This is a genomic window from Streptomyces reniochalinae (genome assembly GCF_003323735.1).
Classification (GTDB): domain Bacteria; phylum Actinomycetota; class Actinomycetes; order Streptomycetales; family Streptomycetaceae; genus Streptomyces; species Streptomyces reniochalinae.
This window is the reverse complement of record NZ_QOIM01000025.1, coordinates 1-55,230: the sequence shown is the minus strand read 5'-3', so window position 1 is coordinate 55,230 and position 55,230 is coordinate 1. Positions and strand designations below refer to the sequence as shown.

General features: G+C 71.4%; 54 protein-coding genes and 1 pseudogene (1 of these 55 only partly in view). 18 read left to right on the top strand and 37 right to left on the bottom strand.

From position 1 onward, the window contains the following. On the bottom strand, positions 1 to 406 hold the start of the coding sequence (locus DQ392_RS35770) for an HtaA domain-containing protein (protein ID WP_114014613.1). The gene continues 1,328 nt to the left of window position 1, outside the view; only the first 406 of its 1,734 coding nucleotides appear in the window; its start codon is at positions 404 to 406; its stop codon lies off the left edge, out of view. Positions 407 to 498: 92 nt separating this feature from the next. After that, positions 499 to 2,016 (bottom strand): HtaA domain-containing protein, encoded by a 1,518-nt coding sequence (locus DQ392_RS06925; protein WP_114014612.1) that lies wholly within the window; start codon positions 2,014 to 2,016, stop codon positions 499 to 501. Between the two features lie 294 nt (positions 2,017 to 2,310). Between DQ392_RS06925 and DQ392_RS06920 the strand changes: the two genes are divergently transcribed. The 5 genes from DQ392_RS06920 to DQ392_RS06900 all read left to right on the top strand — a co-directional run bounded on the left by DQ392_RS06920 (position 2,311) and on the right by DQ392_RS06900 (position 8,821). After that, positions 2,311 to 3,387: a heme/hemin ABC transporter substrate-binding protein gene (locus DQ392_RS06920; RefSeq protein WP_245981230.1), complete on the top strand. Its 1,077-nt coding sequence runs from the start codon at positions 2,311 to 2,313 to the stop codon at positions 3,385 to 3,387. Then, positions 3,384 to 4,502, top strand: a complete 1,119-nt coding sequence (locus tag DQ392_RS06915) for a FecCD family ABC transporter permease (RefSeq protein WP_114014610.1) — start codon at positions 3,384 to 3,386, stop codon at positions 4,500 to 4,502. The genes DQ392_RS06920 and DQ392_RS06915 overlap by 4 nt, the downstream gene beginning before the upstream one ends. Before the next feature lie 123 nt (positions 4,503 to 4,625). Then, positions 4,626 to 5,474, top strand: a complete 849-nt coding sequence (locus tag DQ392_RS06910; RefSeq protein WP_114014609.1) for a heme ABC transporter ATP-binding protein — start codon at positions 4,626 to 4,628, stop codon at positions 5,472 to 5,474. A 455-nt stretch (positions 5,475 to 5,929) separates the two neighbouring features. Beyond that, positions 5,930 to 6,448, top strand: a complete 519-nt coding sequence (locus tag DQ392_RS06905; RefSeq protein ID WP_114014608.1) for an SRPBCC family protein — start codon at positions 5,930 to 5,932, stop codon at positions 6,446 to 6,448. Between the two features lie 39 nt (positions 6,449 to 6,487). Next, complete coding sequence (locus tag DQ392_RS06900; RefSeq protein WP_114014607.1) at positions 6,488 to 8,821, top strand: FdhF/YdeP family oxidoreductase; 2,334 nt, start codon at positions 6,488 to 6,490, stop codon at positions 8,819 to 8,821. 129 nt (positions 8,822 to 8,950) lie between these two features. Here the strand turns inward: DQ392_RS06900 and DQ392_RS06895 are convergent, their stop codons facing one another. Genes DQ392_RS06895 through DQ392_RS06885 form a run of 3 tightly spaced genes read right to left on the bottom strand, consistent with a single transcriptional unit; the run spans position 8,951 to position 11,341 of the window. After that, on the bottom strand, positions 8,951 to 9,865 hold the full coding sequence (locus DQ392_RS06895; RefSeq protein WP_114014606.1) for a ferredoxin family protein: 915 nt from the start codon (positions 9,863 to 9,865) through the stop codon (positions 8,951 to 8,953). A 10-nt stretch (positions 9,866 to 9,875) separates the two neighbouring features. Beyond that, positions 9,876 to 11,069, bottom strand: a complete 1,194-nt coding sequence (locus tag DQ392_RS06890) for a cupin domain-containing protein (protein ID WP_114014605.1) — start codon at positions 11,067 to 11,069, stop codon at positions 9,876 to 9,878. An 11-nt stretch (positions 11,070 to 11,080) separates the two neighbouring features. Beyond that, positions 11,081 to 11,341 (bottom strand): BatC protein, encoded by a 261-nt coding sequence (locus DQ392_RS06885; RefSeq protein WP_114014604.1) that lies wholly within the window; start codon positions 11,339 to 11,341, stop codon positions 11,081 to 11,083. Between the two features lie 464 nt (positions 11,342 to 11,805). On the opposite strand from DQ392_RS06885, the gene DQ392_RS06880 reads away from it, so the two are divergent. The 4 genes and pseudogenes from DQ392_RS06880 (at position 11,806) to DQ392_RS06865 (ending at position 13,922) form a co-directional block, all read left to right on the top strand. Beyond that, entirely contained in the window at positions 11,806 to 12,090 is a 285-nt protein-coding gene (locus DQ392_RS06880; protein WP_114014603.1) for an MGMT family protein, read from the top strand. A 186-nt stretch (positions 12,091 to 12,276) separates the two neighbouring features. Next, positions 12,277 to 12,447 carry a 50S ribosomal protein L32 gene (gene rpmF / locus DQ392_RS06875; protein ID WP_114014602.1) on the top strand — a complete coding sequence of 57 codons (171 nt, stop codon included), beginning with the start codon at positions 12,277 to 12,279 and terminating at the stop codon, positions 12,445 to 12,447. Positions 12,448 to 12,452: 5 nt separating this feature from the next. After that, positions 12,453 to 12,973: pseudogene (locus DQ392_RS35765) on the top strand (CobW C-terminal domain-containing protein). Between the two features lie 121 nt (positions 12,974 to 13,094). Then, positions 13,095 to 13,922 (top strand): class I SAM-dependent methyltransferase, encoded by an 828-nt coding sequence (locus DQ392_RS06865; RefSeq protein ID WP_114014601.1) that lies wholly within the window; start codon positions 13,095 to 13,097, stop codon positions 13,920 to 13,922. A gap of 35 nt (positions 13,923 to 13,957) precedes the next feature. Here DQ392_RS06865 and DQ392_RS06860 read toward each other — a convergent pair whose 3' ends face one another. From DQ392_RS06860 to DQ392_RS06795, 14 genes are all read right to left on the bottom strand, one after another. Beyond that, positions 13,958 to 15,154 carry a GTP-binding protein gene (locus DQ392_RS06860; protein ID WP_245981229.1) on the bottom strand — a complete coding sequence of 399 codons (1,197 nt, stop codon included), beginning with the start codon at positions 15,152 to 15,154 and terminating at the stop codon, positions 13,958 to 13,960. An 11-nt stretch (positions 15,155 to 15,165) separates the two neighbouring features. Further along, complete coding sequence (locus DQ392_RS06855) at positions 15,166 to 15,549, bottom strand: hypothetical protein (protein ID WP_114014600.1); 384 nt, start codon at positions 15,547 to 15,549, stop codon at positions 15,166 to 15,168. Between the two features lie 94 nt (positions 15,550 to 15,643). Beyond that, a complete protein-coding gene (gene rpsR, locus DQ392_RS06850) occupies positions 15,644 to 15,883 on the bottom strand; it encodes a 30S ribosomal protein S18 (RefSeq protein ID WP_114014599.1) in 240 nt (79 codons plus the stop codon). 97 nt (positions 15,884 to 15,980) lie between these two features. Beyond that, entirely contained in the window at positions 15,981 to 17,135 is a 1,155-nt protein-coding gene (locus DQ392_RS06845) for a CobW family GTP-binding protein (protein ID WP_114014598.1), read from the bottom strand. Next, positions 17,135 to 17,389 carry a type B 50S ribosomal protein L31 gene (locus DQ392_RS06840; RefSeq protein ID WP_114014597.1) on the bottom strand — a complete coding sequence of 85 codons (255 nt, stop codon included), beginning with the start codon at positions 17,387 to 17,389 and terminating at the stop codon, positions 17,135 to 17,137. Before DQ392_RS06840 ends, DQ392_RS06845 begins: the two co-directional genes overlap by 1 nt. A 23-nt stretch (positions 17,390 to 17,412) precedes the next feature. After that, positions 17,413 to 17,577: a 50S ribosomal protein L33 gene (gene rpmG, locus DQ392_RS06835; RefSeq protein WP_114014596.1), complete on the bottom strand. Its 165-nt coding sequence runs from the start codon at positions 17,575 to 17,577 to the stop codon at positions 17,413 to 17,415. A 193-nt stretch (positions 17,578 to 17,770) separates the two neighbouring features. Further along, positions 17,771 to 18,175 carry a Fur family transcriptional regulator gene (locus tag DQ392_RS06830; protein WP_114014595.1) on the bottom strand — a complete coding sequence of 135 codons (405 nt, stop codon included), beginning with the start codon at positions 18,173 to 18,175 and terminating at the stop codon, positions 17,771 to 17,773. A 180-nt stretch (positions 18,176 to 18,355) separates the two neighbouring features. Further along, entirely contained in the window at positions 18,356 to 18,661 is a 306-nt protein-coding gene (rpsN, locus tag DQ392_RS06825; protein WP_114014594.1) for a 30S ribosomal protein S14, read from the bottom strand. Next, a complete protein-coding gene (gene rpmB, locus DQ392_RS06820) occupies positions 18,661 to 18,897 on the bottom strand; it encodes a 50S ribosomal protein L28 (RefSeq protein WP_114014593.1) in 237 nt (78 codons plus the stop codon). The genes rpsN and rpmB overlap by 1 nt, the downstream gene beginning before the upstream one ends. Positions 18,898 to 19,474: 577 nt before the next feature. Continuing rightward, the gene (locus DQ392_RS06815) at positions 19,475 to 19,918 is read right to left on the bottom strand and encodes a nuclear transport factor 2 family protein (RefSeq protein ID WP_114014592.1); all 444 of its coding nucleotides are present in this window, start codon (positions 19,916 to 19,918) and stop codon (positions 19,475 to 19,477) included. Positions 19,919 to 20,303: 385 nt separating this feature from the next. Next, the gene (locus tag DQ392_RS06810) at positions 20,304 to 21,323 is read right to left on the bottom strand and encodes an iron-siderophore ABC transporter substrate-binding protein (RefSeq protein ID WP_114014591.1); all 1,020 of its coding nucleotides are present in this window, start codon (positions 21,321 to 21,323) and stop codon (positions 20,304 to 20,306) included. Positions 21,324 to 21,334: 11 nt separating this feature from the next. Then, positions 21,335 to 22,153: an ABC transporter ATP-binding protein gene (locus DQ392_RS06805; protein ID WP_114014590.1), complete on the bottom strand. Its 819-nt coding sequence runs from the start codon at positions 22,151 to 22,153 to the stop codon at positions 21,335 to 21,337. 115 nt (positions 22,154 to 22,268) lie between these two features. Next, positions 22,269 to 23,384, bottom strand: coding sequence for a FecCD family ABC transporter permease (locus DQ392_RS06800; protein WP_114014589.1), 1,116 nt, complete (start codon positions 23,382 to 23,384; stop codon positions 22,269 to 22,271). A gap of 14 nt (positions 23,385 to 23,398) precedes the next feature. Then, on the bottom strand, positions 23,399 to 24,424 hold the full coding sequence (locus DQ392_RS06795; protein ID WP_181856322.1) for a FecCD family ABC transporter permease: 1,026 nt from the start codon (positions 24,422 to 24,424) through the stop codon (positions 23,399 to 23,401). Between the two features lie 416 nt (positions 24,425 to 24,840). Between DQ392_RS06795 and DQ392_RS06790 the strand changes: the two genes are divergently transcribed. Together DQ392_RS06790 and DQ392_RS06780 are read left to right on the top strand one after the other, a co-directional pair. Beyond that, positions 24,841 to 26,358 carry an MFS transporter gene (locus DQ392_RS06790; RefSeq protein ID WP_114014588.1) on the top strand — a complete coding sequence of 506 codons (1,518 nt, stop codon included), beginning with the start codon at positions 24,841 to 24,843 and terminating at the stop codon, positions 26,356 to 26,358. Positions 26,359 to 26,918: 560 nt separating this feature from the next. Next, the gene (locus DQ392_RS06780) at positions 26,919 to 27,401 is read left to right on the top strand and encodes a DedA family protein (RefSeq protein ID WP_114014586.1); all 483 of its coding nucleotides are present in this window, start codon (positions 26,919 to 26,921) and stop codon (positions 27,399 to 27,401) included. A gap of 127 nt (positions 27,402 to 27,528) precedes the next feature. Here DQ392_RS06780 and aztD read toward each other — a convergent pair whose 3' ends face one another. The 4 genes from aztD to aztB form a co-directional block, all read right to left on the bottom strand. Further along, positions 27,529 to 28,719: a zinc metallochaperone AztD gene (aztD, locus tag DQ392_RS06775; RefSeq protein ID WP_114014585.1), complete on the bottom strand. Its 1,191-nt coding sequence runs from the start codon at positions 28,717 to 28,719 to the stop codon at positions 27,529 to 27,531. Positions 28,720 to 28,784: 65 nt separating this feature from the next. Then, positions 28,785 to 29,735 carry a zinc ABC transporter substrate-binding protein AztC gene (gene aztC, locus DQ392_RS06770; protein ID WP_181856313.1) on the bottom strand — a complete coding sequence of 317 codons (951 nt, stop codon included), beginning with the start codon at positions 29,733 to 29,735 and terminating at the stop codon, positions 28,785 to 28,787. Then, positions 29,732 to 30,964: a hypothetical protein gene (locus DQ392_RS06765; protein WP_114014584.1), complete on the bottom strand. Its 1,233-nt coding sequence runs from the start codon at positions 30,962 to 30,964 to the stop codon at positions 29,732 to 29,734. Before DQ392_RS06765 ends, aztC begins: the two co-directional genes overlap by 4 nt. A 20-nt stretch (positions 30,965 to 30,984) precedes the next feature. Beyond that, a complete protein-coding gene (gene aztB / locus DQ392_RS06760; RefSeq protein ID WP_114014583.1) occupies positions 30,985 to 31,839 on the bottom strand; it encodes a zinc ABC transporter permease AztB in 855 nt (284 codons plus the stop codon). 59 nt (positions 31,840 to 31,898) lie between these two features. Here aztB and aztA point away from each other — a divergent pair, with 59 nt between their 5' ends. Further along, positions 31,899 to 32,594 (top strand): zinc ABC transporter ATP-binding protein AztA, encoded by a 696-nt coding sequence (gene aztA, locus DQ392_RS06755; protein ID WP_114014582.1) that lies wholly within the window; start codon positions 31,899 to 31,901, stop codon positions 32,592 to 32,594. Between the two features lie 92 nt (positions 32,595 to 32,686). Here aztA and DQ392_RS06750 read toward each other — a convergent pair whose 3' ends face one another. The 8 genes from DQ392_RS06750 to DQ392_RS06715 form a co-directional block, all read right to left on the bottom strand. Further along, complete coding sequence (locus DQ392_RS06750; protein WP_114014581.1) at positions 32,687 to 34,231, bottom strand: amidohydrolase; 1,545 nt, start codon at positions 34,229 to 34,231, stop codon at positions 32,687 to 32,689. Next, complete coding sequence (locus tag DQ392_RS06745) at positions 34,228 to 34,905, bottom strand: FMN-binding negative transcriptional regulator (protein ID WP_114014580.1); 678 nt, start codon at positions 34,903 to 34,905, stop codon at positions 34,228 to 34,230. The genes DQ392_RS06750 and DQ392_RS06745 overlap by 4 nt, the downstream gene beginning before the upstream one ends. A gap of 116 nt (positions 34,906 to 35,021) precedes the next feature. Then, entirely contained in the window at positions 35,022 to 36,089 is a 1,068-nt protein-coding gene (locus DQ392_RS06740; protein ID WP_220182595.1) for an ABC transporter ATP-binding protein, read from the bottom strand. Then, positions 36,082 to 37,188 (bottom strand): ABC transporter ATP-binding protein, encoded by a 1,107-nt coding sequence (locus DQ392_RS06735; protein ID WP_245981228.1) that lies wholly within the window; start codon positions 37,186 to 37,188, stop codon positions 36,082 to 36,084. The genes DQ392_RS06740 and DQ392_RS06735 overlap by 8 nt, the downstream gene beginning before the upstream one ends. A 2-nt stretch (positions 37,189 to 37,190) precedes the next feature. Continuing rightward, on the bottom strand, positions 37,191 to 38,159 hold the full coding sequence (locus tag DQ392_RS06730) for an ABC transporter permease (protein ID WP_114014579.1): 969 nt from the start codon (positions 38,157 to 38,159) through the stop codon (positions 37,191 to 37,193). Then, complete coding sequence (locus DQ392_RS06725; RefSeq protein WP_027736111.1) at positions 38,152 to 39,078, bottom strand: ABC transporter permease; 927 nt, start codon at positions 39,076 to 39,078, stop codon at positions 38,152 to 38,154. The genes DQ392_RS06730 and DQ392_RS06725 overlap by 8 nt, the downstream gene beginning before the upstream one ends. Beyond that, positions 39,075 to 40,535 (bottom strand): M14 family zinc carboxypeptidase, encoded by a 1,461-nt coding sequence (locus DQ392_RS06720; protein WP_181856312.1) that lies wholly within the window; start codon positions 40,533 to 40,535, stop codon positions 39,075 to 39,077. The genes DQ392_RS06725 and DQ392_RS06720 overlap by 4 nt, the downstream gene beginning before the upstream one ends. Positions 40,536 to 40,614: 79 nt before the next feature. Then, the gene (locus DQ392_RS06715) at positions 40,615 to 42,213 is read right to left on the bottom strand and encodes a peptide ABC transporter substrate-binding protein (protein WP_114014577.1); all 1,599 of its coding nucleotides are present in this window, start codon (positions 42,211 to 42,213) and stop codon (positions 40,615 to 40,617) included. A gap of 183 nt (positions 42,214 to 42,396) precedes the next feature. Between DQ392_RS06715 and DQ392_RS06710 the strand changes: the two genes are divergently transcribed. Then, a complete protein-coding gene (locus DQ392_RS06710; RefSeq protein ID WP_114014576.1) occupies positions 42,397 to 43,338 on the top strand; it encodes a transposase in 942 nt (313 codons plus the stop codon). 72 nt (positions 43,339 to 43,410) lie between these two features. Here DQ392_RS06710 and DQ392_RS06705 read toward each other — a convergent pair whose 3' ends face one another. Together DQ392_RS06705 and otnK are read right to left on the bottom strand one after the other, a co-directional pair. Continuing rightward, complete coding sequence (locus DQ392_RS06705; protein ID WP_114014575.1) at positions 43,411 to 44,055, bottom strand: class II aldolase/adducin family protein; 645 nt, start codon at positions 44,053 to 44,055, stop codon at positions 43,411 to 43,413. Beyond that, complete coding sequence (otnK, locus tag DQ392_RS06700; protein ID WP_114014574.1) at positions 44,052 to 45,350, bottom strand: 3-oxo-tetronate kinase; 1,299 nt, start codon at positions 45,348 to 45,350, stop codon at positions 44,052 to 44,054. Before otnK ends, DQ392_RS06705 begins: the two co-directional genes overlap by 4 nt. A 188-nt stretch (positions 45,351 to 45,538) precedes the next feature. Here otnK and DQ392_RS06695 point away from each other — a divergent pair, with 188 nt between their 5' ends. The 3 genes from DQ392_RS06695 (at position 45,539) to DQ392_RS06685 (ending at position 49,250) form a co-directional block, all read left to right on the top strand. Further along, a complete protein-coding gene (locus tag DQ392_RS06695) occupies positions 45,539 to 46,930 on the top strand; it encodes a homoserine dehydrogenase (protein ID WP_114014573.1) in 1,392 nt (463 codons plus the stop codon). After that, complete coding sequence (locus DQ392_RS06690; RefSeq protein WP_114014572.1) at positions 46,927 to 48,282, top strand: GntT/GntP/DsdX family permease; 1,356 nt, start codon at positions 46,927 to 46,929, stop codon at positions 48,280 to 48,282. The genes DQ392_RS06695 and DQ392_RS06690 overlap by 4 nt, the downstream gene beginning before the upstream one ends. A 164-nt stretch (positions 48,283 to 48,446) precedes the next feature. Beyond that, a complete protein-coding gene (locus tag DQ392_RS06685; protein ID WP_114014571.1) occupies positions 48,447 to 49,250 on the top strand; it encodes a DeoR/GlpR family DNA-binding transcription regulator in 804 nt (267 codons plus the stop codon). A gap of 38 nt (positions 49,251 to 49,288) precedes the next feature. Here the strand turns inward: DQ392_RS06685 and DQ392_RS06680 are convergent, their stop codons facing one another. Then, positions 49,289 to 49,678 (bottom strand): dihydrofolate reductase family protein, encoded by a 390-nt coding sequence (locus tag DQ392_RS06680; protein WP_245981227.1) that lies wholly within the window; start codon positions 49,676 to 49,678, stop codon positions 49,289 to 49,291. Here DQ392_RS06680 and DQ392_RS36145 point away from each other — a divergent pair. Then, a complete protein-coding gene (locus DQ392_RS36145; protein WP_114014744.1) occupies positions 49,614 to 49,823 on the top strand; it encodes a LuxR C-terminal-related transcriptional regulator in 210 nt (69 codons plus the stop codon). The two genes, DQ392_RS06680 and DQ392_RS36145, sit on opposite strands and share 65 nt — an antisense overlap. Before the next feature lie 169 nt (positions 49,824 to 49,992). On the opposite strand, the gene DQ392_RS06670 is transcribed toward DQ392_RS36145, so the two are convergent. The 3 genes from DQ392_RS06670 to DQ392_RS06660 all read right to left on the bottom strand — a co-directional run bounded on the left by DQ392_RS06670 (position 49,993) and on the right by DQ392_RS06660 (position 54,100). Then, positions 49,993 to 52,101 (bottom strand): SpoIIE family protein phosphatase, encoded by a 2,109-nt coding sequence (locus DQ392_RS06670; RefSeq protein WP_114014570.1) that lies wholly within the window; start codon positions 52,099 to 52,101, stop codon positions 49,993 to 49,995. 251 nt (positions 52,102 to 52,352) lie between these two features. Beyond that, entirely contained in the window at positions 52,353 to 52,724 is a 372-nt protein-coding gene (locus DQ392_RS06665) for a DUF2255 family protein (protein ID WP_114014569.1), read from the bottom strand. A 587-nt stretch (positions 52,725 to 53,311) separates the two neighbouring features. Then, positions 53,312 to 54,100 (bottom strand): alpha/beta fold hydrolase, encoded by a 789-nt coding sequence (locus DQ392_RS06660; RefSeq protein ID WP_114014568.1) that lies wholly within the window; start codon positions 54,098 to 54,100, stop codon positions 53,312 to 53,314. Between the two features lie 126 nt (positions 54,101 to 54,226). Here DQ392_RS06660 and DQ392_RS06655 point away from each other — a divergent pair, with 126 nt between their 5' ends. After that, positions 54,227 to 55,087, top strand: coding sequence for a helix-turn-helix transcriptional regulator (locus DQ392_RS06655; protein WP_220182594.1), 861 nt, complete (start codon positions 54,227 to 54,229; stop codon positions 55,085 to 55,087). Positions 55,088 to 55,230 lie beyond the last annotated feature (143 nt).

Here is a 55,230-nt window from a genome sequence, read left to right as displayed (position 1 = left end):
GCGCGCCGTGATGCCCGTACAGGTGGATGCTGCCATGGAAGGCGGAGGTCACGGCGTGGGAGTCCACGTCGTAGGTCCCGGAGCCGTCCGTGAGGCGGAACGTGCCGTCGGCGTTGGTGCGCGCACCGTCGGCGACGGTGATCTTTCCGTTGGCTATCGGGCCGGTGAGGTAGTCGCGGAACGACTTCTTGATGCCCCAGTCGAGAGCGCCGTCCTTGAGCGGTACGGAGGCGGTGGCGGCCGCGGGCACACCGGCGCGGGCCGGGGCCTGTGCCGCGAGAGCGGGGAGTGCCCAGGCGGTGACGCCCAGGACGGTCGCCGTGGCCGCGGCCAGCGCGAGGGCGCCGCCGCGAGTCCGGAGTCGTCGCGGGTATCCGGCGGTGTCGGTCCGGGCGTTGTCGGTCATGGGTGCTGTCTCCTGAAGAGGGGTGGGCGGAGGGGAGCGTGTCGTGGGGGAGCGGAGGGCGACAGGGTGTGGGCCGGGGCCGGCCGGGACGGTCAGCCGTCGGTGGACGGCCGGGCGCGGGCCCTTCGCCGTCTGAGAGCGAGGTACACGACCCCCGCCGCGACGAGCGCAGCGGCTGACGCGCCGCCCGCGATCAGTGACGTGGGCGCGGGCGTCGGGGAAGAGGCCGTCTCGGCGGTCCGCCTGTCCTTCCCCTCCTCGCGGCCCGTGCTGCCGTGGGCGGCGTCGACGTCACTGCCCAGATCGGGCAGTGCCGGAAGGCGCGCCTTCTCGTCGAGTGCCACGGCGAGGGAAACCGGGTCCATGCGGGTGCCCTTGGTGTACATGCCGTCGAAGGCGTCGGCTCCCTGCGCCGTGAGTGCGGCCGGTGCCTCGGTGAGTTCCACCAGTCCGCCCTTCGGCTTCAAGGCGGCTTTCCCGGCGGCGAAACCGACGAGTTCCCGGTTCTTCTTCGTGCTGCCCTCGCCCCGGGTCACATCGGCGCTGAGAGTGCCCTTGCCGTCCCTGACCCGGACTCGGACGTGGTCGAGTGTGAGGTTGAGATGTTTGCCGGTGAAGCGGACGGCACCGTCGAAGGCGGCGTCGAGCGAGCCCTCTTCCCGGTGGAAGTCGCCCCGGCCCGCAGGGAACCGGAAAACGGCGCCGCCATCCCGCGCCCCGTCGGACAGCTTCCAGCGCCCCTTGGTGAGGGAGCCGGTGACGTACTCGCGGAAGGTGCGTCGAACGCCCCAGTCCACGGCCGCGTCGGAGAACCGCACGGATGTCTTCCGCGCGTCCTTCTCGTCGTCGCGCTCCTGGGTTCCGCCGTCGCTCCCGCGTCCGTCGCGCCGGCTCTTTCCGTCGGTCCGCGACACGAGATCGGTGGAGAGGGTGACGGGGTCGAGGGGCGTGCCCGCCTTGTAGTAGCCGGCGAAGGCACTGGCGCCCTGTGCGCTCAGTTTCGCCGGGACGTCGGTGAGGGTGAGCGGGCTCTTGCCGCCCCGCATGGAGACGTTGCCGAGGTCGAGCGAGGCCAGCGGGACGCCGGTGGAGGCGGTGACCTTTCCGGTGCTCCTGGCCTTGCTGCGGATGTCCGCGTACAGCGTGGCCTCGCCCTCGGCGGTGATGCGGACGGCGGGTCCGCTGATGGTCAGGTCGAGTTGGCTGCCGCCGCCGGGCTCGCGGTGGCCGGTGAAGCGCACCGCGCCGGAGAAGGAGGCGTCGAAGGTGCCGCTGGCCGGGTCGTAACCGCCCTGTGCGGAGTGGAAGCGGAACCGGCTCCGGCCGGTGGTGGCGGCGCCCTCGGACAGTGACCAACTTCCCTGGGCGATGGGGCCGGTGACGTAGCTTTGGAACGACGCCTTGATGCCCCAGTCCAGCCGGCCGCCCGAGACGGCCTTCCCGTCCGTCGTCTTCGGTGCCGCCCGCGGCGTGGTCTCGCGAGCCGCCTTGCTGAGGCCGGGGCCCGCTGCCGCGGCGGCCGGTGCGGTGAGGCTCGCCGCGGTCAGCGCGGCGGCCAGCAGGACGGGTGTGTGACGCACTCCGGCACGGAACCGGGTTCGCGAACGCATCGGTACGACTCCAGGGGCGGCCGGAGGAATCGGGGCAGCGCGCAGCGCCCGATGCCCGGGCAAGCGCCCGGGACTAGCGATTAAGGTAAGGCTAACCTAAGCTACCGTCGGCGCTTCCGGAAGCCCCTGGAGCCGCGGTCGTCCGCACGCCACCGCGCACCTCACGCGCCGCCCGGAAACCCAGGACCGGTGCACTGCCGGACGCGGGCACCGGTTGCGGAGTGCCGGGACGGCGCACCCGAACGGCGCGTGTCTGGCGGCGGGTTGGCCCACGACGAGGGAAAGGCGAGGAACGTGCATCGACGACTCCGAGCGCGGGGCGTGCTCACCGTGACGGCCACCTCTCTCGCGCTGGTGCTCGCGCTCACCGGCTGCGGCGGCGAGGCGGGAGGGGAGGGCACAGGTCACGGCAAGCACGGTGCGGTGGGCTCCCCCCGCGCCGACCGCCTCGAACCGCTCTCGGGCCCGGCTCCGGTTCCCCGGCTGCCCGTGCGGGTGGACTCCGCCGACGGGCGCACCGTGACCGTCGGCAGCGCCGAGCGGATCGTGCCGCTCACCGGCTCCCTCTCCGAGATCGTCCACACGCTCGGACTCGGCAAGCAAGTGGTGGCCAGGGACATCACCGCGACCTTCGCCCAGGCCGAGCACCTGCCCGTCGTCACCCGCGCGCACGACGTGTCGGCGGAAAGCGTCCTGTCCCTCGAACCGACCGTGGTGCTCGCCGAAACCACCACGGGGCCGGCGGAAGCCGTCGACCAGATACGCGAGGCGGGCGTGCCGCTCGTCGTCCTCCGCCCCGCACGGCAGCTGGACGACGTGGACACCCGCATCACCGACGTCGCCCGCGCCCTCGGCGTGCGCCCTGCGGGAGACCGACTGCAAAAGCGCACAAACGACCGCATCGAGGCGGTACGGGACGGCATACCCGGCACCTCCCCGGCCTCCGGCAAGGGCGGCGGGCGCCGTGAGCAGCGCGCCGACCGGCCACGTGTCGCCTTCCTCTACCTGCGCGGCTCCGCGAGCGTCTACCTGCTGGGCGGTGCGCGCTCCGGCGCCTCCTCACTCATCGAGGCAGCCGGCGGCGTCGACGCGGGCAAGGAGTCCGGGCTGCGGAAGGACTTCACGGCGATCACCAGCGAAGCCCTCGCCAAGGCGGCGCCCGACGTCATCCTGGTGATGACCAAGGGGCTGGAGTCCGTGGGCGGGGTGGACGGCCTGCTGAAGATCCCCGGCGTCGCCGAGACACCCGCAGGAGCGGACCGCCGTGTCGCCGCCGTCGACGACGGCGTCCTGCTCAACTACGGCCCCAGGACCGACCAGGTGCTGCGGTACCTGGCAGACCGAATCCACGCGAAGGGCGGGGCCGGATGAGGGTTCAGGCCGGCGGCCGCGAACCCGTGCGGGCTACAGGGACGGAGCCGCCTTCCGCGGCGGCGGCCCACAAGACGGCACCGGCCCGGCGTGCCGTGGCCCTCGCGCTGACCGCCGCGCTCGCCGCCGCCCTGGTGGCGCTGGCGCTGCTCTCCGCGGGCATCGGCGCGTACGACATCCCCGTCGGCGACGTGCTCGGCTCGCTGCTGCACCGGGCCGGGCTCGGCGGCCGGCAGCTGGACCGCGTCGCCGAGAGCGTGCTGTGGAACGTTCGGCTGCCCCGGGTGGTCCTCGCCGTGCTCGCCGGGGCCGCGTTGGGGTGCGCCGGCGCCCTGATGCAAGGGGTCTTCGGCAATCCGCTGGCCGAACCCGGCGTCATCGGCATCTCCTCGGGAGCCGCCGTCGGTGCGGTCTCCTCGATCGCGCTGGGGCTGTCGTTCCTGGGCAACTGGACCGTGACCGCCTGCGCGTTCGTCGCGGGACTGGCGACGGTGCTGCTGGTGTACGTGCTGGCCAGGGCCGGCGGCCGTACGGAGGTCGTCACCCTGATCCTCACCGGGATCGCGGTCAACGCGTTCGCGGGCGCACTCATCGGCCTGTGCGTGTTCTTCGCCGACAACGCCCAGATCAGCCAGATCACCTTCTGGCAACTCGGCTCCCTCGCCCAGGCGACCTGGCCCAAGGTGGCGGCCGTGCTGCCCTGTGCCCTCGCCGGGCTGCTCGTCGCCCCGGTCTACGCCCCTCGCCTGGACCTGCTGGCACTGGGCGAGCGGCCGGCCCGGCACCTGGGCGTGGACGTCGAACGGCTGCGCCTCGTCCTGATCCTGCTCGTCGCGCTGCTGACGGCCGCCGCGGTGGCGGTCGCCGGGATCATCACCTTCGTCGGCCTGGTCGTACCCCACCTGCTGCGGATGGCCGCCGGTCCCGGGCACCGCTTCCTCGTGCCCGGCAGCGCACTGGGCGGCGCCGTCGTCCTGGTCGGCGCCGACCTGGCGGCTCGCACCGTGGCCCAGCCCGCCGAGCTGCCCCTCGGCGTGCTGACCGCGCTGCTCGGCAGCCCGTTCTTCTTCTGGCTGCTGCGCAGGACCCGGCGACGCCAGGGCGGGTGGGCCTGAACCGGGGCACGCGCCGCCTCCCGTCGGCTGCCCCTTCCCACGTCAGCCTTCCCACCCGGCCACACCGGCCCCTTCACGCCCCGCCGCGCACGTCGCCCCCACGCCCTGGACCGGAGGAAGCCCATGCCCAGACCGGCACTGCCCCGCCGACGCCGTCAGGACCTGACCCGGTCGCGCCCCGCCACCGGTGAGGTCTTCGCCGAGGCGCGCGCAGCCGAAGTGCGGCTGGGCGGCCGGCAGGTGCTCGAAGGAGTGGACCTGAGCCTCAGGGCAGGCGAAGTCCTCGCACTCGTCGGCCCCAACGGAGCGGGCAAATCCACCCTGCTGGCCGCGCTCGCCGGGGACACCCCGCTGACGAGTGGGTCCCTGTGCCTCGCCGGACGCCCCGTGGGCCAGTGGACGCCGCGTGAGCTGGCTGTCCGCCGCGCCGTCCTGCCGCAGGCCGCCACCTTGGCCTTCCCGTTCACCGCCGAGGAGGTCGTGCGCATGGGCCGCGCCCCATGGGCGGGCACCTTCGAGGAGGACGAGGACGACGAGGCGGTCGGGGCAGCCATGGCCGATACGCAGGTCGGCGGATTCGCGGCCCGCCCGTTCTCTGACCTCTCCGGAGGCGAACGCGCCCGTGTCGCCCTCGCGCGGGTACTCGCGCAGCGCGCCCCGCTCACGCTGTTGGACGAGCCGACGGCCGCTTTGGACCTCCGGCACCAGGAACTGGTCCTGGCACTGTGCCGTAGCCGGGCCGCGCGCGCAGACGCTGTCGCGATCGTGCTGCACGACCTGAATCTGGCAGCCGCCTACGCGCACCGGGTCGCCCTCCTCGACGCCGGGCACCTGGTCACCACCGGGCCGCCCGCCACCGTGCTGACCCCGGAGATGCTCACCCGGGTCTACCGGCACCCGGTCGAGGTACATCCGCACCCCGCCACGGCTGCGCCACTGGTACTTCCGGTACGCGCGCCCGGGGCCGACTGACACACGCCAGTGCCTCAGGACCTTCTCCGCCCGGCCGGTGGAGTCCGGCCCGCAGGGGCAACGGGAACGGGAAACGGTACAGCTCTCGCAAGCTGCGGGCGACAGAGCGGCGGCCGCCCGTCACACTCCCGCCGCGCGTTACGCCTCCGAGGACGGGACCCGGCGTGGGGCGGCTGCGCCGAGGAGGCCGCCGGCCGCTCGGTGGCGCGAGACGGCAGTGAGCCGCTGGAGGGAAGATCGGGGCCCGAGGGCGGGGAGGCTACACAGACCCGCCCACACCGACTTAGGCTGGCTGCGCGTCCGGACAGGGCTGTGCCTCCAGGACAAGGACGCGCGGTGGACGCCGGCGACGCAGCGTGCCGGCGGCCGTCCGGGCCGGTTCCACGAACAACCGGTGGCGGCCGCCCGGACGCGCACCGACACTGGCGAGAGCGGCAGTCGAGGATGGGCGAGCCATGAGCGCCATTGAAGAGACACTGGAAGTCGGAGTCCCGGTCAGTACGGCCTACAACCAGTGGACCCAGTTCAAAAGCTTTCCCCGGTTCATGTCCGCGGTGACGAAGGTCGAGCAGGTCAGACCCGCCGTCACCCGCTGGAGCATCGGGTACGGTCCGGTGCGCGGCGAGTTCGCGGCGGAGATCTGGGAGCAGCGGCCCGACTCCTGTCTGGCCTGGAGAAGCCTGGGAGGGCGCCCCGCCCACGGGGGAGAGGTCTCCTTCGACTCCGCGCCCTCGGACCGGACCGTCGTCACCGTGCGCATGACGATCACCACGCCGGGACTCGCCGGCCTCCTGACGGACGTGTCCGGGGTCGTGCACCGCGTGGTCCGTCGAGAACTCGGCAACTTCAAGGAATTCATCGAGGGCCTCGGGCAGGAAGTCGGTGCGTGGCGGGGCAGCATCCACAACGGACACGTGCAGCCGGTGGAACCGGAACCTCCCCGCAGCCACGTCCCCTGCTGGCCGGTCGGCTGAAGCGTGACGTAGCCCCAGAGGGAATGAGAGGCACACCTGATGCGAAGGCCGCCGAAGGAAGAGCCGCAGGAGGAGCTGACCACCTCCGCGCCCGAGGACTGGGCGACCGGGGTGCCTGCGGTGGCACACGCGCTGGAGTACTCCCTTGAGCAGACCACGGTCCCGCGGGTCGCCACGACGCTGCTGACGATGAACCAGGTGGACGGCATCGACTGCCCGGGCTGCGCCTGGGCCGACCCTTCTCCCGGTCACCGGCACAGGAACGAGTACTGCGAGAACGGCGCCAAGCACATCAACGACGAGGCGACCTCGCGGCGCATCACGGCCGACTTCTTCCGCTCCCACCCCGTCTCCGACCTGGCACAGCGGTCCGACCTGTGGCTGAACCAGCAGGGCAGGCTCACCGAGCCGATGGTCAAGCGGGCAGGTTCGGATCACTACGAACCGATCAGCTGGCACGAGGCTTTCGGGCTGATGGCCTCGGAGCTGACCTCCCTGGACTCGCCGGACGAGGCGGTCTTCTACACCTCGGGCCGGGCCAGCAACGAGGCCGCGTTCGTCCTGCAACTCCTCGCCCGGGTTTTCGGGACCAACAATCTGCCCGATTGCAGCAACATGTGCCACGAATCCAGCGGTTTCGCCCTGCACGAGACGCTGGGCACCGGCAAGGGCACCGTTTCCCTGCACGACATCCACCACGCGGATCTGATCTTCTTGGTGGGGCAGAACCCGGGGACCAACCACCCCAGGCAGCTGTCCGCACTCGAGCAGGCCAAGCTCAATGGCGCCCGCGTCATCGCGGTGAACACCCTGCCCGAAGCCGGGCTGCTGCGCTTCAAGAACCCGCAGAAGCCCCGCGGGGTCGTCGGACGCGGCGTGGAGATCGCCGATCAGTTCCTCCATATCCGCAGCGGGGGCGACCTCGCGCTCTTCCAGGGCCTGAACCGCATGCTGCTGGAGGAGGAGGACGCCCGGCCGGGGACCGTACTCGACCACGACTTCATCCGCTCCCACACCAGCGGCTTCGAGGAGTTCTCCCGGCACGCCCGCACCATCGCCTGGGAGGACGTCCTCACCGCCACAGGACTCACCCGCCAGGAGATCGAGACGACCCGGGACGAGGTACTGCGCAGCAAACGCGTCGTCGTCTGCTGGGCCATGGGCATCACGCAGCAGAAACACGGCGTCCCCACCATCAGGGAGATCGTGAACTTCCTGCTGCTGCGCGGCAATCTCGGCCGGGCCGGCACCGGAGCGTCCCCCGTGCGCGGGCACAGCAACGTGCAGGGTGACCGCACCATGGGCGTGTGGGAGCAGATGCCGGACTCCTTCCTCGACGCGCTGCGGCAGGAGTTCGGCTTCGAACCGCCCCGAGCCCACGGTCTGGACTCCGTGAGGGCGATCAGGGCCATGCGCGAGGGCGGTATCAAGTTCTTCCTCTCGCTCGCGGGCAACTTCGTCACGGCCGCTCCGGACAGCACGGTCACCGAGGAGGCCATGCGGCGCTGTCGCCTCACCGCGCACATCTCCACCAAGCTCAACAGGTCTCACGCGATCTGCGGCGAGACCGCGCTGATCCTGCCCACCCTGGGCCGCACCGAACGGGACATCCAGACCAGCGGCGAGCAGTTCGTCACTGTCGAGAACTCGATGAGCGAGGTGCACACCTCCTACGGACGGCTGAAGCCGGCCTCCAAGCTCCTCCTCAGCGAGGTCGCCATCCTGTGCCGGCTCGCGCGCCGCGCCCTCGACGGCAAGGCCGACATTCCGTGGAACCGCTTCGAGGAGGACTACGGGGCGATCCGCCACCGGATCTCCCACATCATTCCGGGGTTCCACGACTTCAACCGGCGCGTGGCCCGCCCCGGCGGCATCAGGCTGCCGAACCCGGTGAACGAGGGGGTCTTCGCCACAGCCACCGGCAAGGCCCACTTCACCCGCAACGCCTGGCAGATGTCCCGCGCCCCCGAGGGACACCTGGTGCTCCAGACCCTGCGCTCCCACGACCAGTGGAACACCATCCCCTACACGCGAAACGACCGCTACCGGGGCATCCAGGGAAGCCGCAGAGTGGTGCTGGTCAACCCCCAGGACATCGCCGAACTCGACCTCGCCGACGGGCAGGCCGTGGACCTGGTGAGCGTGTGGTCCGACGACGTGGAGCGCCGGGCCGGCGGCTTCGTGGTGGTCCCCTACCCGACGACACGCGGCTGCGCCGCCGCGTACTACCCCGAGACCCAGGTCCTGGTGCCGCTGGACAGCGTGGCCGACATCAGCAACCAGCCGACGTCCAAGGGCATCGTCGTCCGGCTGGAGCCCGTGGAAGCGAAGACGGGGAGCGCACACGCGGCAGAGGACGGAGCCGTGCGGTGACGCGGGCAGGTGGAGCACCTGCCGGGCGCACACGGCCCCGGCGTCCGGACCGTCCCGCAAGAGCGCACCGCGGCCTCTTGGCGCAGGCACGAGCCTGACAGGACCGGACGGCCGGGGTGAGGTCTTCGATCAGGTGTCATCGCCGTCCGCGGCGGCACCGACCGAAGTGATCTCATAGACGGTGGCCGCACGCCTGACTGCCCCGCGACAGGTCAACCGGTGGGGCGGTGTGCGGTAGGCGTGCACCCCGACGTCGGTGACGGGCGGACGGGGCGGGCGGCCGACGATCCGGATCCGCCAGCGGTCGGCGTCACGGAACGTTGCGGTGACGGCGTAGTCGTGCCGGCCGGCCGGACCGAAGCGAGTGAGCAGCGCCGCCACGGCGGCCTGCTGGGGCGGGAGAAGATCCGTGTACCCGCGCAGGTGCTCCGCGTGGATACGGCCGGCCAGGTGTTCTTCGACCACGCGGAGGCAGGAGTCGGCGTCGAGGTCACCGTAGTAGACGCCGTCGGGCGCGACCACGAGGTTGGCGGCGAACCTGTCGCCGCCCACGTGCGAGCACTCCCACACCAGGTTCGGCCAGCGCTCGTGCAGGGCTCGTGCCACGGGGCGCCCCCGGACCGCGCAGCAGGTGTCATGCCGACCGTGCGTGCAGACCAGCACGACCGGCGGGCAGCCGAGCTCTCCGGGTGCGTCGAGGGCGTCCGCGATCCCCGCCAAGTCCTCGTCACGCCGCCAGGTCCCCCACTGCTGGCGGTAGTCTCCCGCGCTGTCGTAACGCAGTACGGCCCAGCGGTTGACGCCCTCGGTCCGGCGCCGCCCGTGCCGTCTGATCAGGAGCACTCGTGCCCGCGCCGCCTGGGCCGAGGAGTACACGAGCGCTTTGGTGCCAGGATCGAGACCGAGACCGTCGAAGCCGTTGACGGGCCAGCCGCCCCGGTACTCGACGAGGATCCACACGAGGCCGTGCGGTGCCGTGCCGGCCATCGGGTCGCCGCGTCTGCGAGCGGCCTCAGCGCAGAAGAACCGGTCTTCGGCAGGCATCGCGGCGACGTCACTGTCCGGCGGGTACCAGTACGCCCGCGCGCAGGAGTCTCTCGGCGAGAGCGAGGCCGAGATCGCCGGCCGTGCGGACGTCACCGGCGAGCAGCCGGGACACAGCTCGCAGATCGCTTCGGGGCAAGTCGAGCCAGCCCACGCGAGTGGTGAGGCGTGAGCCCACCAGCCGCGCTTCCAGGGCACCCCGCAGCCGCACAGCTGAGGTGGGCAGGAGGCCGTCGACGGCGGCGAGTTGAGCCAGTGGGCCCAGCGGCGCCGGGCGCCCCTGGGACCGCCGTGCGCGGCAGAAGGACGGGGTGGGATCGGCCTCTGCCACGGCATCGAGGAGGCGCTCTCGGACAAAGCCGATGTCGCCGGCCGGCGGCTCCGCTCCCAGGGGGAGGGACGTACGCATCCGGGGATCCTCGCGCAACAGCGCCAGCGCCGCCTGGGCCAGATGTTCCGCCAGCGCGTACCGCGTCCAGCAGTGGATGCCGAACGTCAGGTGGATGGAGACCTCGCCCTGCGCCCGTGCGGCGTGCAGCCAGCCCCGCGGGAGGTAGAGAGTATCCCCGGGGCCGAGGACGGTGTCGATGTACGCCTTCCCCTTCGCGGCTTCGGTGACGGCTGAGCGGTGATCCGTCCAGGGCTGGTCCCGCAGGGGGTCGGGGTGAACAGGCTCGTGGACGAGCCAGCGCTTGGTGCCCTCGATCTGGACGATGAAGACGTCGTGCACGTCGTAGTGGGCGTCGAAACCGCGGCTCTGCGGTGGTGTGACGTAGGCGTTGGCCTGTACCGGATGTCCCAGCTCCGCACTGAGTCCGGAGCTGAAGTCCGCTACCGGCTCCCACGTGCGTTGCAGGGCTTGGAGGACGAGTGTGGCGCCGTCGGCGAACGCGCGCCACACAGCGGTGTCGTCGAGCTGGTCGGAGATGGTGGCGCCGACGCCGCCCGGCGCGGTGAAGGACGACTCGGGGAGTGTGGAGCCGTCCTTGGCGACGCGCAGAAAGGGGGTGCGCAGCCCGCGACGCGAGATCAGCTCGTCCACGGCGTCGGCGGAGAACAGGTCGGAGAAGTCGCTCGCGCCGCGCGTGAGCAGCGCGGTCCGGGCCCAGACGTCGCGGGCGAACTCCTCCCTACTGCGACAGGCCAGGCGCTTCTCCAGGACCCCGGCGCCTGCTGCGGTGCCGGGGTCCCGAAGCTCGGCCATGGGCGGTGTGGTCAAGAGCGGTTGCCGGATTCGCCGGCGCCGTCGTCGGCTCCGCCGTCGTGGACGCCGGGTGTGCCTGCTGCTCCGCCGTCTGCGGGGCCTTCGGCGCCGTCGTCGGCTCCGCCGTCGTGGACGCCGGGTGTGCCTGCTGCTCCGCCGTCTGCGGGGCCTTCGGCGCCGTCGTCCGCTCCGCCGTCGTGGACGCCCGGTGTGCCTCCCGCTTCGGAGTCCGCGGGGCCTTCTTGCTGGCGGTTCTTCCTGGGGTCGGTCATGCGCTCTCCTGAGGATCGAACGACTGGATCGGACCCCGCATCGGCGGCTCAGCGTCTGATGGGGGGCGAACCCTCGCAAGCAGTATCAAGGGCACCGTATCGCCGCTTAACGGAAGTATCGATTCGAACCGGGACAACGGAGAGGGCAAGTGGACATCGTCGCGCCGGCGGGCGCACCGTGGTGTCGCCGAGTGGGCGTGGGGCGATCCGGCGCATTCCGGGGCCGAGCGGGCGCAACAGATCGCCTGAGGTCCTGCCACGAGCCTCGGGGATGAACGGGCGCACGGCGCGTGGCGAGAGAATCCCTGATTGCGCCGATGAGGTGACCAGCGAGGGGTTCGCGGAGAGGTGGGATGCATGTCCGGTCCGGCTGGACGTGAACGGTCGGCGAGCGCGTGTAGTGACGCGGTGCCGTGGGGGCTCAGGGCGGGGCCTGACCCCCGCATGATCGTGTTGATGCTGCCGTGAGCGTGATGGACGAGGTTTTGGAAGCGGTCCTCGCCATCCCCGTGGGCCGCGTCGCCTCCTACGGCGACATAGCGCGGAAAATCGGGGCCGGGCCGCGGCAGGTGGGACGCGCCATGGCGCTGTTCGACGAGGGCCTGCCCTGGTGGCGTGTCGTCTACGCGGACGGGACGCCGGCTTCCTGTCACGGCGGGAGCGCACCGCGCCTGCTCGCCGAGGAGGGCACGCCGATGTGTGGTGCGCGAGTGGACATGCGCCGTGCCCGGCACCAGTGGGCGCCTTGACATGTCCCGGACGCTGCTTCGGCCCGCTCGTGGCCGGCGCGCTCGGTGATCAGGAGCCAGGGCGGCGAGCGGGGAGTGGGGTCACGGCGCGCGCCCCCGTCGCCGCTGGGGTCCGGTGCGACGGCTTTTGAAAACGAAACCCATGTGCGTGTAGCCTTGGCGCGAACCAACCCGAGGAGGACCGCGATGGCCGTGCCCAAGCGGAAGATGTCCCGGAGCAACACGCGGCACCGCCGTTCCCGATGGAGGGCCCAGGCACCCCGGTTGGTGCCGGTCACCATCGAGGGCAGGACCCACAGGGTGCCCAGGCGACTCGCTCGTGCCTACGAGCGCGGGCTGCTGGCCCCCGAGGACTGAGGCCGGTGACACTGGCGGACCGGCTGCCCGTGACGGTGCTCTCCGGCTTTCTGGGCGCCGGCAAAACCACGCTGCTGAACCACGTCCTCGCCAACGAGGGCTGCGGGTCGCCGTGATCGTCAACGACATGAGCGAGGTCAACATCGACGCGGCCCTCGTGCGTGGCGCAGAAGCGGCCCTCTCCCGCACCGAGGAGCGGCTGGACAGCGGGAGGTTCGGGCACGTCCTGCGCTCCAAGGGGTTCTTCCGGCTGGCCAGCCGGCCCTCGGTGACGGGCATGTAGTCCCAGGCCGGTGCGGTGGCCAGGTTCGAGCCCTCCAGGACGGGGGAGGCCGGTACGGACGGCCAGGAGCTGGTCTTCATCGGAGTGGGTTTGTGAAGCGGGGAGTTGCGGTCGGCGCTGGCGGAGTGCCTCTTGCGTGACGGCGAGGAGGCGCCCGCCGAGGACCCGTTCCCCGACTGGGACCTGGGAGGCACGGACGCCGTGTGTGAGCATGAGCATCCGGAACCTCTCACCGTCCCCTGAGCACCGGAGCTCGCAGAGCGCCGGCTCGGGCGACGAGCGGGGCCAGGAGCCGCCCGAGCCGGTACACCTCCCGCTGCCATCGGGAGCCACCCTTCTCCGGCCCCGGAATCGGAGACCTGCCATGTCCAGGCACACCGTGCGCCCCGGAACGGTCCAGGAGACCCTTCTCATCCCCCTGTACGGACGGGCGGTGGAGACGCGCAAGGACCAACCGGCGCTCCGCGACCCCCGCGCTGAGGAACTCGTCGCCGCGATCGACTACGACTTCGCCCGCTTCGACGGCCTGCCCAGCCTGCTCGGCTCCGTCCTGCGGACCTGCCTGTTCGATCACTGGGCCCGTACGTTCCTCGAAGAACACCCTGACGGCACGGTGGTGGAGCTGGGCGCCGGCCTCAACACCCGCTTCGAACGCGTGGACAATGGGCGGGCCCGGTGGGTGGACCTCGACCTTCCCGATGTCGCCGCGCTGCGGCGCGAGTTCTTCCCCGACACCGACCGGCGGCACCTGGTGGCCGCCTCGGTCACCGACCGTACGTGGGCCGGTGCGGTCGCCGACTTCGGCCAGGGCGCCTACCTGTTCTGTGCCGAGGCCGTCCTGCCGTACCTGGACGAGCACGAGGTACGCGCGGTGCACGATCTGATCGCCGAGAGGTTCCCCGGCTCCCGCCTCGCCCTGGACACAGCGAGCCCCCACGTCGTCGCCACCCAGGACACACACGACGCGTTGAGCAAGGTCACCGCACGGATGCGATGGGCCTGCCCTGACCCCCGTCAGCTCGCGGACTGGACCGCCGGGGCCGAACTGCTGGCCTCACACACGCTGACGACGCTGCCCGGCCCGGTACACGACGCGCTCCCGGCACCGTATCGGGCGACCATCCGCGAACTCGCCCAGCAGCGCCTGCCCGGCGTCGAGGAGTACTCGCTGAACTTGTTGCAGCTGCCCTGACCTGGCTCGCGTACACCCGCGCCGGAGCTTCGCGTTCACTGCGGACCTGCGCTGAAGAATGGGTCGTGGACCGCGCTCCAGCCCTCCGGGCCCCGCGACAGCTCCTCGTCGCTGAGCAGCGTCGCGTCCAGGGTCTCGCTCAGACGCGAGGTCTCGAGATCGACGCCGGTGAAGGTGATCTCGTTCCGGCGCTCGCCGTAGTAGGGATCCCAGAACCAGGAGGCGAGCGTACGCCGTTGCGGGGTGGCCGCCTGCCAGGCGGCCCCGGTTGCCGAGTCCTCGAGCCAGTGCCCGGCCTCCCGCAGCTCCAGGTGGGCCCCGGCCGACCGCCACGTGATGACGGAAGCGGGCCGGTTCGACAGCCACAGATGCCCGTGGCCCCGCACGACGCCGGGCAGCACGTCGCCGAGCGCGTCGGCCAGCCGCTCGGGATGTACGGGACGTCGGGCACGCCACAGCACCGATGTGACGCCTCCACCCGTCACGGACGGCGTGTGCGGCACGCCCACGGGATCCAGCCGGGCGAGCCAGTCGTGCAGCCCGCCGCGGACACCGGGCCCGAAGAGGGCGGAAGGCAGCCCGGAGACGGCCTCTCCGGCGGCAGTTGAGGGGAGGGTCAAGCAGACCGCCGTCTGGTTGAGGTGGCGGAGCAGGGTGGCGACTCCGGCCGCGAGCGTGCCGCGGGTGCCTGGTGGCACGGCCAGCACGAGCACGTTCGCCGCCTCCACCTGGCGGGCGGCAGCTTCCGCGCGGGTCATGGGCAGTCCGCGGTCCCAGCCGGACCACTTCCGTACGGCGGTGTGGACGCACCCGACGTCTGGCAGCAGCACGGTCGGTTCGATTCCCGCCAGCACGGGCCCCGGTGCGTAGTGGTCGCCCAGGGCGCCGTTGCCCGGGCTCTCGCGCCACAGCTCGGTGAGGAAGGGCAGCGCGTCCAGCTCGTCCGACAGGGCCAGGACGACATGCGGGTGCCGGGAGGCACGCGCGAGGGACAGCAGGTCCTGTCGGACGATCACCGCGGGTGCGCCTGTCGCGCCCCGGCCGGTGGCCTCGGAGAGGCGGGGATCGGTTCCCGTCCAGAAGCGCTGGACGACGGGGTGGCCTTCCCCGTCGCCGTGGAGTGAGACGGAAAGAACGACGGAGTCGGGCGTGGTGTGCAGTACGCGGTCGACCAACTCGCCCCGCGTTTGCGGCGTGTTGCCCGTCACCACGCTCAACAGAGTCTTGGACACGTGCTCTCCGCTCAGTTCAGGTGGGCCGTACGCAGCGGGGAGCGCCGCGCCGGCAGACGCGCGGGCGGCGTTCCGTCGTCCGGCATGCCGGCCTGGAGCCACAGGGACACCGCCTCGGCGTCGTCCATGGTCAGGATCGGCCCGAGCCGGAGGGGCGGACCACTGGGCTCCCGGCGCCTCGTGCAGGGCTGCACGACGGCGAAGAGCCCCGCTGCCGGGCGGCGGCACGTCGAGAGGAGTCCCAGACACCCGCTGGTGACCATGACCCCGTGCGGGCAGCCACGTACGGCCACACGCAGGCGTTCCAGGGGCCGGGCCGCGGACGCCGGCGCGCAGGCGGTACAGACGACCAGGGTGAAGGGGCGGGTCGTGCGGTCCGAAGCTCCCTGGCGCATGCTCCTCCTCGCTTTGCCGACGTGTCCCCGCTTCGTCCGCCGGCCCGCTGGGGCGGGGCCGGCCGAAACGCGGCGGGACGATGGACGAGGCCGGTCAGCGACTCGCGTACGGGAGCAGTGCCATGTCGCGCGCGTTCTTGATCGCGCGGGCGAGCCGGCGCTGCTGCTGGGCGGTGACGCGGGTGACGCGGCGACTGCGGATCTTGCCGCGGTCGGAGAGGAAACGGCGCAGCAGATCGGTGTCCTTGTAGTCGATGTAAGTGATTCCGGCGGCCTCCAGCGGGTTGGGCTTCGGCTTCCGGGACTTGCGGGGGTCCTGGACGCGGCGTGCCATCGTTGGGTTCTCCTTCGCGTGTGGCCCCTGTGCGGGCAGGGCGCGCGATTGTTGGGGGCAGGGGGCAGGGGGCAGGGGGCAGGGGGCAGGGGGCAGGTCAAGCGACCGGGTCGAGCAGCGCGTCGAAGTCGGCGGGGAGGCGGCGCCAGGCGTCTCGTCCGGCGGCGTACTCGGCGTCGGTCAGCAGGCAGGAGTCGAGCAGTTCCACGAGGTTTTCCCTGTCAAGCCCTGGAGAGGTGAAGACGAGGTGCTGGCAGCGGTCCCCGTGTTGCGGGTGCCAGTCCACAGCGGCGGCGGCCCGGCGGGCGGGAGGCACCATCTCCCATGCGGCATCCGGCAGTGAGGCGAGCCACGGGCCGACGTTGTCGACGCACAGGGCACCTCCGGCCGCCTCCCACGCGAGCAGGTTGTCGGGACGGTCGGCCAGCCAGAAGCGCCCCTGGCTGCGAGCCGCGGCGCACGTCAGGTCCTCCAGCGCCGCGTACAGCCGTCCCGGGTGGAAGGGGCGGCGCTGCCGCCACACCACAGTGACCACACCGGCCTCGTCGGCCTCCTGCGGCAACCGCGCGCACGAGGGATGCCGCGCCTCGGCGGCGGCGCCCACGTCGAAGCCGGCGAAGGCGACGCGGGTGAGTTCGGCCGAGGGGCAGGGCAACCGGGCGGCGGTGGGGTGGAGTTGGGCCAGCAGTGCCCGGTCCTCGTCGTCGGCCTCGTCGCTCGCGGCGAGCGCGAGGACATGCGGGTACTCCACCTGCCGTGCAAAGGTGTCGGCCACGGTGCGCTGATCGGCCGCCGTGAGCCCGAGACCGGCGTCGACGAGGTCATCCCCGTTGGCCAGGCAGGGCAGGACGAGCGCCGGGTCGACCGCCGTGACGACGTTGGCGAGCCGCAGGCTGTCCCCGGCGTGCGCGGCGATCGTCTCGGCCATCGCCTGCGGCTCGACCGAGTCCCACAGTTCGACGACGGCCAGTGTGTGCAGCCCGCCGTCGGCCAACCGCTGGAGCTCGGGGACGAGATCCTCGCGCAGGGCGCAGCAGGCGCAGTCGTTCACCAGCGGCGTGTCACCCCGCGACACCAGGCCGGTGGCGTCGTACACCAGGCGGAGGACCTCGCCCTCACCCGACCGTGACAGGTCGTGGTGCAGGGCGATGCTGCCGGGCACGGATCGCAGGAGATGTGCGACGGTCTCGGTGCGGGCTTCTTGGTGCATGCCGGCGACGAGGACGACGGGGAGAGGGGTGGGGGCCGGCATCAGCGGGCTCCGCGCCGGCCGTAGCGCCGCTCGAACCGTTCCACGCGCCCAGCGGTGTCCAGCACCTTGGCCGTGCCGGTGTAGAAGGGGTGGCTCTCGGCGGAGATCTCCACGTCGACGACCGGGTAGGTGTTGCCGTCCTCCCACAGGACGGTGCTGTCGCTGGACCGGGTGGAGCGGGTGAGGAACGCGTGGCCGGCGGCCTTGTCGCGGAAGACGACCGGGCGGTACGGGGGGTGGATACCAGGCTTCACGGGGTGTCCTTCGATGAGTTTCGTCAGCGTTCTTCGCGGAAGTCGACGTGCCGCCGTGCGACGGGGTCGTACTTGCGCAGAGTCATGCGGTCGGGGTTGTTCCGCCGGTTCTTGCGGGTGACGTAGGTGTAGCCGGTGCCCGCTGTGGAGCGGAGCTTGACGACCGGACGGAGTTCGTTGCGCGCCATGCCGCCACTATATTGGTAATGGTTTCCATTTCCAATACGGGGTCTCCGCTCCCGGCGCTCACCCGGCCGCCCGCAGCGGTGGCCGTGTCCAGGGGGCTCCGTCCTGACGGCGCGGCCGGCAGGGCGCGAGGGCGGCGGGTGGGGGCGTGAGGTGAGGCGGCCCGCCGTGCGGCGGTTGCCGCTCACAGGTCTCCTACCGGCGGCATTCCTTGCACCGCCCGCTCAGCTCCAGCGTGTGGTCGATGTCGAAGAAGTCGACCTGCTCGGTGAGTCGGCGTACCCATTCCTCGACCACGTCGGCGTTGACCGGCTCGCTGCGCCCGCAGCGCCGGCACAGCACGTAGTGCCGGTGTCCGGCTGCCGAGCGTGTGCGGTACAGGCGCTCACCTGTCGCCTCGTCACGCACCATGTCCACGTGTCCTGACCGTTCGAGGCCGCGCAAGGAGCGGTAGACGGTGGAGAGGCCGACCACCGTGCCCCTGCTGATGAGCCGTTTGTGCAGCTCCTGGGCCGAGACGAATTCGTCGCGGTCAGCGAGTTCGCGTTGGACGACGGAGCGCTGGCGGGTGCGGCGGGGCCCCGGGGAGGCAGTGCTCATGAGGTGGGTGCTCTTACCTGTAGGGATGGGGCAGGGGGGCGCGGCGGGATTCCGGTGGCCGCCTGCCTGCGCCCGGCCCGGGAGTGCTGCACCGGCGACCGGGGCGGCGCACTCACGCGTGAGTGGGTGTGGCGGCGCGGGGAGGCTCCGCGTGCATGTCCGCCACACCCACGGCTCGTGCTACCAGCTGGACTTGGTCACGCCGGGCAGGAATCCGGCGTGCGCCTGCTGGCGCATCCTCACGCGGGAGAGGCCGAAAGCGCGAAGGTGTCCGCGCGGCCTGCCGTCGACAGCGTCGCGGTTGCGCACGCGGGTTGCGCTGGCATCGCGGGGCTGGCGCTCCAACTCACGTCGCGCGGCCTGCCTTTCGGCCTCCGGCGTGTCGGGTCGGCGGATCACCTCCTTGAGGTGTGCCCGCCGTTCCGCGTACCGGGCCACGATCTCGCGGCGCTTCTCGTTCTTGGCGATCTTGCTCTGCTTGGCCATCAGACCTTTTCTCCTCGTGCGCGGATCCTGGTGACGGCCTTCTCGATGCCGAGGGTGTCGACTGTCTTGATGCCCCTGGTGCTGAGGGTGAGGCGGACGTACCTGCTCTCGCTCGGCAGCCAGTAGCGCTTGGACTGGATGTTGGGGTCGAACCGGCGCTTGGTGCGGCGGTGCGAGTGGGAGACGTTGTTGCCGAATGCGGGCCTGCGCCCGGTCAGCTGGCAGTGGGCGGACATGGGCGCACCCCCTTGATGAACATGGTAACCATTTTTGAATGGTAGCGGGTGCGACGGCTGACGCGCGACCCGAGGAGAGAAGGGGTGGGCGAGCCGTGACGGCCGTCCGCCGAACCGCCAGGTCTCGTCATGCTGGGGAAATGCCAGTCGGGTCCGGTTCCACGATTGGTGCGCCCACCATCTGGTGCTCGGCCTGGCCTGGCCCGAGACGCCGGAACGCGAAGCGACCGGGCCCGACGGCCAGGCCGCCACTGTCACCGAGCACGTCCTGCCCCTCCGCTGGAAGCCGGAATGTCCACAACCCTGTGGCGACGGCCGCGCAACAATCCTGGCCAGGAGCGCCCACGACGGGGGGTGCCTCTCTGTCTTTCGTCAAGCGGCGCGCGGCGTTTCGGGTTCGTAGAAGGTGCTGTCGCGGAGCATCGCGACAGCACACCGGTGCGGTGGCGGACCAGGCGAAGAAGGCTCGGGTGTGGGTCTTTCCGAAGACCGCGCTACGCCACCCGCTCGGCGAGCGGACCATCTCCGCGAGGGCGTGCCCCGGCGCCAGCCAGGTCGCAACTCGGGGGGTCGGGACTCAGGAAGGGGTGCACGCCTCGGCGATCGATACGCTGTTCTCGTAGAGGTGATGCCGGGTGATCCGGCCCTCCTCGACGGTGAGGCGCAGCGCGAAGGGGCCCTCGAAGGACTTCCCCGTCGCGCGCACGGTCCCCGAGAGGTACCCCGTCAAGACGGCGTCGGTGCCGTCGACGAGGAACGTGTCGACGGAGGCCCGTGCATCCTCGGTCACCGTGTGCTCGGCTAGCTCCCTGAACTGGGCGGCGCACTCGGCTCCGGTGGAGCGCGGCCGGATCCACGGGACGGCGGGGTTCTCGGCGAGCAGCCAGTCGACGTCGTCCGCGAAGAGCGCGACGAGCCGCTCGACGTCCCCGGCCATCCGGGCGGCGAGGAACTCCTCGACGACGTGGCGGGTGGTGTCGGTGACGGAACTCGCGGTGAAGTCAGCGGACTTGACGGGCATGGTTGCTCCTCGCGCCTTGGGTGCCGGAACCCTCGTCGGGATCTCGTTGACGAGTACCACGCTGCCGCAGCAGGGGAGCCTGGTCGATTACGTCAGAGGTCATGGCCGGTGCGCCAGGCGTCGGGCCGCTGCGGCAGAAGAAGGCGTTCAGGGAGCCTCCGGGCACCACCGCCCCGGGGCGAGGGCGAGGGCGTGGCACAGGCGGGGGAGCGCGTCGGGCAGAGTGCGGTCACGGGCCGCGCCGCGTTGGCCGCCAGATACGCGAAGCGCCTACTTACTGGACCACGCCCCCGTGCCGGTGACCGAGGGAGCCCTCTGCGGCCTCGCGGGAGAAGAGCCGCACCATGGCCCCCTCGTGCCTCGGGGGCCCGGTGCGGCGTGGCGATCAGTCGGAGAGCGGCTCGGGGTGCTTGAGCTTCTGGGAGAAGAGGGGAGTGACCGTCTTCAGCGCGTCCTGCACGGAGAGGACCGAGTCGGTGGCGAACGCCTGGCTCACCCGCGGATCGTCCAGCATGACGGAGCGGCCTGCCTTGACGGAGGGCACCTGCCGGTACAGCTTGTCGCCGGTGATCTTCTTGGCGGAGATGCCGATGGGTGCCATGACGGTCAGGTCGGCGTCGAGCAGACGCAGGTTCTCGCGGGAGACGGTGACGGAGAATCCGCTGCCGGCCTTGGCGTCGACCTTGGGATTGTTCTTGAAGCCGAGGCGTTCGACGAAGTCGGTGCGGCCCGTCCCGTGGACGTAGGCGCCGTAGCCCGCGCTGGTACGGGAGCCGAGCGTGATCGTCTTGCCCCTGAACTCGGGGTACTTGGCCGCCGTCGCCTTGAACTGCTTGTTCACCCGGGAGATCAGCCGGTCGCCCTTGGACTTCTCACCGAGCGCTGCGGCGACCATCTTGGTCTGCTGCTCCCAGGAGGTCATGTACTGGTCGCCGCCCTTGGGCACACCGACGGTCGGGGCTATCTTGCGCAGCGTGTCGTAGCGCTTCTTGTCGCCGCTGGACTTGGTGTCAAGGATCAGATCGGGCTTGAGGGCGGCGACCTTCTCGTACTCGGGCTCCAGCGTGCCGATCTTCTTCGGTTTCTTGCTGTAACGGCCCTTGGCCCAGGGGCCGACCCCGTTGCCGCCGAAGGCCAGCCAGTCGCTCTGGCCGACGGGCTCGACACCGAGAGCCAGCGCGGTCTCGGCGTCGCCCCAGCCGAGGGCGACCACGCGCTGCGGCTTCTCGGGGACGGTGATCTCACCGAACTTGGTGGCGACCTTCCCCTTGGCGGAGGAATCGCCCTCTGCGCCGCCGTCGGAGGACGAGCAACCGGTGAGGAGAAGCGCGAGCGCCGCGGGCAGCGCCACGAGGGCTGCCCGGGAACGGCGGACGGGACGGCGTGCGGGATGACGGTACGACATGATGGCGGGGCCTAACTGCTCGTGCCGCTGCGGGCGGCTCTGTGCTTGCCGATCGGAACGATCAGCGGGGTGTGGGAAGCGGGGTCGGGGATCACGAGGCACTCCATGCCGAAGACCTCCGTGATCAGGTCCTCGGTGACGATGTCGGCCGGCGCGCCCTCCGCGACGACGCGGCCTGCCTTCATCGCGATCAGGTGGTCCGCGTACCGGGCGGCCAGGTTGAGGTCGTGCAGCACGGCGACGACTGTCGCGCCGCGCTCCCGGTTGAGGTCGGTGAGCAGATCGAGCACATCCAGCTGGTGGCTCACGTCCAGGAACGTGGTCGGCTCGTCCAGCAGCAGGATGTCGGTACGTTGCGCGAGCGCCATGGCGATCCACACCCGCTGACGCTGCCCGCCGGAGAGCGCCTCGACCGGCCGGCCGGCCAGCTCCAGTACGTCGGTGGCGGACAGCGCGTCCGCGACCGCGACGTCGTCCTCGCTCGTCCAGTGGCGGAACCAGCCCTGATGCGGGTACCGGCCGCGGCCCACCAGGTCGCTCACGGTGATGCCCTCCGGGGCCACGGGGTTCTGCGGCAGCAGACCGAGCGTGGCGGCGACCTCCTTGGTCGGCATGGAGTGGACGCTTTTGCCGTTCAGCAGCACCTGGCCCGAGCGCGGGGTCAGGAGCCTGGCCATCGAACGCAGCAGGGTGGACTTCCCGCAGGCGTTCGGTCCGACGATCATCGTGATCGCGCCCGGCGGTATCTCCACACTCAGTCCGTGGACGATGTCCCGGCCGTCGTAGCCGAGTCGGACCTGCTCCGTGCGTAGGGAGTGCTCGGCGCTCATGGCAGCCGCCTTCCGTGCGTCGTTGGATGCGCGTCGCGCCGCCGCCCTTGCGCGAAGGCACGGGTGCGGCAACCGTGCGGGCGAGTGTCTGCGCTGTCCGGCGTGGCCGTGCCGTTCATCCGCCCCGGCCCTCACGGTTGGCCCGCGCCAGCAGCCACAGCAGATACGGGCCGCCGATGAGGCTGGTGACCACGCCGACGGGGAACTGGCTCGACCACAGCAGATGCTGCGCGGTGAAGTCGGCCACCAGCACCAGCACCCCGCCGACCAGGGCCGAGGGCAGGAGCGCCGCGCCGTGCCCCGGGGCGAGACGACGGGCCAGCGGGGCGCTGACGAACGCCACGAAGGCGACGGGCCCGGCGGCGGCGGTCGCCACACCGGCCAGTGCGGCCGCGCAGGCCAACAGCCCGAACCGGGCCGGCTCGACGCGGACGCCGACACTCGTGGCGGTCTCGTCGCCCAACTGGAGCGCGCCCATCGGCCGGGCCAGCGCCCAGGTGAGCGGGAGCAGCGCGGTCAGCCCCACCAGGCAGGGCCACATCTGGCCCAGGGAACTTCCGTTGAGACTCCCGGTCAGCCAGACCAGCGCGTTCTGCGCCTCGGTGACCTTGGAACTGGTCAGGACGAAGGAGATGACGCTCAGCAGCGCGGCGCCGACACCGATGCCGACGAGGACGAAGCGGTAACCGGAAGTGCCCTTGGTCCTGCCCAGCGCGTAGATGAGAGCGGCGGTCGCCATCGACCCCACCAGCGCGGCGGCCGAGAGCCCCAGCCCGCTGACGCCGAAGAGGACCGAGGCGACCACACCGGCCGCGCCGGCACCGTGGCTGATGCCGATCACGTCAGGGCTGGCCAGCGGATTGCGCAGCAGCGCCTGGAAGAGCGCTCCGGACAGACCGAAGCCGACCCCGACCAGGAGGCCGGTCACAGCGCGGGGCAGGCGCAGTTCGACGACGATGAAGTGCGAGCCCGCGTCCCCTCCTCCGGCGAGTGCGGCGAGGACGTCCGCGAGCGGTACGACGATGTCCCCGTAGGCCAGCGCGAGACAGAACGCGGCGCTCAGGGTGAGGAGCAGGACGGCGCTGACCACGGCGCCGCGCCGCCGCTGAGCGCTCCGGACGGAGGCGACCTTCCGCACGGCGTCGTCCCGCCCGGCTGCCGTCCCGGGTATGTGTGCGGACGCGGATCCCTCCGGCGGCCGGGGGAGGGCTCCGTGGCCCGTGGCGTTCATCTGGTGTCTGCTCCTCACAGTCCGGCCACGTCGCGGCGGCGGACCAGGACGACGAACGGCACGGCCCCGACCAGGGCGGTCAGGACGCCCACCTGCACCTCGCCGGGCCGTGCGACCAGACGTCCCACGATGTCCGAAGCGAGTACGAGCAGGGGCGCGAGTACGGCGCTGTACAGGAGGGTCCAGCGGTAGTCGGGCCCGGTCACCAGCCGCGCCGCGTGCGGCACGACGAGCCCGACGAAGGCGAGGGGCCCGGCGACGACGGTGGCGGCTCCGCACAGCAGCACCACGACGCCGCCGCACAGCAGCCGGGCGTGGCCCACGCGCTGGCCCAGCGAACGGGCCAGGTCGTCACCGAGCGAGAGGACGTTGAGCAGGGGGCCGAGGCAGAGCGCGAGCAGGGCACCGACGGCGATGAACGGCGATGCCTGCCACAGTACGGCCGGCTCCCGTTCGGCCAGGGAGCCCACTTGCCAGAACCGGTACTGGTCGAAGGTCCGGCTGTCGGTGAGCAGCTGCGCCGTCGTGACGGCCAGCAGCAACGCGCTGGTGGCCGCGCCCGCGAGCGCCAGTTTGACGGGCGTGGCGCCCTCACGGCCGAGCGAGCCCACTCCGTAGACCAGCATGGTGGCCAGCAGCGCGCCGAGGAATCCGAACCAGATGTACTGCTCGGAGGCGGTCAGCCCCAGGACCCCGATGGCGAAGACGACGGCGGCCGAGGCGCCGGAGTTGAGGCCGAGCAGACCCGGATCGGCCAGCGGGTTGCGGGTCAGGCCCTGGATGAGCGTGCCGGCGAGTCCGAGCGCGACCCCGGCCAGCAGCCCGGCAGCGGTGCGGGGGACGCGTACCTCCCGGATCAGGAGCTGTGCCTTGTCCGCCGGGTCAGCGTCGAACACGGTCCGCCAGGCATCGCCGGCGCCGGCCGGCCCCGACCCCACCGCGAGGCTCAGCCACGCCACGGTGGCCAGCACGGCGACAAGTGCCAGAAGGCCGGCGGTCAGCACCGTGCCGGTCTGCCGGGAGGGTCTGCCGGTGCCGATCCTCGCCGTGTCTTCAGGGGCGGCGTCTGCGGGCGAGTCTTCCGGGACGGCGTCTGCGGGGGCCGTGCGCGACTCGTGTCTCGCACCACCGCTGGTGGCCACCACAGGCCCTCCCTTTCGTGTTGCTCCGCGCAAGCCCGGCTACGGCTGCCGGGTGGCCCGGCGTCGCGAGGCGCGCGGTCCGGGGTGTCTCACGGGCGCCGCAAGCCGCTGCCATGGCCGGGGCACACCGGCGCCCTGCAAGTTAGGTGACCCTAACATCGCCGAGGTGAGGTGACCCTAACACCCGACTCGTTGAACTTTGCACCACGTGCCGCCGCAGGAACCGCGGATTGCCCGCCACTCGGCGCCCGCTGAGCCGGAGGGGCACCGGCGTGCGCGTGCGAGACGAGGTGATCCGTGCTGTTGTGAGACGTATGTCCGAGTACCGGGTGCAGACGAGCGGCGACGCGGCACGCCGCGTCGCCGACCCGCACCGGTGGTGGGCGCTTCTCGTCATCGGGCTCGCGCAGCTCATGGTCGTACTCGACGCGACGATCGTGAACGTCGCACTGCCCTCCGCGCAGCGGGCGCTGGGCATGTCCGACAACAACCGCCAGTGGGTCATCACCGCCTACACGCTGGCCTTCGGCGGGCTCCTGCTGCTCGGCGGGCGCGTGGCGGACCTGGTGGGGCGCAAACGCACCTTCCTCTTCGGCCTGATCGGCTTCGCCGTCGCCTCCGGAATCGGCGGCGCCGCGGGCAGCTCCGCGATGCTCTTCGGCGCCCGCGCCCTCCAGGGTGCCTTCGCCGCGCTGCTCGCGCCGTCCGCGCTCTCCCTGCTGTCGACGACGTTCACCGACCCCAAGGAGCGGAGCAAGGCGTTCGGTGTGTACGGCGCCATCGCGGGGGCGGGAGCGGCCATCGGACTGCTGATGGGCGGAGTGCTGACCGAGTACCTGGACTGGCGCTGGTGCCTGTACGTCAACGTGCTGTTCGCGGGGCTCGCGGTCCTGGGAGCACTCACGCTGCTCCACGACCGGCCGGGGCACGAGGAGGCGCGGCTCGACATCCCCGGAGTCGTCCTGGGCTGCGGAGGCCTGATCGCCCTCGTCTACGGCGTGAGCGAGGCCGAACCGCGCGGCTGGGAGGACGCGATGGTCCTCGGACTGCTGTGCGGCAGCGCGCTGCTTCTGACGCTGTTCGTCCTGTGGCAGCGCCGCGCCCGCAACCCGCTGCTGCCGCTGCACATCGTCAAGGACCGCAACCGCGCGGGCAGCTTCCTCACGATGGGGCTCGCCACCCTCGGCATGTTCGGGGTGTTCCTCTTCCTGACGTACTACATGCAGGGCATCCTGGGGTACTCACCGCTGCGCACCGGGCTGGCCTATCTGCCGATCAGCGGAGCGATCATCCTCGGCTCCACGCAGGTCTCGGCGCGTCTGCTGCCCCACGTACCGCCGAGGCTGTTGATGGCGCCCGGCATGCTGCTGGCAGCGGCGGGCATGGCAGTGCTCACCCAGCTGAAGACCGACTCCTCGTACGTGAGCCACCTGCTGCCCGCGGAGTTGCTGTTCGGCTTCGGCCTCGGCTGCGCCTTCATGCCGGTCATCTCGACGGCCACCCAGGGCGTGGCCGCCCACGACTCGGGGGTCACCTCGGCCACCGTCAACACCGCGCAGCAGGTGGGCGGGTCCATCGGCACCGCGCTGCTGAACACCGTGGCGACCAGCATCACCCACACATACGTGCACGACCACCTGCGCAACCCGAGGATGCGGCGGACGGTGGTGCGCGAAGGGGTGGTGCACGGTTTCACCGCCGCGACGTGGGTGGCGATGGCCGTGATGCTGCTCGGCGCGGTGCTGGCCGCGGTCCTCGTCACCGCAAAGCCCATCAAGCCCGAGCCGACAGGCGCCGGCGCCCCCGCGCCCGGAGCGGGCGGCGGCGGGTGACGAGCGCCTCGCTGCCCTCCGGCGACCGACCCGCGCAGCTGAGCCGCCTCCCGGCGGCGGGACGACCCGCGCAGTCGTCCCGGTGGCCGGGCGACCCCGCGGGCCTGCTCGGGCAGCAGTCCGTCAGCCGTGCCGCGCCGGGCGCCCACCCCGGGCCGGTCTCCCCGTCGGGCGACGGGCGCACGGTGCGGCGGGCAGGTCGGCCGGCAGCCCGCGTGCTCTCCATGGCGGGCGGTCCCCTGACCATGGCGCGCCGCCGGGGTATCTGAGCTGCGCAACGTGGTGGCCCGGCGTGACGCGCGCTCGGTTAGTCTGGCCGTGCCGGGCCGTTTCGGTGGGACACCGAGCCCGGAGGTCCCCGGGGTGACGGCACGCCGCGCCGGGACCGGGGAGCGGTGCCGCCCCGGTGCGAACGCAGGGACGACAGCGTGCGGCAGAGCGCAGGTGAGACATGGAGGCCGGACTCGTGACCCTCGCGGGGCCGCCGGGACGGGAATCGCGGAAGCGGGCGGCGGTGGCGGGGGAAGCGGACCACGGCCCGGCATCGAGGGCGAGGCGTCGTGGATAAGATCGCGCTCACGGCCGCCGGTCTCTATGCCATCGTGCTGTTGCGGGCCGGCGGTACGTTCGCCGCCGGATGGCTCGCCGCCGCCGGCACCAGGCGCAGCAGGTTCGCCGAGCGGATGTCCTCGGCCAGGTTTCGGCGCGTCGAACGGGCGGTCCAGCGGTGGGGCGCGCCGGTGGTGGCCGTCTCGTTCCTGACCGTGGGATTCCAGACCGCTGCCAACTTCCTCGCGGGAAGCATGCGCATGCCCTTGCCGCGCTATCTTCCCGCGCTCTTCATCGGCGGAGCGGGCTGGGCGCTGCTGTACGCGACCGTTGGACTCGGCGCGCTCGAGGTGTTGACGAGGCTGTTCGCCGAGCGGACGGCGTTCGGTGTGGCCGCGGTCGCCGCCCTTCTTCTCGCCGTCTGCGGCGTGGTGGGGTTCCGGCGCAGACGAGCTTCTTTGGAGCCCCGCGAGACGGCGGCGGAAGACTCGTGACCAGAGGGTTGCGGCCGTGGCGACCGAGCGGTGCGCTGATCCCCCGGCCCTCACCGTGGGGGCCGGGGGACCGCTTCCGCGCCGGGTGGGCGGGGAGCCGCCGCGAGACGGCGCCGGGGGCTGCCTGTCAGTGTGTCGCGGTCACTCCCGCGATCTCGTTCGGCTTCTTGGGGAACGTTCCGGTCGCCTTCTTCTTCCCGGACGCGAGGTCCACCGCGTAGATCTTCTTCTTCTCCGGGTCGGTGACGAACGCCGTCCCGCCGCGGACGAAGATCTCGGGGCGCGCCTGCTGCCAGTCCATGGGCTCGCTCCACCTCCCCAGAACCGGGATGGACCTGGTCACCTTGGCGGCCTCGGGGTCGATGACATGGATTTTCCCGTCCGTCCCCAGCACGAGACCCTCGCCCTGGGGGCCGCGCGCCAGCGACTTGAAGGTGTAGCTGGTTCCCAGGTCGACGAGGTTCATCTTGCCCGTCTCGGTGTTGATCAGAGAGACTTTTTCGGGGCGTTCGAGCTCGGCTTCGGGGTCCTGCTTGTAGTCGCCGAGGACGACGGCGGAGTCCTCGTGCCCCTTCTGGTTGCCGATCCGTCCGTACTCGGTGGGGCTGTCAACCTTGGTGATCTTCTGGTCCTTGTAGACGAGAACGCCGTCCTCGCAGCCGACGACGACCGCCTCGTCCTTCGCGGTCGCCTCGCCGTGGACCTCGGGGCACTTCTCGTTCCGCGTGATCTCCTTACCGCTCTTGTCGGTGACGACGATGCCCTTGCGCTCCTTTTCGGTGCCGAGCGTGGAGACGAGTTCACCGTTCTTCAGCTTGATCGCGACCCCGTGGTGGGGGTGGGGCGAGGCGTGGGTCTCGGTCTTCGGCTTCTTCTCACCGAGGTCTGCCGGGTCGAGTACGGTCGCCTCTCCCGTGCCGTCGGTGAACAGGACCGTGTGTCCGGCGTGCAGGACCACGTGACCGGGCTCCGCCCCCTTGAACAGGGCGCCGGTCATCTTCTGGCGGCTCGCGTCGAGAACCCGGAAACCCTGGGAGGTCGAGACCATGATGTGCTTGTCGTCCCCGGCCGGGTTCACCCGGTTGTAGCCCGGAAGCGCCACGTCCCCGGCGATCTTGAGAGTCTGGCCGTCCAGCACGTATATGCCGCCGTCGTGAGTGGCGACGAGGGGCTGCTTGACGGTCGCGGCAGCGGTCTTCTCCCGGCTCTGGGACGAGGAGGTGTCCGTGTCCTGCGAGCCGCACGCCGTGACGGCGGCTGAGGTGGCGAGGAGAGCGGATACGGCTGCGGCTCTCTTCGTGCGGGACCTGATGGCCATGGGTGGTTTTCCTTTCTTCGTGTCCGCGGATGCGGTACGTGGGCAGGCGCGGCGCTGGGCCGGTGTCAGGACCTCGTGAGCCCTCGTGTAATGGCTTTGCTGTTGGAGCGCATCATCTGGATGTAGGTGGCGGCGCCCTTGCCTTTTTCCGTCAGGGATTCGGAGAACAGGGGGATCACCGCGACGTCGAGATGGCTCTCCCGCTTGAGAACGCGTGCCAGGCGGTCGGGCTGCGAGGAGTCCACGAAGATCGCCTTGACGCCCGTCTTGTCGATCGTCGTGGCCAGGGACTTCATGTCGGCGGCGCTGGGGGAGGCCAAGGTGGTGCCACTGGGGATCACCGCGCCCACGACCTGGAAATGGAACCGCTGGGCCATGTATCCGAAGACGTGGTGGTTGGTCACCAGCTTGCGGCGTTCCTTCGGAATGCCGGCGAAGCTCTCCTTCATCTGCTCGCTCAGTCGCTGGACCTTGGCCGCGTAGGCGCCGGACTGCTTCTCGACGGCCTTCTTGTCGACGCCGTCGACTTCCGCGGCCACTTTCTCGCCGATGAGCCGGACGGCTTTCCGTACCCGGTAGGGGTCGGTCCAAAAATGCGGATCCGCCTGGCCTGCTGTTGCGTCGGCCTTGTACGTGAGGGGGTGCACCGCCTTGCCGACACCCAGCGTGGGCACGCCCGATTCCCTGGCGGCCGAGACGTGGCGCAGCACGTTCTCCTCCAGGCCGAGTCCGTTGTAGACGACCAGGTCCGCGCTCTCGATCTCGGCGGCTTCGGCGGCCGAGACACCGAAGGAATGAGGGTCCGCGTTCGGCTTCATGAGCACCTTCACCTCGGCCTCGTCGCCGACGATCTGCCGGGTGATGTCGCCCAGGATGTTGGTGGTGACCACTACGGTCGGCCGTTCGTCCGCTGATCCGGAGCATCCGGTCACGCCGGCGAGCGCGGCGCAGACGAGCAGAACGGCGACCGGTGCGGCGCGGCGGCGAGGCGGTACGGGGTTCTCGGCGGCGTTCACCGTCCTGTCTCCACCATGGCGGAGGGCGCGGAGTCCACGGAGAACGAACGGGCCGTGCGGAGGTCGTCGTTGTAGTCGATTTCGTAGATCTTCTTCCCGGCCACGTCATTGACGTAGGCGCGGTTCGCGTCGACTTCGATCACCGGCTGTGGAGCCTCGCCTTTCGGTTTCCCGGAAAGGAGCTTCCTGGCGGCGATCCGCTTCCCGCTGGATATGTCGTACGACTTGAGCGTGCCGGAGTCGTCCAGGGTGAGGAGCGGTGTTCCTTCTCCGGCGCTGTTCACGGCCGTCACCGGGCCGGTTTCGACCAGTTTCCACTCACGGCCGGGCACGTCGAGGACCCATACGCCCTTGTCGCCCGCATTGGCCGTCAGCGTGGAACCGAGGGACCTGTGCTGGAAGGAGGTGGGACGTTCCTTCTCGGGGACGCTCCGGCCGAAGGGAATCTTCTCGCCGTGAGGCTTTCCCTCCTTTTCGGACACGAACAGCGCACCGTCAGCGCATCCGAAGACGACACCGGCGCGTGTGACCGCAGCGCCGCGAAGGTCCGGACACTTCTCGCGCAAAGTCGTCTTCTTCTTGCCGTGCCGGTCACGTACCTCGACGGCGGTCTTTCCTCCGGGCCCGGCGGCCGGAACGAGCGCTTCTTCCTTGAGGGGGACGACGGGGCCCGCGGCGGACTCGTCGAGGGCCGCGGTCTCCTTGACGCGCCCCTTTTCCAGTTGAGAGTGGTCCACCAGTTCGGCTTTGCCGTCGGCGAAGGTGAGCGCTGTCAGCGAGGGACTGCTGTGGACGTGTTCGGGTTTCTTTCCCCGGACGGTGCCGACCTCGCGCATCTTGGCGCGGTAGTAGTGCACGTGGTCGCCGTGGTCGACCATCCAGGCGCCGCTGTCGAAGATTTTCGTGCCGCTGCCGAAGGCGGCGTAGGCGAAACGGCCGTCGGTGAACAGCCGGGAGCCTTTGGGCATGCGCCCGAGCGGCTTGGTCTTCTCCTCGATGAGGTCGAGCACCTGAAGGGTGCCGCTCGTGCTGTCGCCGAGTACGAGTCGGGACTGCTGTTCCGCGGTCTCCCGCGCTCCCGCGATGTAGCCGTGTGGTGTGGCGGAGGACGAGGACTTCCCTGTGCTGCCCGCGTCCCCTTTCTCGCTGTCGGCGCAGCCCAGGAGCAGGATCCCCAGGGCCAGTGATGCCGCGGAAGCAGTCGCGGCCTTCGTGTGGTTCCAGGTCATGGCCGGTGTTCGTGTTCCCTTCACGTGTCGAGTGCTGGAAGAGGCTGCGCGTCCTCGGCCCGGCGGCGCCTCAGCCCGGCGGCGGACGCGGAGAGGAAGAAGAGCAGTACGGCGACGGCGGCGATCGTCGCTCCCGCGGCCGTACGCAGATGCCACGACAGGAGCAGACCGACGAAGGTCGCGCCCATGCCGAACAGCGCGGCACCGCACATGACCACCGGCACCCGGCGCGCCCAGGGCAACGCAGCCGCCGGTGGAGCGATCAGCAGCCCGAACACCAGCAGCGTGCCCACCACGTGGAAGGACGTGACGATGGCGAGAGTGACGAGCCCCAGCAGCACCGCGTGCGCCATGCGGGGGCGCAGTCCGAGGGTGTGGGCCTTCCGCTCGTCGAAGACGAGGGCCAGGAAGGACCGGTAGCCCAGTACGGAGATGAGTGTGGCCGCGCACAGCGCGACGGTGAGGTTCACCAGGTCCTGTTCGCGCACCGCCAGCACGTCTCCGAAGAGGAACCCGGTGAGGTCCACGGCGAATGACTGGGAGCGCGAGACGATGATCACGCCGAGCGACAGCATCCCCACGAACAGCAAACCGATGCCCGTGTCCTGCGAGAGCCGACGTGCACGCCCCAGAACCGTCACCCCGCAGGCCATCACGCCGGCGCTGAGGGCGGCGCCGATCAGCAGGTTGCCGCCGTAGAGCGAGGCGATGGCCACCCCGGGCAGCATCCCGTGCGACATGGCGTCGCCGAGAAAGGTCATGCCTCGCAGCACGACCCAGGTGCCCGTGGTGGCGCAGATCAAGGAGACCAGGATCCCGCTCCACAGAGCCCGCTGGACAAAGGCCACTTCGAACGGGCCGGTCAACCACTCCATGTCCCGCAGACTATAATGAAAACGATTTTCATAGCAACTTCTGCGAAGGGCATGCTTCCGTGACCACCTGCGAGGTCTCGCTCCGCAACATCGCCGCCGGGTACGCCCGCCGACCGGTTCTGCGTCAACTCACCGCTTCCGTACCGCAGTCGGCGATCACAGCTGTCGTCGGGCCGAACGGCTCGGGGAAGTCGACCTTGCTGAGCGTGCTGGCCGGCGTGCACCCGCCCACCGCCGGCACCATCGAGCGGAGCCGCTCCTCTCGCCCGTGCTTCGTCGTGCAGCGCAGCGCCGTGTCCGACGCGCTGCCGCTCACCGTCCGCGAGACGGTGGCGATGGGCCGCTGGGCCCACCGTGGTCCCTGGCGACGGCTCACCGCCGGGGACCGGCGTGCCGTCGACGACAGCATGGAGCGGCTCGGCATCCGCGAGCTGGCCTCCCGGCAGCTCGGCGAACTGTCGGGAGGCCAGCGGCAACGGGTCCTCGTAGCCCAGGGGTTGGCGCAGGAGGCAGACCTCCTCCTGCTGGACGAGCCCACCACGGGCCTGGACGTGGCCGCCCGGGAGAGCATCGCGACCGTGATGCGCGACGTCGCCGCAGAGGGCACGACAGTGGTGCACGCCACGCATGACCTGGCCGCGGCCAGGGAGTCCGATCACTGCGTCCTGCTGCTGGACGGCAGGCTGATAGAGGAAGGAAAACCCCAGGACGTGCTCACCGAGAGCGCACTGCGGGAATTCTGGGGGCTGCGCTGACGCTCCGCTCTCAGCTCGGCCGGAGCACCCTCATGGCGGCCGCCCTTGGCTGCCGCGCTCGTGGGAGCCGCGTCGGCAGACCAAGTCGAACGCTAGCCCTCCCTGTGCGTCCAGGCCCCCGCGAGCAGGGTCGCGTGCACGGGGAGGCGGCGGAGCGTGGCGTCGTCGGCCGTCAGGGGATCGGCGTCCAGGACCGCCAGGTCGGCAGGGGCGCCTGCCGATATCCCAGACTGCGCGCCGGTGGAGGCCGCCAGCGCCTGAGCCGGGGTGAGTCGCTGCTCGGGATGCCAGGGCGGGCGCCGGTCATCGGTACGGGCGACCGCGTTGGCGATGCTCAGCCACGGGTCGAGGGGGGCAACCGGCGCGTCGGAGCCCAGCTCCAGTCGGGCTCCGGCGGCGAGCAGCGCGGCGTAGGCGAAGGCGCGCGCCGTGTGGCCCGCCCAGTGCTGGTCGGCCACGTCGCGGTCGTCGACCGCGTGCGAGGGCTGCACGCCGACCGTGACGCCCAGTTCGGCGAACCGGCCGAAGTCCTCGGTGCGCACGAGCTGGCCGTGCTCGATGCGGCCGCGGCAGCCCACCGCGGCGAAGGCGTCCAGCGCGAGCTGGTTGGCGCGATCCCCGATGGCGTGGACGGCCGGTTCCAGACCGTGCCCGGACGCGGTCCGCAGCGCGGTGACGAGGTCGTCACCGACCGTCCTGGCCAGCCCGTACGCCTCGGGGGCCGCCGGATCCAGGCCCGGATAGGGAGCGTGGCACAGCGCGGTACGCGTGTTGAGCGAGCCGTCCGTGAACAACTTCAGGGGGCCCGTCTCCACCAGCGGGGCCAGCGGACTGCCGGTGCGCAGGCCACGGGCCACGGCCGCCTCCAGGTACTCCGGGTAGACCGCCGCGGCGACCCGCAGCAGCGGCGGAGCGCCGGCCGCGCGGCGCTCCCAGTCGGTGACGTTGTCGGCGACTTCGAAGTCCACGACGCCGGTCACCCCGCGCCGCGCGGCGGCGGCGCAGGCGTCCGCCACCCAGCCGTCCAGCGTCTCGGCGGGCACACTGGACAGCTGCGCGACGGCACGCATGGCGGCGCCCTCGCGCAGCACCCCTGTCGGGTGGCCGCCTTGTCCGAGAAGGGCGAGCCCGGCCGAGTTGAGCCACGCGGTGTGCAGGTCAGCGCTGATCAGCAGGGCGGGCCGGGCTTCGGGCAGCGCGTCGAGCAGGCGCTTGTGCGGGGCGTCGGGCCACAGGCCGTCGCGGAAGCCGTAGCCGGTGACCAGTTCGCCGGGCGGCAGCGCGGCGGCGCCCTCACGGACGGCGCGCACGGTCTCCTGGGCCGAGGCGGTGCCGGAGACGTCCAGCCGGCGCCTGGCCGCCGCCCACTGTCCGAGGTGCACATGGGCGTCCCACAGCCCCGGGATCAGCACCCTGCCGTCGAGGTCGGGGGCGTGCTCCTCGCCGGACGTGGGCACAGCACCCGGGTCGTGCGGACGGACCCCGGCGACCCTGCCCCGGCCAAGTGCCACGTCGTACAGATCCGCACCACCGGGGAACCGGACCCGGCGCAGCAGGCGCGGAGCGGGACCGTGCGCGCGGGCGCGGGTGTCCGGGGCGGTGCTGTGCGGTTGTGCGTTCTCGTGCGGGTCGGTCACGACGGCCTCCGAAGGGCGTTGCGCATGGCGCGGGCGAGTGCGGGGTTGGACCAGGGCTGGTCGGGCCTCTCCAGTGCGTCGGCCACCCGGGCCGCCACCTCGGCGCTCTCGTCCTGGCTCAGCTTCGCCTTGGCCACGACGCGGTCGGCGACCAGCCGGAACCCGGTGACGCCGGGTGCGATCCGCTCCGCGTACGCACCGGCCTGGGAGAGTTTCCAGGGCTGCGGAAAGCGCGACTCGAAATGGTCCACGGTCTCCGTCAGCACCTGGTAGGTCTCCTGGGGCCCGAGCACCTGGGGGCGGCCGTACAGGTGGGCGACGACGAAGTTCCATGTCGGCACGTGCGGTGTCTCCTCGTACCAGACAGGCGAGACGTAGCCGTGCGGCCCCTGCACGAGGAGCACCACAGGGAGACTGCCGAGCCGGTGCACGTCGGCGTCGGTACGCGCCAGGTGCCCGGTGACGGTGATGCGGCCGGTGTCCGGAGCACGCTCCGCGCCGGCGTCCTGCGGCGCGGGCCCGGCCGTCTCCGGCGGTTCGACGAGCACCGGCAGATGGGAGACGACGGGGTCGCTGTCGTCCGGGTGGCTGACGAGTGTGGCCCAGGAATGGGCGGCGATCATCCCGCGGACGGCGGCGGGGTCCTCCACCTCGAAGATCTTCTGTTGCAGCATGGGGGCTCCTGGCGGCAGTTCACCGACGGGCGTGGCAGTCGGCGGATGCGGGGTTATCGGGTGCGGGGAGGGTTGCGGTCCGGCCTGTGCGGGCCGGTCGGTCAGCCCCTCGGGGTTCACGTCTCGGGGAAGTGGCAGGCCACGACCGAGCGGTGTGCACCGGTGCGGGGCTCGGGAGGAGGGGCCTCGGTGCGGCACCGGTCCTGCGTCTTCCAGCAGCGGGTGTGGAACGGACAGCCGCCCGGCGGGTCGCTGGGACTGGGCGGGTCGCCCGCCAGTACGAGGCGGGAGCTGTGGCCCCGCCTGCGTGGGTCGGGGTCGGGAACGGAGGACAGCAGCGCCCGGGTGTAGGGGTGCGCGGGATGTTCGAAGACGGTGTCGCGTGCGGCGCGTTCGACGATCCTGCCGAGATACATCACCGCGACCTCGTCGGCCATCTGACGTACCACCGCCAGATCGTGCGCGATGAAGACGAGTGCGAGACCGAACTCCTGTTGCAGGTCCCGCAGAAGGTTGACGACCTGGGCCTGGACCGAGACGTCCAGTGCGGAGACCGGCTCGTCGCACACCAGCACCCGGGGCCGTAGCACCAGCGCTCGTGCGATGCCGAGCCGTTGCCGCTGGCCACCGGAGAACTGGTGCGGGCGGCGCCCAGCGTGCGCGGGGTCGAGCCCCACCAGCTCCATCGCCTCCAGCGCCTGGCGCGAGCGGGCGCGCGCGTCGGCCGGATCGCGGTGGATGTCCAAAGGCTCGCGTACCAGTTCTTCGGCGGTCATCCGGGGGTCGAGACTGCCGTACGGGTCCTGCATCACCATCTGGATGCCGCGCCTGCGGCGGCGCCGTTCGGCGGCCGGCAGCGCGAGGAGCTCCTCACCGTCGAGCAGCACCTGGCCCGAGGTGGGCCGCTCCAGCGCCATCAAGAGCCGCACCAGCGTCGACTTGCCGCAGCCCGACTCGCCCACCAGGCCGAGCGTGGACCGTTCGGCGAGCACGAGGTCGACGCCGTCCACGGCTCGCACGGCGGCCGAGCGGCGGCCGAGCCGGAAGCCGCGAGCCGGATAGTGCTTGACGAGGTTGCGGGCCTCCAGGAGCGGCACCCCGGCCTTCCGTGAGGTGCCCGGGGCCCTGGAAGGGGCCGTCGTGGCGTCCGGGGGAGGGGCGACGCCGTCGGTCGGCTCAGGCACGGGGCGCCTCCTGCGGGCCGTGGGGATTCTTCGGGACAGACGGGCGCTGCGGGCCCGGCGGGTCGAGCGGGTCGAGGGGGTAGTGGCAGGCGGTCGTGCGGCCGTCGGCGCCGGCCTCCAGCTCGGGCCGCTGCGTGGCACAGCGGTCACGCGCCGACGGACAGCGCGGGTGGAAGACGCAGCCGCCGGGGAAGGCACCCGGCGCCGGCGGGGCGCCCGGCACCGGAACCAGCCCGCCGACGGGCGCGTCGAGCGAGGGCACGGCGTTCAGCAGGCCGCGGGTGTACGGGTGCGCCGGGCGCTCGTACAGCGGCACGGCCGGGGCCTGTTCGACGATGCGGCCCGCGTACATCAGGGCCACCCGGTCCGCCGTGCCCGCGGCGAGCCCCAGGTCGTGGGTGATGAGCAGCAGGGCCGACCGGTGCTCCTCGCGCAGCTCTGCCAGCAGCTCCATGATCTGCGCCTGCACGGTGACGTCGAGGGCGGTGGTCGGCTCGTCCGCGATGAGTACATCGGGACCGAGCGCGACGGCCATCGCGATCATGGCGCGCTGCCGCATGCCGCCGGAGAACTGGTGGGGGTGGTCGCCGTAGCGCCGCGCGGGGTCCGGAATGCGCACCCGGTCGAGCAGGTCGACGGCGGCGGAGCGCGCGGCGCGGCGGCTGAGGCCGCGGTGGACGCGGAGCACCTCGGCGATCTGGAAACCGACGGTGAGGGTCGGATTGAGCGCGGAGAGCGAGTCCTGGAACACGGTGGCCAGGTGCTTGCCGCGCAGGGCGCGGAGCCCGGCCTCGGACAGCGTCAGCAGGTCGGTGCCCCGGTAGCGGGCGCTTCCGCTCGCGCGTACGTTGCCGGGCAGCAGCCCCAGCACGGCCATCGCGGTGAGGCTCTTTCCGGACCCCGACTCGCCTATCAGGGCCAGGGTTTCGCTCTCGTACAGCGTGAACGACACCCGCTCCACGGCCAGGTGCGGTGTGCCGCCGGGACGCAGCAGCTCGACGCTCAGGTCCTCGACCTCCAGCACGGGCACGCGTACGCCGCCGTGGGGCTGTGGGTCGTGCCCGACCTCACGTGTGCTGCCGCTCTCGCCGTCAGCCATGGTCACCGAGTCCTCGGGTTGAGGGCGTCGCGGACCGAGTCGCCGAAGGCGATGAGCGCGAACACCGTGACGGACAGGAACAGTCCTGGGAACAGCAGCAGGTGGGGGTGGGCCTCGAAGCTGTTCTGCGCGGTGGCCAGTTGCAACCCCCAGGAGATGGCGGGCGCCTGCATCCCCACACCGAGGAAAGTCAGTCCGGCCTCGGCGACCACCACGCTGCCCACGGTGATGGAAGCCAGCACGAGCACGGGCGTGAGGATGTGCGGGAGGACGTGCCGCCGGACCACCCAGCCGGTGCCCGCGCCCATGCTGCGGGCCATCAGCACGTGGTCGGCCTCCCTCGCCGAGCGGACGGAGGCACGCACCACCCGGGTCATCGGCGGCCAGCCGAAGAGCGCGAGGACCCCGGCGACGGTCGGAATGTCGCGCGTGGTCACGCTGCTGAGCACCACGATCGCGCCGAGCAGGAAAGGGAAGCCCAAGAAGACATCCGTGAGCCGCGCGATCACGCTGTCCACCACCCGGCCCGCCATCCCGGACAGGCAGCCGAGCAGCAGCGCGAGCGCGAGGCTGCACCCGGTCGCGAGCAGCCCGACGCCCATCGAGGTACCCGCGCCGTGCACGACGTTGGCGTACAGATCGCAGCCCTGCGTGTCGAAGCCGAAGGGGTGCCCGGCAGCAGGGCCCTGCGCGCTGTGGTCCAGGTCGCAGGAGCGGGGATCGCCGTGTCCGAACCAGCCGGCGAACAGGCCGGGCCACACGGCCATCACGAGCAGCACCACCGTCGCGCCGCCGGAGACGAGGAAGACGGTGCTGCGGCGCAGCAGTCGCCAGACCGACCGGTCGGCGAAGGGCACCGCGGGCACGCCGCCGGGGGAGCCTTTCCGCTCGTCGGCCGCGGGACCGCCGGCCGGCACGGCGGTGGGGGAAGCCGCGCCGCCGCTGCTCGTTGCCCTCATCGGTTCAGTCACGGCGGATCCTCGGGTCCAGGAGGCTGTTGAGCAGGTCCACCAGCACGCTCACGGCGAGGAAGACCAGGATCAGGGCGGTGGCCACACCGACCACGGTGGGCCCGGTGTGCGCCTGGACCGCCTGGAACAGGAGCTGGCCCACGCCGGGGAGGTTGAAGACGCCCTCCACGATGACCGTGCCGCCGAGCAGCAGCCCCAGGTCGACGGCCAGGTACGTGACGGCGGGCAGCAGCGAGTTGCGCAGCACGTGCACCAGCAGCGTGCGGCGCCGCGACAGGCCCTTGGCCGCCGCCGTGCGCACATAGTCGGCGCTCAGGTTGTCGATGACCTCGGCGCGCACCAGCCGGGAGACGGACGCCAGCCCGAATACGGCGACGACCAGCGCGGGCAGTACGTACGCCGAGGGCCACCCCGCGCTGTCGCCCGCGACGGGGAACCAGCCGAGCCGCACCCCGAGGAGCACCTGCGCGGTGTAGCCGAGCACGAACACCGGTACGGAGACGGCCGCGGTCGTGAAGGCCAGCACCGCACGGTCCGTCCACGTGCCGCGCCGCAGCGCGGCCAGCACACCGAGCGCGATCCCGACGACCGCCTCGACCCCCCAGGCGGTCAGCGCGAGGCGTACGGTCACCGGCCAGCGGTCCGCCATCTGCTCGGCCACCGGGACCCCCGAGAAGTCGGCACCCAGGTCGCCGTGGAAGAGCCCGGCCAGGTAGTGCCCGTACTGCGCGAGCACGGGTTCGTCCAGGTGGTGCTGTTCGCGCAGCGCCGCGACGACGCTCGGGGTGAGCGGGCGGTCGCCGGCCAGCGCACTGACGGGGTCGCCCGGCAGCGTGTACACCATGACGTAGATGACGAGGGTGACGCCGAAGAAGACGAGCACGGCCTCCAGCAGGCGGCGCAGCAGCAGCGAGGTCATTGCGGTTCCCGCCTCTGCGGGGGGCGCTGCTCGGTGCGGGCGTGGTCGGCGGCGGCGAGCAGCGCCGCGTACTGCACCCCGGACAGGGTCGCGATCGGCAGGGAGGTGCCCATCACGGGTGCGGCCTCCGCGGCCCAGGTGTCGTACCGCTCCAGCAGCGCGCGCCGGAGGGCGTGCACCTCGCGGGGCGCGGTGCCCGCCCCGGTCTCGGCCTCCAGCGCGCGCAGCAGCATCCCGCCGAAGCGCATCCGGAGGCTGTGCGCGGACTGGAGGCAGGAGTAGCGCTCGGCGACCGTGGCGGGGCGCTCGTGGAGGCCGTCGGCGCGGCGGATCTCGGTCTCGCTGAGCCGGCGCAGCCCGGGGACGAAGGAGCGGGAGGCGCGCAGGAACGGCGAGGCGAGCGTCAGGTGCGGTTCGGCCGTCTTGAGGATCTCTTCCAGGAACGCCCCCGCCTCACCCAGCGCGTCGGCGCGCAGCCGCAGCACCTCGCGGTAGCTGTCCGGGACGGGAGAGTCGTCCTCGGCGTCGGGGTGGGACCACTGCGGGACCTCGGCGACGAAGTAGAAGGTGCCGTACGGCTCCGCGTAGGCGGCGCTGGACGCTCCCGCGAGGGTGGCCGCCGGGTCGCCGCCGTGACCGGCCAGGTAGTCGTAGGCGGCGCGCATGTCGATGGCGCCGTGGATGCCGGGGGCGTAGAGCGGGGTGTGTGCGGCCTCCGGCTCGCCGGTGGCCAGAGGGATCCCGGCCGCTGCGGGGATCGCCGTGAGCTGCGCGTACAGGGCGGGTGCCGGGCGGTTGAGGTAGTAGTAGGCGCCGCCCGCCTCGCAGTTGTGCAGAGTGGTGAGAAAACGCGGCTTGGTGGCGTCCAGCAGCCGCATCAGCGCCAGGGTCTCGGGCAGCACCCGGTCGAAGTAGGCGTCCCGGTAGGCGAACGGGAAGGTCCACTCGATCTGCTCGTCGCCGCGTGGCCGGTAGAAGTGCCGCCCGTACAGGTACTTGTTCTCGGGGTCACCGAACCAGCCCTCGTTCAGCCGGGCGCCGTCCGGGTCGATACAGGGCACCAGATGCCAGGCGGCCCCGAACCGGGCGCGCAGCTCCGCGTCCTCGCACAGCCGGGTGGCCAGGTGCAGCACGGTGACGCCGCCCACCGGCTCGTTGGGATGCACCCCGCCGACGACCACGTAGTCCTCACCCCCGGTGGCCGAGCGCGCGGACTCGGGCGGGCCGCTGTCGTGTTCCGAGACGGTGAAGCACAACAGCGGTTCGCCCAGGCGCGAGGTGCCGATGCGGCGCTCGGCCACCAGATCCGGGTGGCTCGCGGCCAGGGACCGGAAGCCGGCCAACAGGCTGTCGACGTCCGGATAGTGGTCCGTCGCGGGTACCGATCGGGTCGCTTCGACCCAGGAGCGCGGCCCGTCCGCTTCCGGCGGGGCGGTACGGGGAGTGACGGTCGCCATGGCGGTGGGCTCTCGCTTTCTCGACGGAAGGACGGGGATCTGCGGCAGGGGAGAGAAGGGGGCAGGAGGGGGGTCGTGGTCAGGGGTGTGTCCCGACGCGTTCCAGCCGCAGGCCGAACGGGCCGATGGCCACCCCGGAGAGCCGTTCCGTCGAGGCATAGACGTAGCTGCCGTAGAACAGCGGGATGGTCGGGAAGTCCGTGAGGATCCTGCGCTGTGTCGCGTTGTAGAGGGAGGCGGCACGGCGGGGGGAGGTGGTCGAGTCGGCGCGGGCCAGCAGCTTGTCGACGTCCGGGTGGCTGTAGAAGCTGCACGTCCAGCAGTCGCCCGACTTGGTGAAGATGCCGCGCAGGGTGTTCTGCATGCTCGGGTAGAGCGCGCCCCAGTGACCGTAGAAGGGGCCCGAGAGCTTCTTGCCGTAGACCTTGTCGGAGAACTCCGCCCAGTCGGCGGTCGCCTGCGCGCGGGCACCGTCGATGCCGAGGTTCTGCCGCAGCTGGTTGGCCAGCGCCCGGTACAGCTCGTCCAGGCCGAGGCCGCCCGGGTAGGTGAGGACGAGCGGCCCGTGCCAGCCGCCCGCCTGCCGCAGCAGCTCACGGGCCCGCCGGGGGGCGTAGCGGCAGTCGTCGCACACGCCCGTGTCGGCACCGACCTCGGCGGGTGGGACGAGGGAGGTAGCGGGCGTGTTCAGGCCGCCGTACATCGCCTTGTTGACGGCCTTCCTGTTGATGGCCAGGGACAGCGCCCGGCGCAGGCGCACGTCACGGAACCGCTTGTCGTACAGGGGCAGACTGAGCAGTTCCATGGAGGGGGCCTCGTAGCGGTGCACCCGGCCGGGGAAGTCGCGGCGCACCTGGCCGAACTTGTCGGGAGGTACGGCGAGTACGTCGGTGTTCCCGGCCAGCGCGTCGGTGTAGGCGGTGCTCATGTCGGTGTAGCTCTTGAACGTGAGACCGTCGGCTGCGGGCTCGGGCCCTTTGTAGCCCCGGTACGCGGTGAGGGTGGCGCCGCGGTTCCGCTTCCAGGCGGCCGTCATCCGGAACGGCCCGTTGCCCGAGGGCCGGCGGTCGTAGGCGCGCGGATCGGTGAAGGCGGCTTCGGGCAGCGGGAAGAACGCGCCCTGGTTGTCGGTGAGCTGGTACGGGAACTGGCTGTCCGGCGCGCGGAGCGTGACCTTCAGCGTGTAGCGGCCCGCGACGCTCAGGCCGGACAGTGTGTGCCGTGCCGGCTTCTTCTTGCCCTTCGGGTTGAGCGCCGCGTAGCCCTCGATCCCGGCGAGCTGGCCGTTGGTCGACCAGGCGTTGGGTCCGTAGGCGGCGTGGTTCCAGGCGTCGGCGTAGCTGCGCGCGGTCACCGGCTCGCCGTTGTGGAAGGTCCAGCCGGGGCGGAGCCGGATGGTCCAGTGCCGGGAGTCGCGGGAGGTGACGGACCGGGCCTGGACGTACGCGAGCTTCCCCGAGTCGCGGACCGTGACCAGCGGCGCGAACAGGGCGTGGATCGGGTCCATCGAGGTCACCGTCCGGCCCGGCGTGAGATGGTCCGGCGGCTCGGTGGTGGCGACGGAGAAGCCGCCCTCGGGCGTGCTGATGCGGCTGCCTTGGCCCGCGCATCCGGCGGCGCCGAGCATCGCGGCGAGAGCCGCCGCTGAACCAGTCGTGAGCAGGCTGTATCGACGCAAGACGGCTCCAGGGGAGAATGCGGTCGAGCCCCGAAGCAGGCTGCGGGGGCCCCATGTCGGTGGTGCCGGTGACGCGTACCAGGGATACTGAGCCTCGCGCGAAGAGCCTGTCAATGAAAAACGTCTAGAACTTTTAATCTGAGATGAAAGCTCAGGTGCGAGGGTCGGAGAGCGGAGGACCGCATGGGGCGGAACGGCGAGGTCGAACACGGCTGGGGGCGCGCGTCGTTCGTGGAGGAGATGGGGCTGCTGTGGGAGGCGGTCGGCAGCGCCCGGATGGACGGCCGGATCATCGGCTATCTCATCGTGACGGACGCGCCGTACGTCTCCTCCGCGCAGCTGGCCGAGGCGCTGAAGGTCAGCGCGGGCTCCATCTCGCTGGCCACCCGCCGGCTGGTCGAGGCGGGCTTCGTCAAGCGGCACGCGGTTCCGGGTGAACGCAGCCGGTACTTCCGGATGGAGGACGACGTCTGGGGCAGCTTCCTCGCGGGCGAGCGCCGCTTCTTGGAGGAGCAACGCCAGTTGGGCGAGAAGGCCCTCGAACTGATCGGTGACGAGGAGGAGGGCCCCCGCCGCCGGCTCCAGAACATGATCGACTACATGCGCTGGATCCAGGGCGCACACCGCGAGCTGCTCGCGAACTGGAAGGCGTACCGCCGCGCGCACCACCCGGACGTGCCCGCGGCGCAGGAGTCGCCCGCCCCGTTCCGGCCCGGCCCCGACGAGCCGGCGGCGCCGGGCGCCGCCGCTTCCGGATCCGATGCCCCCGACGCGTCGGGGCTCGCCTCCGAGCAGCGGCGCTCGATCGCGCTCGGTCAGGCGCTCGCCCGGCGGCTGGTGCCGGACACGGTGTGGCAGGCCGCCGCACCGCTGCTGCCCTCGTCAGCACAGGGCGAGCGCGCCGTGCTCACCGGCGTGGTGCACGTGCTGACCGCGGGCTGCGGCTGGCAGCAGCTCCCCGGCCACTTCGGTGTCTCTCCCGCCACCGCGCACCGCCGCTTCACCGCATGGAGCGACGCGGACGTCTGGGAGCGCCTACCGGCCGCCGCCGCGCCCGAGGACCGCGCCTGGTGTACGGAGATCGCCGCCGCCGCCCGCAAGCGGCGCGGCCGCCGCGACGCATGAGCGTTCCCGGAGAAATCCGGGACGCCGTCCGGCACGTCCAGGCAGAGGTCGGGGCCGGGCTCCATGCGCGTCTCAGCCGTCGGTTCCCCAGTGTGTGCCGTAGCGCCGGGCGAGGGTCCCGGCCTGCCCCTCGTCCAGCAGCCGCGGTTCCTGGCGGCCGAGCAGCAGCAGCAGTGCGGCCGTCTCCTCCAGCTCGACTGCCGCGTCCACCGCGGCTTGGAGACTCGCTCCGGCGGTGACCGGTCCGTGGTTCTGGAGCAGGACGGCCCGGAAGGCGAACGCGAGTTCTTCCAGGCGACCGGCTTGGCCGGGGTCACCGGGTTCGGCGTAGGGGAGGAGCGGGGTACGGCCGACGCGCATCACGAAATACGGGGTGAGTGGAGGTATCGCGCTCCGTTCCGACCACGGGGGCAGGCAGCTGAGGGCGGTGGCCTGTCGGGAGTGCAGGTGGACGACGGCACGGGTTTCCAGGTCCCGCCGGTAGAAGGCCGTGTGCAGGGGGAACTCCTTCGAGGGCCGCGGACCTGCCACGTGCCGCCCGGTGACGTCGAGTTCGCTCAGGTCCTCAGGGTCGAGGGCGGCCAGATCGGCGCCTGTCGGGGTGATGAGGACACGGTCGTCCTCGCGGATGCTGAGGTTGCCGGAGGCTCCGGGGCTCAGGCCGAGCCCCGCGAGGTGGGCGCCGGCGGCGGCGAGTTCTTCCCTCGGCCCGCTCACGAGAGTTCCTTCCAGGCGGAGGTGAACAGGTCGGTCGAGCCGAAGTTGCCGGATTTGAGGGCGAGATCGAGGAGCGCTCCGGGTTCGGCCTCCGTCTTCGGGCGGGTCTCGGCCGTCGCCCAGGACACCCCCGGGCCCAGTGGTGCCCCGATCCGGAGTGTGCGCACACCGAGCGCGGTGACCACTGCCCCGGAGGTCTCGCCGCCGGCGACCAGCAGGCGGCGCGCGCCCGCCCGCACCAGATCGCGTGCGCACCGCGCGAGGGCGGCCTCGATCAGTTCGCCAGCCGGGGGGCCTGCGGCAGGGGCCTGGGAGGCGTCCTCGACTTCGTCGTCCTCGCCGACGGCGTAGAGCAGTGGCGGCAGGCCGGGCGACTGCTCCCATGAGCGGGTGACGAAATCGGTGAGTTCCGCTGTGGCGGACTCGAAACCCTCCCGCAGCCTGCGCAGGTCGAGCTTGCGGTGCGGCAGGTGGGCCATGCCGTGCGCGACCTGGGCGCGGGTCGCCGCCGAGGCGCTGCCCGACAGCACGACGCTCTTGGCGTGGGCGTACGGGGCTGCCGCGGCGGCCCGTGCCTCGGCGGCTCCGGCGCGTGGCCCGCTCAGGCCGAGCGCGAGTCCCGCCGCCCCGGTGACCAGGGGCAGGTCCTGGGTGGCCGTGGCCAGCGCGCGCAGGTCCTCGTCGGTGGTGGCGTCGGCGACGATCAGTCCGTCACCGAGCGCGGGGTCGGCGAGCGCGCTGCGGACGGCGGCCGCTCCCTGCCGCACCGTCTCGTGCGGCAGAAGGCGCACGGGGTGGCCGGTCTGCGGGGCGAGCAGCCGGCCGAGGTGGGCGTCGCGCATCGGGGTGAGGGGGTGGTGGCGCATCGGGCTCTCGTCGAGCAGGTCGTCGTGGACGAACAGGCGCGCGCGGTAGACGGTGCGGCCCGTGGCGGGGAAGGAAGGGACCACGACCGTGCGCCGCTGGCCGAGCTCGGCGAGCAGCGCGTCGGTGACGGGGCCGATGTTGCCGTGCGCGGTGGAGTCGAACGTCGAGCAGTACTTGAAGTAGAAGCGCGTGCAGCCGGCGCGGCGCAGCGCGGCGAGCGCGGCGACGGATTCTGTGACCGCCCGGTCCACGGGCGCGGTGCGGGACTTGAGGGCCACCACGACCGCGTCGGCCGCGCCCGCTCCCTCCCCGGCCGCTGGTTCGGGTGGCCCGACCAGGACTTCGGTCCGGAAACCCCCGGCGACCAGCATGGTCGCCAGGTCGGTCGCCCCGGTGAAGTCGTCGGCGATGGCACCGAGCGTCGGCATCGGCCCTCCTGGGTGACGTCCGGGCGGCGCGGCGGGTGTGCGGGTGCACGGCGCTGCCGCCGTCCGGGGTGGCGCATAGTTGCGAGGTGTGAAGAAATGTTACCAGGGTTGACGCTGGTGTTACATAGTGCGTAGGTTCCGTTAAACCGAGTGGTTTCTTCCGCTCCGGTCGTCCGCCAAGGAGCCCCATGAACGTGCACCACCTCTTCGCCGACAGCGGGGAGCGGCCCGTCCGCTACGCCCTGTCCGGAGCAGGGGGCGGCTTCGCCCGCACCCTGCTCGCCCAGACCCTGCGCATCCCCCGACTCGTCCCCGCGGTCCTGTGCGACGTCGACGTCGAACGCCTGCACGCGCTGTGCCGGGAAGTCGGCTACCGCGAGGACGCCCTGAGTATCTGTACCGACGCCACCGCGGTCATGGCCGCCGCCCGCGAGGGCCGGGTGGCGCTCGTCGGCGACGCCGCACTCATGGGCGTGAGCGAGTGGGACATCCTGGTCGAGGCCACCGGCAGCCCGGTGCACGGCTGGACGATGGCACGCGACGCGATCGCCGCAGGCCGGCACGTGGCGATGGTCAGCAAGGAAGTCGACTCCGTGGCCGGACTGCACCTGGCCGGGCTCGCCCGCGAGCGCGGAGTCGTCTACACCACCGCCGACGGCGACCAGCCCGCCAATCTGATCGGCCTGGTCACCTGGGCACAAACCCTCGGCCTCGACATCGTGGCGGTCGGCAAGTCCACCGAGTACGACCTCGTCCTCGACCCGCGTGCGCAGACCGTCACACAGCTGGACACCACCGTGCCCGCACCCGGCCTGACCGGACTGCTGGAACTCGGCGACGACGTGCGCGCCACCCTCGCGGCCCGCGCCGAAGCCGTCTCCGCGCTGCCCTCGGGCGCCACCGCCGACTACTGCGAGATGGCGGTCGTCGCGAACAACACCGGCTTCGCGCCGGACACCGAGCGGCTGCACTATCCGGTCGTGCGGATCGCCGAACTCGCCGACGTGTACGCGCTGCGCGAGGACGGCGGGGTGCTGCACCGCCCGCACGCCGTCGACGTCTTCACCGCGCTGCGGCTCACCGGAGAGGTCTCCTTCGCCGGTGGCGTGTTCGTCGTCGTCCGCACCCACGACCCGGTCACCTGGCAGACGCTCGCACAAAAGGGCCACGTGGTCGCCAGGAACGGCAAGTACGCCGCCATCTACCTGCCCTACCACCTCATGGGCGTCGAAACCCCTCTGACACTGCTGTCCGCCGTCTTGCACCACCGGCCCTCCGGCGGCCTCGCACCGCGCCGCGTCGCCGTCCTCGCCGGCCGGACCCGCCACGCCCTCACCGCCGGCACCCGGCTGGAGATGGGCGGCCACCACCACGACGTGACCGGCGTGGACGCGGTACTGCTGCGCGGTGAGGACGCCCCCGCCCGGGTCGCGCCGCTCTACCTCGCCGCGGACACCACGCTGGCCCGGGACGTACCCGCCGGAGCACTGCTCGGCCTGGACGACCTGGCAGCACCCGACGCCGGACTGCTCGCCGCCTGGCAGGACGGCGCGCCCGACGACGCGGAGCCGGCCGCGTGAGCGCCGACGTCCAGCACCTGCTGCTCGCCGCGGCGGCGATCGTCGTGCTCGTGCTGCTGATCACCAAGGCGAAACTGCACCCCTTCCTCGCGCTGACCGTGAGCGCACTGGCTCTCGGCGTGGCCAACGGCATCTCACCGGCCAAGGCGGTGGAGCACTACGAGAGCGGCTTCGGCGACGCGCTCAGCGGTACCGGCCCCGTCATCGGGCTCGGCACACTGCTCGGCGGTATCCTGCTGGGCTCCGGCGGAGCCGACCGCATCGCCACCGCCTTCATCGGCTCGCGTCCACTCCAGTGGGTCCCCGCGGCCATCACCGGCGCCGCGCTGCTGATCGGTATGCCGCACCTGTTCGACGTCAGCTTCGTCATGCTGGTGCCACTGGTCTACGCGGTCGCTCAACGCACCGGCTCGCACCTGCTGTTCGTGGGCCTTCCGATGGCGGCAGGCTTGTACGTGTCGCACGGCCTGCTGCCCCCGCACCCCTCGCCCACCGTCGCCGTGCAGGCCTACGACGCCAGCACCGGCCTGACCCTGCTGTACGGCCTGATCATCGCGATCCCCCTCGCGATCGTCTCCGGCCCGCTGCTGACCAAGGTGGCCGCCCGCTGGTTCGGTCCGGCCCCCGACCTGACCAAGGGACCGGTGCCGGACACCGGCCCGGCACCTCAGGAGGCCAAGCGGCCTGTCTCGCTGGTCCTGTCACTGGTCACGGTGCTGCTTCCCGCAGCGTTGATGCTCACCGGGACGCTGGGCACCGCCGTGACCGACAAGGGCGCGTGGGCCCACACCCTGTTCGAGACCTGCGACACGCCGGTCGTCTCCCTGATCGCCGCCGTCGTCTTCGCCTTCTTCGCACTCGGTGTCCGCTCCGGGTTCGGCCTGGGGCAGTTGCAGAAGATGGCGGCCAAGGGGCTCGGGCCGGTCGGTGCCATCGTTCTCATCCTGGGAGCGGGCGGTGCCCTGAAGGAGATGCTGTCCGCGACCGGGGTCGACGACGTCATCTCGCACTATGCCGTCGACTGGTCCATACCGCCGCTGCTGCTCGCCTGGGGCACCGCCGCTTTGCTGCGCGTCTGCCTGGGATCGGCCACCGTCGCGACCGCCGCGGCGACCGGCATCGTGGCGCCGCTGGTCGGGGCATATCCGGGGCTCTCGCCGGAGTTGCTGGTGCTGGCGACCGCCTCCGGCGCGGTGATGCTCTCGCACGTGAACGACTCGGGTTTCTGGCTGTTCAAGGAGTACTTCCAGCTGAGTGTCGCCCAGACGTTCCGGACCTGGACGCTGATGCTGTCCCTGCAGTCGCTGCTGAGCTTGGGGGGCATCCTGCTGCTCAGCACCGTGATCGGCTGACCCGGCCGGGTACTGGGCGGCGGAATGGGGCAGGATGAGCGCACCGGCCGCCCAGCCAACCCGGCCGGCCCCTTTCCGCCCCCTCCGACCACCCTCCTTTTGCCCCCTCTTTTCGACCGCCCTTGTGGCCGCCCTTTTCGAGTGTCAGGACGGAGCCGTACGCGATGAGTTCCCGGGATGAGCCGCCGTTGATTCCGGACCAGCGGCGCGAGCTTCTCCTCAAGCACCTGCGGCGCGAGGGAGTGCTCAGCGTGCAGCAGATCACCCAGTTGTTCGGTGTCTCGCACATGACGGTCCGCCGGGACATCGCCGACCTGGAGAGCCAGGGTCTGGTGTTCTCCGTGCCCGGCGGCGTGCGGCTCGCGAACCGGCTGCGTTCGGAGCCGAGTTTCGACGACAAGTCGCTGGTCGAGCAGCCGCAGAAGCAGGCGATGGCCGCGGAGGCGGCCGCGATGGTGCGCGACGGCATGACCGTCTACCTGGACGCCGGCACCACCTTGCTGGCCATGGCCCCTCACCTGGCCGAACGCACCGATGTGACGGTGGTGACCAACGACTTCGGAGCCGTCTCGGCACTCTTCGCCGCCCGGCACCTGACGGTGATCCATGTCGGCGGCCAGGTGGAACCGGACAACCACTCGTCCGTGGGCCGCCTGGCCGCCGCGACGATCCGCCAACTCGCCTTCGACATCGCCTTCGTCAGCACCAGCTCCTGGGACCTCGTACGTGGCGTCACCACACCCTCGGCCCCCAAGGTGGAGGTCAAGCAGGCGGCGATGGCCGCGGCGCAGCGCTCGGTGCTGGTCGCCGGTTCGGCGAAGTACGGGACCTTCGGCATGTACCGGATCGCCTCGCTGGACGCCTTCGACACGATCGTCGCCGATGCGATGCTGACCGAGGCCGCCGCGCAGGGTATCCGGGCGTGCGGAACCGACCTGCGCCTGGTCTCCGCCCGGACAGGGGACTGACGGCCTGCCGTTCGAGGTGGCCGTGGCCGCCTCCCCACTCATGCGGGCCGGTATCGCAGGGCTACCGCCCCCGACCGGAGCTCATGGCGGTCCACGAGCCCGAGCTGGATACGCTCGCGCAGACCGGCGAGCAACGTCGGCCCGTGTCCGGCAAGGACCGGCTGAACAAGGAACTCGTATTCGTCGATCAGTCCCTGTTCCGCCAACGCCAGGAGGAGCGTCACGCCACCCACCCACAGGCCCGCGCCCGACTCCTGCTTGAGCCGCTGAACCGCTGGCCCCAAGTCGCCTCGCACCAGGTCGGCATTCCAGTCGACCTCGCTCAACGTGCTCGACACGACGTACTTCTTCGCCCGGTCGTCGATGGTCTCGGCAAACGGGATCTGCCACGCGCAGGTGGTCCGTCCGGTCGCGCTGGGACGAGCCAACCGAGATATCGCTGAGAGCCTCGTGTTGTCCACCCGATCCGTGGAGAACCATGTCGCACGCATCGTGCGGAAGCTCGGCGTTTCCTCGCGAAAGCGACGTCGACGCAGTGGCTCCCGCAGGAAGCGAGGCCGAATGGTCGAGTGAGTGCACAAACCCACTGAGGGGCATGCCGGGTAAGCGTGGCCGGTGTTCGTGCCGGACGAGAGGCCGGTCGGCAGGGGAGGAATCCGGGGCCGCCTGCCAGAGCCGCCACCCGCTGCCGCTCCAGGCGTACCGGCGCGGTGCCCGGTGGATGAGCAGGAGGTGGGCGGGGCTATTGGGGCGCGTGGCGGGAGTAGCGGGTTCCGCCGGGTGGGAGGGGAATCTCGCACCAGATGGATTTTCCGTTGCCGCGGGGGGTGACGCCCCAGGCTTCGGCGAGTTCTTCGACGAGCAGAAGCCCGCGTCCGGACGCTGACTGCTCCGCGGCGGCTCTCCGCTGAGGGGAGGCGGATGAGGTGTCGGACACTGTCAGACGCAGGGTGCGCCTGCCGTCTCCTACGGGCCTGGCGGTGAGAGTGGCGTTGCCCTCGGTGTGGAGTAGGGCGTTGGTGGCCAGTTCGCAGGCGAGGAGCTCCGCGGTGTCGCCCAAGGGCCCCAGAGACCACTCGTGCAGTGCGGTGCGCAGGCGGCGGCGGACGGCGTGCAGGGTGTCCGGGTCGGTGCGGCTGATCGAAGCGGTGAAGCGAGGACCTGTCATCGGCTCACCGGCAGCACGTCGCAGAAGAAGGAGGGCGACGTCGTCTTCCTGGCGTGTGTAGGGGCCCATGGTGTTGAGCAGGTGCTCGGCGAGGGGATCGGGGTGCTCGGGCCCGCTGCGCAGTGCGTCGAGGAGCTGTGCGCGTCCCTGGTCGATGTCCGCGGTGCGTGTCTCGAAGAGGCCGTCGGTGCACAGCAGCAGTGTGGAGCCCGGTTCCAGGGTGGCTTCCGATTCAGGGTAGGCGGGGAGACCGGTGCCGGCCAGTCCGAGTGGCATGCCTCCGGGGGCGTCGAGCCAGGCAACGCTTCCGTCGGGACGGCGCACTGCTGGTTCCGGGTGCCCGGCGCGGACAGTCACGGTGACGCCGGTGCGGGGGTCGAGCAGCGTGAGGACACAGGTGGCGAAGCGGTCGGTATCCAGTTCGGCGAGGAAGGCCGAGGTGCGCGCCATGATGGTCGCCAGCGGGTGGCCCTCGTCGGCGTAGGCGCGCAGCGCGATCCGCAGCTGGCCCATCACTGCGGCGGCCGTCACGTCGTGCCCCTGCACGTCTCCGACGGCCGCGATGATGCGGCCGTCCGGCAAGGCGATGGCGTCGTACCAGTCGCCTCCGATCTCCCCACTGGTGTGAGCAGGCCGGTAGCGCGTTGCCAGATCCAGCCCGCCTATGTGCGGCATGGGCCCGGGCAGCATCACTTCTTGCAGTCCGGTGGCGAGCTGCTGTTCCTTGTTGTAGAGCAGCGCACGTTGCAGCGACTGGGCGATGGTGCTGCACGCCGCGGTCAGCAAGGTCCTCTCCTCCCGCGTGAAGTAGGACTTGCCGTTGTAGGACAGCCCTATGGCACCGACCGGTGAGCCCTGGGCGATGAGGGGGAGGTAGGCAGCGGCGGTGGCATCGGGAACCTGTTCCAAAAACACTCGCAGGCTGGGATACCGCTCGGCGAACTCCTCACGGCTGGTGATGAAGACCGGCTCGCGCGTACGGACCACCTCGCTCAGCGGAAGACGCTCCGTGAAACGCCCCAGATGGACGTTGCGCACCCAGGGCTCCGGCAGACCGCTGGACCCCCCGGGCACCACCTGCCCGTTCTCCACCAGGCCCAGGGCGATGCTGTCGGCACCGAGCTGGTGCAGCAGCTGGGGACTGGTGATCGCCCCCGCGACGTCCTGGACGGTGAGGGCCGAGGCGAGGACATCACTCAGGTGGCCGACGACGGCGGCTTGGCGGCGGTGATCACTCTTGGCCCGGCGTACCTCCTCCGTCTGGTCGACGGCCCACAGCTCTTGACTGGCGTCCCTGATGACGCCCATGACCCGGACCGCGCGCCCCGCACCGTCTGCGATGACATTGCCCTGCACATGCGTCCAGCGCAGCACCCCGTCACGGAGCCGCACTCGGAAGTAGAGGCTGAAACTCGTCCGCTCTCTCAGGGCGCGGTCGACCCGTGCCTCGATCACGGGTAGATCCGCCTCCACCATCCGCTCGCCGAGAGTGGCGAGCCGGCCGTCCCACTCCTGCGGCCTGATACCCATGACGGACAGGCCGACATCGTCGTACCGCATCACCCCACTCGCCAGGTCCCAGACGAAGACCCCCATCCCGTTGACGGCCATCGCTGCCCGACCAATACGCTCGGGCTCGCTGAGCATCGGCGGCCCACTGCTCGATGCGCGGAAGCGGCCCATCACTGCCTCCCGACTCGGCTCGCATGGCACCCGCCGCGCCCGGCAGCGCCACCGTGGGCGGCCGGGGCAGGCCCCGACTCAAGCATGCGGCGGGCGAGGCCACGGCGCCTGCCAGAGGGCCGGCGACCAGCCGAGCCGGAGGCAGCTTCGGCGACCTGTGCCGTCTGGCTGTCGAAGGCAGCAGTCGGGGCCTCGGCGTTCTCCTGCCGCACCGGTCGGCGCGCCGGCCGGAGGCGGTGGAGGTATCGGGCTCACTGGGGCGTGAGCCGCAGGGTGGTGGCCCTGGCCGGGTCGGCGACCATGGGGCCGACGTACGCGCTGTAGCGCTGGTACTTGGTGCGGTAGGCGTCATCCACCCGATCGTTGACGGCGGCGTCGTTCTCATCGGTGAAGACGACGTCCTTGGTGACGCCGCCGGCGGTGACACGTCCGGCATGGCTGGAGTGGGCGGTGCGCCACCAGGCGCCGTCGCCTCCACGCCAGGACCGCACGTACAACTCGTCCCCGTCGCGGACCACCCAGACAGTGGTGGGACGGCGCAAGCTGCCGTCCCGGCGCTGGGGGGAGATCTCCAGCTCATCGGCGGAGGCGATGGTCTCCAGGTCGCTGTTGTTCCAGGTCATGGCGAGGACTCCTTCGCGGAGGGCGGGTGGCCGGAGCATTTCATGTCGCTCTGGGATATTCCTTCCTCTGCGTCCGCTCGGCCCGGACGCGGGGCGGGGCCGGACGGGTGATGCGCGGTGAGGTGCGGGAAGCAGTCGGCCGGAGCGGCGGCGCACACGGCTGAGGCGGTGCTGCGGCACCAGCAGCTGGTGCTGTTCGCGCTGGGGGAGCATGGCGTCGAGCGGATCGCGGTCACCGTCTGCACAGAGCGATCGCGTAATGAGGCGGTGCGTGTCCCCGGGCGCGCTTGTGGCTGGGCTCGGCTGGATCCTGACCTGGCGGGCGCGGGCCGGCCGATGGACGGGCCGTCCCGTGCGCGGGCCGGATGACCTGGCTGGCTACTCGGTGCCGGGAGGGCGGGGTGGGACGGCGCCGTGGGCCAGGCGTTGGACGTGCTGGTCTCCACCGCCGACAGTACCTACCGGCAGCGCGGGCGCGCTCACGTCACCCGGTCGTCGCTGATCGGTGGGGAGCCCCTCCGCTCGTGGCTCAGCTTCTGTGACGTGCAGCGTGAGCGCGCGGGTGGGAATCCGGTACTCGGTAAGGGTCACGCCGGGTGGATGAACTCTTGCACTGCCGTGGTGAATTCGTCTGCTTTTTCGAAGAACACGACGTGCCCGGCGTCAATTTCGGCGTAGGTGCTGTGTGGGATCGTCGTGTGGAGGTCGCGGCTGTGCTCGATGGGAACGGTGGCGTCCTGGGTGCCGCCGAGGACCAGGGTCGGGGCCTGGACGTGGCGCAGCAGGTGGCGGATGTCGATGCGGGTGTCGAGGTCGACGTGGCGCAGGGTGCCCGGCGTAGGGGGCATGTTGGGTATGAGCCCCTCTACCTGGTCGCGGCCGATGGTGTTGAGGAAGGCGCGGCTGAAGCCGGTCATGGTGACGCTGCGGCCGAAGGCAGCCGGGTCGCTGTGGCCGAGTTGCTGCCAGAGCGTGAACAGGTTGCGTGTGTATTCGTCGCTGTCGGTGTGCGCCCAGCCGGCGACCAGGATGAGCCGGCGTACGAGGTCGGGGCGCAGGGCTGCGACGGCTGCGGTGACTGCTGCGCCCATGGAGAAGCCGAGCAGGTCCACGGGGCCTGTGCGGGTGTCCTCGATGACGGCGGTCACCTGTGCGGCCAGTTGCTCGACGGTCAGCGGTGCGCCGGCGTCGGTGGTCTGATCGGTGCCGGACAGGTCCGGTGTGATCACGGTGTGGGTGGCGGCGAACCTGGGGGTGATCTCGCCCCAGGTGAGTGGGGCGCCTGCGGAGCCGGTGCCGTGCACGAGGACCAGGGCGGGTCCGGTGCCGGTGGTCTCGTAGTGGACCTGTGCGTCGGCGACGGTGATGGTGGCCATGGCGGACTCTCCTCGGCTGGGTTGGTTGGTTGATCACCACCCTGCCGCTGCACGGCCAGGGGCGGCAGAGACCTGCTCACCCTAGGAGCGGCGGTCCCTGGTTGGGTTGCGGCTCAGTCGTGCAAGATGGCCGTCATGCCGATCGATCGCCGTGAGCTCGCTGATTTTCTGCGTCGCCGGAGGGATGGGGTGCGTCCGTCGGAGGTGGGGTTGACGCCAGGCCCTCGGCGGCGCATACCGGGGTTGCGGCGTGAGGAGGTCGCGCAGTTGGCGGGGATGTCGGCCGACTATTACATGCGGTTGGAGCAGGCGCGTGGGCCGCAGCCCTCCGCGTCCATGCTGGCTGCGTTGGCGCGGGCTCTGCGTCTGTCCGCGGATGAGCGGGACCATCTCTTCGTGCTGGCGGGTCACCCGCCGCCTGCGGCGCATACCGATACCGGTCAGGTGGCCCCGGGTCTGCTGCACTTGCTCGACCAGTTGCCCCATACCCCGGCCCAGGTGCTGAGCGACCTTGGTGACGTCCTCGCCCAGAACGGCATCGCCGCGGCCCTGTTCAGTGAGGTGTGCACGGTCTCCGAGCACGGCCGCAACGTCGCCTGGCGCTGGTTCACCTCTCCTTCGGTCCGGGCCGCCTATCCGCCCGGAGAGCACGACTACTACAGCCGTGTGCATGTCGCCGATCTGCGGGCTGCGGTGGCACGGCGTGGTACGGACGCAGCGGCGTCCCGCCTCCTGGAGCGCCTGCGCGCGGCCAGTGGGGAGTTTCGCGAGCTGTGGGAGTTGCACGAGGTCGCGGTGCGGAGGCGTACCCGGATGCGGGTTCTCCACGGCGAACTCGGCGACCTCGACCTGGATTGCCAGGTGCTGCTGGCTCCGGAGGGCGATCACCGTCTCGTCTTGTATACCCCGCCGCCTGGCAGTGATACAGCGGGCCGGCTCGCGCTCCTCCGCGTCATCGGTACCGAGCGGTTCTCGGCAGCGGGCTGAGGTGAGCGACCACACCGGGCTGCGGCCGCCTCGCTGTTACCAAGTGCGGACACAAGTCGGTGAACAACTTCCCCCTCAAGGCCATCTCACCTTGTGTAGCCAACAGCAGATTCGGGCGGCGCAGGTCACGACAGCCGGCGCCG

What these genes read in the sequence shown, in the direction of transcription:
- DQ392_RS06925 (WP_114014612.1), bottom strand. Translation starts at nt 2,016, where the DNA reads ATGCGTTCGCGAACCCGGTTCCGTGCCGGAGTGCGTCACACACCCGTC.
- DQ392_RS06915 (WP_114014610.1), top strand. Translation starts at nt 3,384, where the DNA reads ATGAGGGTTCAGGCCGGCGGCCGCGAACCCGTGCGGGCTACAGGGACG.
- DQ392_RS06910 (WP_114014609.1), top strand. Translation starts at nt 4,626, where the DNA reads ATGCCCAGACCGGCACTGCCCCGCCGACGCCGTCAGGACCTGACCCGG.
- DQ392_RS06905 (WP_114014608.1), top strand. Translation starts at nt 5,930, where the DNA reads ATGAGCGCCATTGAAGAGACACTGGAAGTCGGAGTCCCGGTCAGTACG.
- DQ392_RS06900 (WP_114014607.1), top strand. Translation starts at nt 6,488, where the DNA reads ATGCGAAGGCCGCCGAAGGAAGAGCCGCAGGAGGAGCTGACCACCTCC.
- DQ392_RS06895 (WP_114014606.1), bottom strand. Translation starts at nt 9,865, where the DNA reads ATGCCTGCCGAAGACCGGTTCTTCTGCGCTGAGGCCGCTCGCAGACGC.
- DQ392_RS06890 (WP_114014605.1), bottom strand. Translation starts at nt 11,069, where the DNA reads ATGGCCGAGCTTCGGGACCCCGGCACCGCAGCAGGCGCCGGGGTCCTG.
- DQ392_RS06885 (WP_114014604.1), bottom strand. Translation starts at nt 11,341, where the DNA reads ATGACCGACCCCAGGAAGAACCGCCAGCAAGAAGGCCCCGCGGACTCC.
- rpmF (WP_114014602.1), top strand. Translation starts at nt 12,277, where the DNA reads ATGGCCGTGCCCAAGCGGAAGATGTCCCGGAGCAACACGCGGCACCGC.
- DQ392_RS06865 (WP_114014601.1), top strand. Translation starts at nt 13,095, where the DNA reads ATGTCCAGGCACACCGTGCGCCCCGGAACGGTCCAGGAGACCCTTCTC.
- DQ392_RS06855 (WP_114014600.1), bottom strand. Translation starts at nt 15,549, where the DNA reads ATGCGCCAGGGAGCTTCGGACCGCACGACCCGCCCCTTCACCCTGGTC.
- rpsR (WP_114014599.1), bottom strand. Translation starts at nt 15,883, where the DNA reads ATGGCACGCCGCGTCCAGGACCCCCGCAAGTCCCGGAAGCCGAAGCCC.
- DQ392_RS06845 (WP_114014598.1), bottom strand. Translation starts at nt 17,135, where the DNA reads ATGCCGGCCCCCACCCCTCTCCCCGTCGTCCTCGTCGCCGGCATGCAC.
- rpmG (WP_114014596.1), bottom strand. Translation starts at nt 17,577, where the DNA reads ATGGCGCGCAACGAACTCCGTCCGGTCGTCAAGCTCCGCTCCACAGCG.
- DQ392_RS06830 (WP_114014595.1), bottom strand. Translation starts at nt 18,175, where the DNA reads ATGAGCACTGCCTCCCCGGGGCCCCGCCGCACCCGCCAGCGCTCCGTC.
- rpsN (WP_114014594.1), bottom strand. Translation starts at nt 18,661, where the DNA reads ATGGCCAAGCAGAGCAAGATCGCCAAGAACGAGAAGCGCCGCGAGATC.
- rpmB (WP_114014593.1), bottom strand. Translation starts at nt 18,897, where the DNA reads ATGTCCGCCCACTGCCAGCTGACCGGGCGCAGGCCCGCATTCGGCAAC.
- DQ392_RS06815 (WP_114014592.1), bottom strand. Translation starts at nt 19,918, where the DNA reads ATGCCCGTCAAGTCCGCTGACTTCACCGCGAGTTCCGTCACCGACACC.
- DQ392_RS06810 (WP_114014591.1), bottom strand. Translation starts at nt 21,323, where the DNA reads ATGTCGTACCGTCATCCCGCACGCCGTCCCGTCCGCCGTTCCCGGGCA.
- DQ392_RS06805 (WP_114014590.1), bottom strand. Translation starts at nt 22,153, where the DNA reads ATGAGCGCCGAGCACTCCCTACGCACGGAGCAGGTCCGACTCGGCTAC.
- DQ392_RS06800 (WP_114014589.1), bottom strand. Translation starts at nt 23,384, where the DNA reads ATGAACGCCACGGGCCACGGAGCCCTCCCCCGGCCGCCGGAGGGATCC.
- DQ392_RS06790 (WP_114014588.1), top strand. Translation starts at nt 24,841, where the DNA reads ATGTCCGAGTACCGGGTGCAGACGAGCGGCGACGCGGCACGCCGCGTC.
- aztD (WP_114014585.1), bottom strand. Translation starts at nt 28,719, where the DNA reads ATGGCCATCAGGTCCCGCACGAAGAGAGCCGCAGCCGTATCCGCTCTC.
- DQ392_RS06765 (WP_114014584.1), bottom strand. Translation starts at nt 30,964, where the DNA reads ATGACCTGGAACCACACGAAGGCCGCGACTGCTTCCGCGGCATCACTG.
- aztB (WP_114014583.1), bottom strand. Translation starts at nt 31,839, where the DNA reads ATGGAGTGGTTGACCGGCCCGTTCGAAGTGGCCTTTGTCCAGCGGGCT.
- DQ392_RS06745 (WP_114014580.1), bottom strand. Translation starts at nt 34,905, where the DNA reads ATGCTGCAACAGAAGATCTTCGAGGTGGAGGACCCCGCCGCCGTCCGC.
- DQ392_RS06735 (WP_245981228.1), bottom strand. Translation starts at nt 37,188, where the DNA reads ATGGCTGACGGCGAGAGCGGCAGCACACGTGAGGTCGGGCACGACCCA.
- DQ392_RS06725 (WP_027736111.1), bottom strand. Translation starts at nt 39,078, where the DNA reads ATGACCTCGCTGCTGCTGCGCCGCCTGCTGGAGGCCGTGCTCGTCTTC.
- DQ392_RS06720 (WP_181856312.1), bottom strand. Translation starts at nt 40,535, where the DNA reads ATGGCGACCGTCACTCCCCGTACCGCCCCGCCGGAAGCGGACGGGCCG.
- DQ392_RS06710 (WP_114014576.1), top strand. Translation starts at nt 42,397, where the DNA reads ATGGGGCGGAACGGCGAGGTCGAACACGGCTGGGGGCGCGCGTCGTTC.
- otnK (WP_114014574.1), bottom strand. Translation starts at nt 45,350, where the DNA reads ATGCCGACGCTCGGTGCCATCGCCGACGACTTCACCGGGGCGACCGAC.
- DQ392_RS06695 (WP_114014573.1), top strand. Translation starts at nt 45,539, where the DNA reads ATGAACGTGCACCACCTCTTCGCCGACAGCGGGGAGCGGCCCGTCCGC.
- DQ392_RS06685 (WP_114014571.1), top strand. Translation starts at nt 48,447, where the DNA reads ATGAGTTCCCGGGATGAGCCGCCGTTGATTCCGGACCAGCGGCGCGAG.
- DQ392_RS36145 (WP_114014744.1), top strand. Translation starts at nt 49,614, where the DNA reads ATGGTCTCGGCAAACGGGATCTGCCACGCGCAGGTGGTCCGTCCGGTC.
- DQ392_RS06670 (WP_114014570.1), bottom strand. Translation starts at nt 52,101, where the DNA reads ATGGGCCGCTTCCGCGCATCGAGCAGTGGGCCGCCGATGCTCAGCGAG.
- DQ392_RS06665 (WP_114014569.1), bottom strand. Translation starts at nt 52,724, where the DNA reads ATGACCTGGAACAACAGCGACCTGGAGACCATCGCCTCCGCCGATGAG.
- DQ392_RS06660 (WP_114014568.1), bottom strand. Translation starts at nt 54,100, where the DNA reads ATGGCCACCATCACCGTCGCCGACGCACAGGTCCACTACGAGACCACC.
- DQ392_RS06655 (WP_220182594.1), top strand. Translation starts at nt 54,227, where the DNA reads ATGGCCGTCATGCCGATCGATCGCCGTGAGCTCGCTGATTTTCTGCGT.